Source organism: Luteimonas sp. MC1572 (assembly GCF_016615815.1).
In the GTDB taxonomy this organism is placed as follows: Bacteria; Pseudomonadota; Gammaproteobacteria; order Xanthomonadales; family Xanthomonadaceae; genus Luteimonas.
This window is the reverse complement of sequence record NZ_CP067112.1, coordinates 2,836,906-2,891,739: the sequence shown is the minus strand read 5'-3', so window position 1 is coordinate 2,891,739 and position 54,834 is coordinate 2,836,906. Positions and strand designations below refer to the sequence as shown.

The following is a 54,834-nucleotide window of genomic DNA, read 5'->3' as shown; positions in this document are numbered from 1 at the left end:
CGCGGTGCTTGATGTGGAGCTTGCCGCGCACGCGCGCGACAGTGCGCTGGGGCGCCGCATGCTGGCCGCCTGGCTGGCGCAGGGACAGGCTGCGGCGCTGTTCGCGCCGGATCCCGGGCGCCATCCGGACACGACCCGCACGCGCTGGCCGCGCCAGCGCCTGGCCGCGCTGGTCCGCGACATCGGTGTGCTGGCGCACGCGCCTGCGATCCGTGCGGAAACCGGTCGCGATCCGGTGCGGCGGCTGAAGGCGGCGCTCGGCAACGGCTACCTGCTCGCGCTGGACCGCACCGTGTGGGACGGACACATCGAAGGTGCGCAGCAGGCGGTGCTTGCAGTCGGCTTTGCGCGCGCCCTCGCCGAGTCCACCGCCGCGGACGATCCGCAACCGATGCATGCGCTGTTCGACGCCCAGGGCCGCGCCGAACTGGTCGCCTGGGCGCGGCGCCGCGATCCCGCGCTCGCCGACTGGTGCCTGCTGCTGCATCCTCCCGGCCCGGCGCCCACGGCGCACCTGCCTGAAAAACCGGTGCTGCGTGTCTACACGCACCACGACACACGTGCCGCCTGACCGCGGCCCACAGGATCCCGGATGAGCGCAGACGCTTCAGCCACAGCCACAGCCACGAACACGGCCCATGCCACGACCGCACACGCTGCGCCACGGGCGCGTGCCGGCGCCGGCGTGGGGGTGTTCGAACGCCGCCAGTTCGAGCGTTCGCTGGGTGCCAGCGTGGTGCCAGCCCAGGCCTGGGCGCGGCTGGAGGAACTCGACACCCTGCTGGCACGCGTGAACGCGCTCTACGACGAGGCTGGCGCCGAGATCGAGGCCGCCCGCGAACAGGGCCACGCCGCCGGCTACGCGGCAGGCGTGGCCGCGGCGGAATCACAGATGACCGAACAGCTCGCCGCGCTCAACGAGCGTCGCGCCCGCGTGCTGGGCGAGGCCTCGGGGCGCATTTCCGAGCTCGCCTGCGCGATCGTCGACCGTATCGCGCCGGGCTTCGATGCGCGCAGCGTGGTGCCACCGTTGGTGCTGCAGGCGGTGGAAGCCGCGCAAGCCGAGCAGTTCCTGCTGATCCGCGTGCATCCTTCGGTGCGCGAAGACGTCGCGGCCGGGCTGGGCGCGGTGCGCCAGGCGCACCCGGCGGTCGGCGTGATCGAACTCGTTGACGATCCAAGCCTCGAGCCGACCAGCTGCGTGGTGGTGTCCGAAGCCGGCGAGGTCCGCGCCGGCGTGGCGCAGCAGATCGAGGCGATCCGCGCCGCGCTCGCCGGCAGCGCCGCGCACACGGCGAGGTCGGCGCCATGAATTCCGCCAGGTCCGCAAAGTCGCTGGCTGGCCTGGCGGCAAACGGCGAACATGATCCCTTGCTGCATGCCCTGGCGCAGGTGCAGTCGATCGAACGCGTCGGCCGCGTCGCCGAGGCCTACGGCACGCTCATCCGCGCCACCGGGCTCAAGGCCGCGATCGGCGAGCTGTGCGAACTGCGCAATGCGCGCGGCGACGGCGATCCATCGTTTCGCCTCGCGGCCGAAGTCGTCGGCGTGTCCAAGTCGCACACGCTGCTCACCCCGCTCGGCGCGCTCGACGGCGTGTCCGCGACCACCGAGGTCTATGCCAGCGGCCGCCAGGCTTCGGTGCTGGTCGGCGACGGCCTGCTGGGCCGCATCCTCGACGCCCACGGCGAGGCCATCGATGATCTCGGCCCCACCGGTGCCAGCCACGAGGTGCCGATCTACGCCGCCTCGCCCAATCCGCTCGCGCGCAACCTGATCGAACGCCCGTTCTCCACCGGCGTGCGCGCCATCGACACCACGATGACCGCGGGCGAGGGCCAGCGCATCGGCATCTTCGCGGTCGCCGGCGGCGGCAAAAGTACGTTGCTCGGCATGCTGGCGCGCGGCGGCGATGCCGACGTCAACATCATCGTGCTGGTCGGCGAGCGCGGCCGCGAGGTCAACGAGTTCATCCACGACAACCTCGGCCCCGAAGGCCTGGCCAAGTCGGTGGTCGTGGTCGCCACCTCCGACCGGCCGGCGCTCGAGCGCAGCCGCGCCGCCTGGGTGGGCACCGCGATCGCCGAGCACTTCCGCGACCAGGGCAAGCGCGTGCTGCTGCTGGTCGATTCGGTCACCCGCTTCGCGCGCGCGCTGCGCGACGTTGGCCTGGCGGTCGGCGAGCCGCCGGCGCGGCGGGGCTTTCCGCCGTCGGTGTTCAGCGCGCTGCCGCGGCTGTTCGAGCGCGCCGGCAACAACCACATCGGCTCGATCACCGCGTTCTACACCGTGCTGGCGGAGGACGAGGACGGCGGCGACCCGATCGTCGAGGAAGTGCGCTCGATCCTCGACGGCCACATCGTGCTGTCGCGCAAGCTGGCCGCCGCCTACCACTACCCGGCGATCGACGTGCTCACCAGCCTCAGCCGCACCATGCCGCGCGTGGTCGACGGTGCGCACCAGCGCGCGGCCGGCCAGCTGCGCAAGCTGCTGGCGAAGTACCAGGACATCGAGCTGCTGATCCAGCTGGGCGAATACAAGCGCGGCACCGATCCCGATGCCGACGCCGCGATCGAGAAGATCGGCGCGATCCGCAAGCTGCTGCAGCAGTCGTCCACCGAGCTGGTGCCGTTCGCGCAGTCCGCGGACGCGTTGCGGAAGCTGTTCGCATGAAGCGTTATCCGCTGCAGACGCTGATCCGCCTGCGCGAACACCGCACCGAAGCCGCGCGCCAGCTGGTGCTGGAGCGACAGCGCGAGGCGCAGGCGTGTCGCGACGCCTGCCTGAGCGTGGAGGGCGAGATCATCGCGCTCGACTTCGAGCAGCGCCAGCAGCGCGGGCGGATGCTCGACGCGCCGCCGGCCGGGGTGCCGTGGCCCGCGGCACTCGCGCAGCGCGAGGCGCACATCGACCTGCTCGGCGAGCAGGCCGAAGCCGCGCGCCAGCGCCTGTTCAAGGCCCAGGACATCCTGCGCGCGGCCGAGGTCGCGCTGGCCGACGCGCGCACCGCGTTCTTCCGTGCCAAGGCGCGGGTGGACGCGCTGGAGAAGCGTCGCGATGTATGGCGCGGCGAACAATCCGCGTTCGAGTCGCGCCAGGAAGAGAGCGCCACCGAGGACCTGCTGCAGGCACGCCATCTGGCGGGCGCCTGAGGCGAACAGGAGAACGGCATGACGATTGAACGCAGCAGCTCGACCTCGGCTTCGGATGCCGCGCGCAGCCGCGAAGGCAGCGAGGCCACCCGCGACGTGCGCCCGCCGGCGCAGCCGGAGCACATCGAGCGTTTCCGCCACGCCCTCGACCAGGTGCGCGACAACGGCAAGGGCGGGCAGTCCGAAACGACCGCCACCGCGGAATCCGCCGAAGAAGGTGCACGCGTCGACGAAGGCCTGCGCATTGGCGGTCGCGAAGGCCACGGCCACGAGCAGCGCCAGGACACCGGCCGCGGCGACCAGGCCGACACCACCATCCTCGACCCCGCGTTGCTGTGGCAGGCGCAGAACGCGCTGCGCGGTGACGCGCCGCAGGCGATGCCGGCGCCGGTGGGCGCCAGCAACGCGGTGATGGACATGATCGAGCGCCACGTGCGCCAGCTCGCGATCGGCGACGGCACGCGCGACGCGGCGGGCGATGGCCAGGTCCTGCTGCGCATGTCCGACGCCACGCTGCCCGGCACCGACCTGCTGCTGACCCGCGTCAACGATGGCTGGGTGCTGCGCGCCGACGTGCGCTCGCGCGCCAGCTACGACGCGATCCGCGAGGCCGGCCCCGAGCTCGCGCGGCGCTTTGCCGAACGCAACCTCGGCACGCTGCACGTGGAGTCGCACTACCAGGGCTGATCCGTGTGGCCTGTCACGCGGCCGATGCCGCGTGCGGCCGGTCATAGGGTCCGACCTAGCTGGCATGCACGACCGCCGGCGCCTGTAATCACCGCATGCGCGGCAACGCGCCCCGGAAGACAGGAGCACCCGCATGGTCGGCCCGGTATCCGCGAACACCCAGAACGTCGTCGGCGATCGCAACAGCCCCGGCGGCTTCGACTACAACCGCATCAGCGGCGTCGAAGGCAACCGCCACGTCACGCCGGAGTTCATCGGCCAGGTCGAGGCGATGGCGCAGCGCCTTGGCACGCAGCCGGAATACCTGATGGCGGTGATGAGCTTCGAGACCGGGGGCAGCTTCAGCCCGGGCGTGCGCAACGGCGCGGGCAGCGGTGCCACCGGCCTGATCCAGTTCATGCCCAACACCGCGCGCGAACTGGGCACATCCACCGACGCGCTGGCGCGGATGAGCGCCACCGAGCAGCTGCAGTACGTGGAGCGCTACTTCAACAACCGCTCCGACCCCGGTGAGCTCAACACCCTCGAGGGGGTCTACACCACGGTGCTGTACGGCAGCCCGCGTCCGGATCCCGGCGCGACGCTCTTCAGCGACGGCACCGCGGCGTATCGCATGAACTCCCCGCTGGACACCAATCGCGACGGCCGCATCACCGCCGGCGAGGCGACCTCGTTCGTGCGCGCACGCATCGACGGCGACGCGCCTCCGCCGCGCGACACCGGCCCAGCCCCCGCACCCGGCGGCGAGGCGCCCGCACCGGCGCCTTCGCCGTCTGGTCCGGGCGGGAGTGTCACGGTGCGCAGCGGCGACACCCTGTCGGGGATCGCAACGCGCAACGGTGTATCGCTGGATGCCGTGATCGCCGCCAACCCGCAGATCCGCAACCCCGGACTGATCTATCCCGGCCAGACCGTGCACCTGCCGGGCGGCGGGGGAGGCGGCGGCGAGGTCACCGTGCGCAACGGCGACACGCTGACCGGCATCGCCGCGCGCAACGGCGTGTCGCTGGACGCGGTGCTCGCCGCCAATCCGCAGATCCGCGACCCCGACCTGATCCATCCCGGGCAGCTGGTGCGCATCCCCGGCGGCGGAGCGTCGGCCCCGGGCGGTGGCGCGGACGCCCCGACCCCGCAGGCGCCGCCTACCGGCAACGTGCCGACCTACGCGCCCTACACCGTGTACAGCACCGGAAACGCGCCGGCGATCGCGGTACAGGGTCCCGGCCAGATGCAGCCGCACCACGACTACCAGACCGCGCAGCGCGGCGGCCAGACGCTGGAAGTGCGCGACCTGGTGCTGCACCGCAACGGCCAGTCGCAGACGCAGCAGGCCATCCCGTCGCCGATCGCCGGCACCGTGGTGTCGGCCGGCCCGATGGGCAACGCCGGCAATGCCGTGGTGGTGCGCGGCGACGAGGGGCAGCTGGTCTACATCTTCCACATGTCGAGCGTCGACGTGCGCGCCGGGCAACAGGTCGCTTACGGGCAGGACCTCGGCAACCAGGGGGCCACCGGCAACTCGACCGGCCCGCACGTGCACATCGAAGCGTCCAGCGCGACGATCGACCGCTGGGTCAACGACCTCCTCGACGGGCGCTTCGACGGTCGTCGCCAGTAGCGGCGGGCGGCGCCGCGCAGCACCGCGACCACGTGCGATGCTGGTGACATGATCGGGTTGCGCACATGTCCGCCGCGCCGGCGTCTGCAGGCCGCCGCGCTTGTCGTGGCGTGCGCGATGGCGCTTTCGGCCGGCTGCGACCGCGCAGCGACTGACAGCCCGCCCCCCCCGGCAGCCCGCATCGCGCCGGCGAATCCCGCGAATGCGAACGTGCCGGCGCGCTTCGAGGCCACCGATACGCACGCCGGCGCCGTCCTTCCTGCAGACATCGTGCGGGCACTTTCGAGCGACGCGCGCGTCCTCGATTGCCAGGAGGGCACCTACCAGGGCGCGTCGAGGTTCGCGCCCGATTGGGTCATCGCGCGGCGCGTCGATCTCGATGACGACGGCCGCGATGACTGGGTGGTCCAGGGCCGCCATCGCTGTCTGGCGACCGACGGTGCCGCGGACTGGTGGCTTTACGCCGACGACGGCTCGCAGCGCCGGCTGCTGCTGGCCGCGGGCCGGGCACGCGTACTCGAACTGCAGGCGACGCGCGCCAACGGCTTCCGCGACGTGGTGCTCCACCGCGACGGCGGCGACGTGCGGGCCACCTACCAGGGCGGGGCGTATGTGTTTCCGGAGCAGCCCCGGACCGGGGCGAATGCCGGCGGCGGTCCGACGCTCGCGGCCGCGCGCTTTGCCGCGCCGACAGGAGGTGGCCCGATGGACGTGCAGACGGTGGCGGGGCGGCTCGAAATCGCGCCGGTCGAAGGCACAACGCCAGGCGATGCGCACGTGGTGCGGCTCGATGGCCGCGAACTGCTGCGCACAGGCGCCGGCGGGGCATTCGCCGACTTCCCGTTGCCACGCCTGCTCGCCCGCTTCGGCGCCCTGGCGCCATTCGACGAGGTGCTGGTGTTCCAGCAGCACATGTACGGCAACGCCTGCAGCGGTGGACCGCTGTGGATCCTGGGGCTGCGGCGGGGCGGCGCGCCTGTGCGCTCCACGGCGATCGACTACTGCGGCGGTGCCGACCCGGAGCTGGAAGCGCGCGGCGCGGCGCTGCTGGTCACGCTGCCCGGTGCACCTGCGAGCGGAGTGCATGCCGGCCAGGCGCCGCAGCGCTGGGAGTTCAGTGACGGCGAGCTGCGGCGGTTGCATACGCCCTGATCACGGCGTGCGGATGCCGCCGCACACGCGCGCCGCACGCGCTCAGGCCACCTCGATGCGTCGGCGCACGCCGCGCCAGTCCTCGCGCGCCAGGCGCAGCCGCAGTGCCCGTCGCCCGCGCTGCTCCACTTCGCCGGCCGGCATGAAACCCAGGCGCATCAGCAGCGGTGGCACCGAGCGGTTGGCGGGATCGCAGAGGCCGACGAGCGCCGGCAGGCCAAGCGTGGCGAACGCGTGTTCGCACAGCGCGGCGCCGCCTTCCAGCGCGTAGCCGCGTCCCCAGGCACGCGGCAGCAGCCGGGTGCCGATCTCGACTTCGCCCGGTGCGAGCTCCGCCATCAGCGAGAAGAAGCCAAGGAAGCCGCGTGCGTCGTCGGCACGCCAGATGCCGAGCCCCGGGCGCTCGCGGTAGATGCGGTTGGCGGTGTCGACCAGGGCGCAGGCGCTGGCGATGTCGTCCACCGGCGCATCGAGCAATGCGTGCGTGACCCGCGCGTCGCGGCCAAGGCGCTGCAGGTCGAACACGTCGCCATGGCGCAGCCCGCGCAGCGCCATCCGCCGCGTCTGCAGGAATGGCTCGCCCGGATGGTCGTTGGTCGACATGCACCGAGTATGCCCCGCGCCTGCGGGAGCGTGAGCGCTGCAAGGGCGCGCCCTAGGTGGGGTGCGCACTAGCTTGGCGCGCGCCGGGTGATGCGGAAATCTGCCAGCTGTCCGGAAGGGCGTTTGCCGGGCATTTCCCAACCTAGTGAGGACATGACATGGGCAGTCAAATCGGTTCCCTCGTCGGCGGTCTCGTCGGCACGTTCTTTGGTGGTCCCGCAGGCGCGGCCATCGGCCAGCAGCTCGGCTCCTGGCTCGGCGGCATGATCGGTGGCGAGAGTGGCGGCGGTGAAGGCGGTGGCCTCGACTTCGGCTCGATGTTCGGCAACGCCTATTCGGGCGGCTTCGACTTCGGCTTCGGCGCGGGCGGCGGCTGAGCGATGCAGGCCGACGGCGCACCCAGGACGCGCGAGGAACTCGTCGAACGTCTCGGCGATCTTCGCCAGCAGGGCATCGTCGATACCGCGGAGGAAGAGCGCCTCCTGCGGCACTACGACGAGATGCTGCGCGACGTGAACGAGGAAAAGGCGCGGCTCGAGCCGGAGTACAACCGGCGCGTCCGCGAGGACGGGCTCGACCCTGCCAACGCCTGGCTGCGCGAAGCGGCACAGGACCTGGGTCGCCGGCACGGTGAAGCCACGCGCGTGATCACCGACCAGTTGCGCGTCGTCACCGGATGAACATCACGCGGCGGGATGCGGTCACCCCTTAGGGTTCGCCCCAGATTGTCGCGTTGTGTGAACTGCCTACACTCGATCCGGACAACTGCAATAAGCGTCACCCACTCACTCCGAGACGACCCGATGGCCCAACGTCCGCCCCAGCGTCCGACCTTCCAGCAGCCAGCGGCGTTTGTCGCCGGCGTCGCGCTGGAATCGTCGCCCGCGCCGGCGGCCGCGCTGGACCCGGGGATGGAGGAGCTGCTGCGCCAGTTCGAAGAGGCGCTGCACGAGCTGGAAAACGATCCGTCGATGGATCTCGCCACCCGCACCATGCTGCGCGACCAGTTCACGCAGGCCATGCGTGACATGAAGCACGGCAGCGACACGGCGGTCGAGATTCCGGACCGGGCCATGTGGATGGATGCGCTCCAGGCGCTCCAGGCCAGCGGGGCGGTCGCCACCGACGAAGTCGACGAGCTCATCCGCCAGGTCAACCAGGCGTTGCAGCCGCTGCAGCGTCGCGACACGCGCCTCGCGCTCGAGTTCAGCCGCCGGCTGAGCACCGAGGGTGAAGAGAAGGCGCTGGCCTGGTTCCGCACCGAGACCGCAAAGAGCCGGGCCGAGGACGGTGAGTCCGCCCCCGCGTCCGCTCCGCCGCTCGCGACCGTGTCGCCCATCCTCCGCGGCGATGTCGTGAATTCGCGATCGCGGCGGCTCCGTGGTCCTCCGTAGGCGGAAGGCGTGACGGCCCCTCGGCCGGCTTGACCTTCCACCCGATCAATCCACGGAGAACACCATGAGCATCGAAGGCAATTTCAACTTTTCTTTCAACGCCACTGCCCAGAACGATCGCGCCTCGGAGGCACAGAGCGCCCGCGCCGGCGGCAGCAACGGTGGCGGATGGCTGCTCGCCATCGCCCTGACCATCGGCAAGATCGCGGACTCGATGGGCGAGCGCATGCTCACCCTGGCCGAGAAGATCGACACCCTGCAGGCCAAGCAGGCGGACGACCCGAAGGCCGTGGACGCGGAAAGCGGCGACGGCCTGACCGAGCTCAATGCCCAGCTGCAGGTGCTCGGCCAGCAGCTCGGCCAGATGCTGCAGATGCTCTCCACCATCGTGAAGACCATCGGTGAAGGCAACAAGGATCTCGCCCGCAAGCAGTAAGGCTTCGCAGGCTGAGCGCACGCCCCCGGCATTGCCGGGGGCGTTCGTCTTTTCGCGGAGAGTCGAATGGACATGTTGATGCGCACCGCATTCGCCCTGGCCCTGGCCTGCGTCGCCGGCTGCGGCAACTCGGCCGAACGGGAGCCGGTAAAGCTCCACGGTGCCTACACCGGTACCGTCAGCGCCCGGATCCATGCACCAGGCACCGCCCATGCGCCCGCGCCGGAATCCGGTAGCGCCAGCGCGGTATTCGTTCCCACTGCCAAGGGGGAACGGCTCGAGGTCAAGGCCAATATCCGCCGCCAGGGTGACTCGGGCTTTGTCGTGAACGGTCGCGCCAGGGGCGACGTGTGGCAAGGCCGCGGCGGGCCGCTCGACCTGACGGTCGATGGCGATGGCCGCATCAGCGGCGGCGGCATCGAAAAGGGGCACCGGATCAGCTTCGCCGGCCAGGTCGACGCCGGCCGCATGCATCTCACGGTCGAAACCCGCCAGATCGCGCCGCCGGGTGAGCGGATCGTGTTCGAGTACCGGCTCGCACAGGCTGCCGCCTCGCGGCCCGTCGCCAGCGAGCGCGCGGTCGCGGTTCCCGAGGGCCGGCGGGACGAAGGCAAGGGCGCGTGCAAGCGCCGTGTCTGGAAGACGCGCAACGTCGCCGCGCCCGGCGGCGGCATGGTGATGACCCAGGTCCCGCACTGCCTGGATTGAGCGCGGTCGCGGCGCACGGTGTGCACCACTCGGGGCCTGCTGGCCCGTTGACGACGCGGCCGGTCAGTCGCCGCGTGGCGTAGCGGGCGGTGCCTTGCCGCGGCCAGGCGCCAGACGGCGCGCAAACCACCACGCGCCTGAAGCCGCGAGCAGGCCGGCGATCGCGAACCCGCCCGCCCAGCCCCGCCCGGCTCCCGCGGAGACGACGGTGCCCGCCCCGGGCGGCATGAGTCCGATGACCGCGAAGGCGACGCAGCCGTAGGCGATGATCGCCAGCAGCCAGAACAGCCACTGCATCGCGGCTGCCTGGAGCTCACGTTCCATCGCACGCGCATCCTGGCCCGCGCCCGATGTCCGGCCTTGGGCACCCATCGCCGCCAGCAGCGTGGACAGGCTGCCTGGGAGCGCGGAGGCGCCTCGGCGCAGGCGGCGACGCAGCGGGCCTTCGCCGGTGTAGGTCCCGGTCATGGCGTCGCTGCGGATGGCTTGGCCGCGGTCGGCCACGGTCAGCCCCGCAGCGTTCCGGGCGTCGGCGGCCTGGTTCACCGGCAACGCCTGCGGCGTGGCGCTGGTGGCCATGGTCGCCCCCGCGGCGGTAGCGGCAAGGGCCGTCGGCGCTGCGGTGTTGGCGGCGGCGTTGGCAGGCAAGGCCGATGGCGCGAGGGCGGCGCGCTGCAGTACGGCCATGCGGTCCATGAACGCGGCATCGGATCGCGGTGCCGCTGCGGGCGCATCCGGACGTGCAGCGCCTGCCGCAACGACATCGCTCCGCACAGGCGTGTTCGGCTGTGCAAGCTCGCCACGCGTGGCGCCGCCGACCTGGCCGGGCTGCAGCACGGCTGCCGCGGCCTGTCCCGCAGGGGCCGTGGCGTGCATGCCAGCCGCGGCCTGGGATGGCATGGCGTGGGGGAGCGCGGCCGGCGCAGCAGGCGACGCCGTGGCGGGCATCGCGCGTGGCAGGACGGTGGTCACCAGGCCTTGCACACCGGACAGGGGGTTGGTCACCCCTTGCGTACCGCCGGGGCCCGCGTGGCTGGGGGGGCCGGGCGAAAGCTGGCCATGCCCCGGTCGGTCAACGCCATGGGGCGTCTGGCCCACCTGCGGCCGGTCGGCGCCCGGCGTCGGCAGCGCGGGCATGCCCGGCACCGTGGGCATCGAGGGCGCATTGGATGTGCCACCGAGTGAGGGCGGGCTTGCGCGGGGCACGCCCGCCGGCAGCTCAGGCCCCCTCGGGCCGCCGAAGCCGCGGCCGTTCGCGCCTTCATGCGCGTTGCTGTGCTGCGGCGGGCCGCCGCCATGGTGCGGTCCGCGCGGGCCCTGCGGTCCCCTGTTGAGGAGCGCCTGCGCGTTTGCGTGCACATTGTCGATGATGGACATCGCGCGCCTCCGGCGTAGGCCATGTCGCCGCCGCGGCGGGCGTGGACAGACCCCGAGGCTAGGCGCCGCGCGGAGCAGGCGCACCCCGGGGCAAACCCTAGGTCGTGTGCCATAAAAAACGGGAGACCCTGGGGTCTCCCGTAAAGCCGGCCGAAACCGGAGGACTGTGTTGTGGCCGCAGCAGGTTACCCGCTGCCACAACTTGATGCAATGCTTGAAATTAGGCCATGCAACTAATTGATTTCATTATCTGTCCGTGACCAGTGCCTCGTGCTTCGCTGCGCGGCGCACCGCGCGCGGCGCGCTCCAGGCGTTGTTGAACAGCGCCGGTTCCCAGGCACCGTAGGTGGGATTCGGCAGGACCCACCAGCGATCGCCGAACCAGGCGCGGTATTCGGCGTGCAGCGCGGCATGCGCCTGCGGCGTGTTGGCGGGTGCTTCGACGAAATCGCCGAGCTGGTCGCCGAACTGCATCAGCACGCGGTACCCGCGCCCGGCCAGCTGGCGACGGCAGGTCTTGCCGGAGCCCTTCTGTTCGCAGCCTTCGACCACGGTACCCAGCCCGAGGAACACGCTGTCGTCCTTCACCGGAAGTCCCACCGCGCGCAGGTTGGCAAGGGTCGCCGCGTGCAGGGCCTTGTCGCGGTTGGAGAGATAGATGATGGTCACGCCCTTCGCTTCGGCTGCCCGCGCGAACTCCAGCACGCCCGGGACCGGCCGCGCCTTCTCCTCGGCAACCCATTCGGCCCAGGTGGCGTCGTCGTATTCCAGGCCGTCCTGGACCAGGCGCGCCTGGTAGGGCGAGTTGTCGAGCACGGTCTCGTCGATGTCCATGACCACCGCGGGGGGCAGCCGGGCGATGGCGGTCGCGCTGTCACGCTCGCCGGGTACCAGGGCATCCCAGTCCTTGGCGGCCAGCGCGGCGTCCAGGCGCTCGGTCGCGGCGCGGTACACGGTTTCCGAGAGCGCCCGGTATTCCACGGAGCGCTGCACCCAGAGCACGGCGTTGAGGTTGTCATCGGCCGGCACCGCGGCCTGGTCGGCGACGGGCGTGCCGGCAACGGGCGTGCCGCCAGCCGGGGCAGGTGCCGTGGTGGCGCAGGCGCCCAGCGCCAGAGCGGCGGCGAGTAGGGTGAGCGTGGGCAGCGTGCGTCGCATGGCAGGACCTGCTTTCTGGACAGCCGCGGAGTCTAGCCGACGTCCGCAACTGCAGGATTGCGGCGCGCCCGGCAGTTCAGCCGTCGAGCATCGCCCGGATGGCGGCGAATCCCACCTCGGCGCGCTCCTTCTTGCGCGCCGCGTCGGCCACCGGGTCGGCGCCGTCGCGCTGCAGTTCGGCGGCCGGCAGTTCGTCGATGAAGCGGCTCGGCTTCAGCCGCAGGCGCTCGCCCCAGCGCTGCGCCTCGCGCGAGTGCGACAGCCACAGCTGCTCCTTGGCGCGGGTGATGCCCACGTACAGCAGGCGCCGCTCCTCGTCGATGCGCCCTTCCTCGATGCTGGCCTCGTGCGGCAGCGTGTAGTCGTCCACGCCGACGATGAACACGTAGCGGAACTCGAGGCCCTTGGCCGCGTGCAGGCTCATCAGCCGCACCTGGTTGCCGGGATCGCCCTTGTCGGCGTGGCTGAGCAGTGCCAGCGAGGCGGCCAGCTCGCCCGGGCCCGCGCCGCCGCGGGCACCATCGAACCAGTCGGCGAGTTCATCCAGGTTGCCGCGGCGGATGCGGAACATCTCGTCCGATTTGCACTCCGCGCGCAGCGCGGCCAGGAGCCCGGAACGCTCGTTGAGCGTGCGCACCAGTTCGGACGGCGTGAGCCGCGCGGCATCGCTGCGCAGCCCGCGGATCAGGTCGGCGAAGCCGGACAGCGCCGCACCGGCACGCGGGTGCAGCTGCTTCAGCAGGCCGATCGATTCGATCGCCCGCGACATCGGCTGGCCGGCGTGCTGCGCCAGGCCGGCCAGCTTGGCCAGTGAGGTCGCGCCCACGCCGCGGCCCGGGGACTGCACGGCGCGCAGGAACGCGGAGTCGTCGTCCGGGTTGGCCAGCAGCCGCAGCCAGGCCAGCGCGTCCTTCACTTCGCCACGGTCCAGGAACGCCGTGCCGCCGGAGAGGTGGTAGGGCACGCGCAGCATCTGCAGCGCTTTTTCCAGCAGCCGCGACTGGTGGTTGCCGCGGAACAGGATGCAGAACTCGCTCCATTCGGCGTTGCGCGCGGTGTTCAGGAACTGGATCTCGCCGGCCACGCGCTCGGCCTCGTGGCTGGCGTCGCGGCACTCCCAGATGCGGATCCGCTCGCCGTCGGCCTGCGCGCTCCACAGCGTCTTGGGATGTTCGTGCGGATTGTTGGCGATCAGCGCGTTGGCCGCGCGCAGCACGCGGTTCGAGCAGCGGTAGTTCTGCTCCAGCTTCACCACCCGCAGGGCCGGGTAGTCGACGCCGAGCTGCGAGAGGTTTTCGGGATTGGCGCCGCGCCAGGCGTAGATCGACTGGTCGTCGTCGCCCACGCAGGTGAAGTTGCCCTTGTCGCCGGCCAGCGCCTTCAGCAGCCGGTACTGGGCGTCGTTGGTGTCCTGGCACTCGTCGACCAGCAGGTAGCCGATGCGCTCGCGCCAGCCGAGCGCGCACTCCGGATCGTTCTCGAGCAGCTCCACCGGGCGGCGGATCAGGTCGTCGAAATCGACCGCGTTGAACGCCGCCAGCCGCGCCTGGTACAGCTCGTACACCATCGCCGCTTCGTGCTCGGGCGTGGACCGTGCGATGGCGCGCGCCTGTTCCGGCGTCAGGCAGGCGTTCTTGGCGCGCGACACCAGTCCCTGCATCGCCTGGATGGCGTCGGGCTTGGCGCCGGGCATCAGGTCCTTGAACTGCGCCAGCGAATCGTCGGAATCGAAGATCGAAAATCCGCGGCGCAGGCCCGCGCGTTCGTGCTCCACCTGCAGCATGCGCAGCCCCAGCGCATGGAAGGTGCAGATGGTGAGGCCTTCCGCCGCGTCGCCGCGGATGCGCTTGCCGACGCGCTCGCGCATCTCCTTCGCGGCCTTGTTGGTGAAGGTGATCGCGGCGATGCGCTTGGCCGGATAGCGGCCGGACCCGATCAGGTGCGCGATCTTCTCCACGATCACCCGCGTCTTGCCGCTGCCCGCGCCGGCGAGCACCAGCAGCGGGCCTTCGCAATGGGCGACGGCCGCGGATTGTTGGGGGTTGAGACCGTGCATGGCGGGTCCTGGGCGGCTGGCGAGTTTACCCCGCGAGTCCGGAGCCCCGGGGCCTGGCGCTAGAATTCCGCCATGGCCAAGCTCTATTTCTACTACTCGGCGATGAACGCCGGAAAGACCACGACCCTGCTGCAGTCCGCTCACAACTACCAGGAGCGCGGCATGCGCGTGGCGATCCTCGCGCCGCGCCTGGACGATCGCGCCGGCAGCGGCCGCGTGGCTTCGCGCATCGGCCTGAGCGCCGACGCCGTGGGTTTCGACCCCGGCACCGACCTCGAGGCCTGGGCGCGCGCGGACATCGCCGCCAGCGGCAAGCTCGATTGCCTGCTGGTCGACGAGGCGCAGTTCCTGAGCCGCAGCCAGGTCTGGCAGCTCTCGGAGATCGTCGACGGACTGCGCGTGCCGGTGCTCTGCTATGGCCTGCGCACCGATTTCCGCGGCGAGCTGTTCGAGGGCAGCCAGTACCTGCTGGCCTGGGCGGACGAGCTGCAGGAGATCAAGACCATCTGCCACACCGGCAGCAAGGCCACCATGACCGTGCGCGTCGACGAACAGGGCCACGCCGTGCAGGACGGACCGCAGGTCGAGATCGGCGGCAACGAGCGCTACGTGTCGGTGAGCCGCGCCGAATACAAGCGCATCGCGCGCGGCGAAGGCCGCATCGCGCCGCTGCAGCAGTCGCTGCCGCTGGGCTGACCGCGCGGCCTCAGGGCGCCGCGGCGTCGGCGACGCAGTGCTGGCGCCAGCGCTCGATCTCGCGCGCCACCACGCCGCCTTCGGGCTGCGCCATGGCCACGGTCCGGCCCAGCGCGACAAGCGCCGCCAGCGACTCCTCCCGACGCGGCCCCCCGCAGCGGAACGCTGCCGCCGCGGCGCGTGCCCGCCACGCGATCTTGCGCAGTTCGATGTCGGATTCGGGCAGGGCACCGAGATGGTCGAGCCGCGCCACGGCGCCGATCACGCCATGCCCGGCCTCGAAGGTGGCCAGTGCCAGCTCGGCGCGCCGGGACGCGGGGTGGGCGGCGCCGAAGGAGCTGCTGGTCAGCGCCACCGCGCGGCGCAGGGCGGCCAGCGCCTCGTCGTCGGATCCGCGTGCGGCCGCGACCTCGCCGATCATCCGCCAGGTGCTGCCGACCTGGCCGTGGCCTTCGCCGAACGCGTCCTTGCGCAGCGCCAGCACCTCCTGCAGCAGCGTTGCGGCCTCGTCGTCGCTGCCTGCCTCGTGCAGCACCTGCGCCTGGTTGAACAGGCCGCCAGCCAACAGGCTCTTGTCGCCCTGGCGGCGCCAGATGGCATTGGCGCGGCGCAGGTCGCGCAGCGCGGCAGCGAGGTCGCCGCGCTCCCAGGCCACCACCGCAAGGCTGTTGTAGTTGCGGGCGACGTCGCTGTGGTCGGCGCCCAGCCGCGCCAACAGCCAGGCCTGTGCATCGCGCAGGGCGGTGTCGGCCTCGCTGATGCGCCCTTCGTCGACCAGCAGCGCGGCGAGCTGGCGACGCACATCGATGGTCGCGCGGTGCTGGTCACCATGGACTTCGAGTGCCAGCGCCAGCGCCTCGCGGCAGTCGCGCTCGGCCGCGCCCACGTCGCCAAGCTCGCGCTGCAGCGCGCAGGTGCGGCGCAGGATCTCCACCGCCAGCGGATGCCGTCCGCCGACCCGCGCGCGCAGCATGGCCAGCGCCGCGCGCTGCTCGCGCAGCGCCAGCGCGCTCTGGCCCGCGGCGGCGCGCAACCCGGCCAGGTCGGACAGGTCTTCCACCACGCCCGCATCCTGTCCGTTGGCGTTGCGGCGGATGGCGAGCGAACGCTGGAACCCGGCGCGCGCCGCGTCCAGCTGCCCGGCATCGCGCTGGCAGCGGGCCAGCTGGGCGTGGAAGTCGGCGGCCTGCAGCGGCAAGCGCTCCTGTTCGCGCCGGCTCAGGGCGCGCCAGGGGTGCATGGCCTTGACGCATCCGGAGGCCTGTCCCAGCAGGCGGCGCGTCCGTCCCATGTCGGTGACCGCCTGCAGTCGCAGGCTGGCCGGCGGGCTGTCGAGGGCATCGATGATCGTCGCCTGGCGCTCCTGCAGCGCGAGCGCCTCGGCGTAGTCGCCCAGCCCCGAGCGCAGGCGCGCGATCACGCCGAGCAGCTCGGCGCGCGCCACCGGCTGCTGCGCAAGCTCCAGGTCGCCACGGCGGACGCCGTCCTCGAGCAGCCGGCGGATGTCCAGCGGCGCGCCATCCGGCGCGGCGCTGGCGTTCTCGAACAGTCCGACCATGAAGCTCTGCAGCGCCTGTGCGCGCGCGGCCTGCTGCACCGCCTGCTGCGCCTGCCAGCCGACGATGCCCAGAGACGCCACCAGCACAACGCCGATCGCGGCCACCGTGGCCAGCGTCCAGCGGTGCCGGCTGACGTACTTGCGGACCCGGTACGCCAGGCTGGCGGGGCGCGCGTGCACCGCCTGGCCGTCGAGGTGCCGGCGCAGGTCGAGCGTGAACGCCTCGACCGAGGGATACCGGTGCTCTGGCAGCTTGGCCAGCGCCTTGAGCACGATGTTGTCGAGGTCGCCGGCGATCTCGCGCGCCTGGCGGCGCAGCTGCGGCGGGGTGAGCGTGGCGTCGTCGGCACGGCGCTGCAGGGCCACCGAGGGCCGCGCCGGGTCCACCGCCAGGATCGCCTCCTCCCACTCGGCGTCGCTCTGGCGCTTCAGGCGGTACGGCTTGGCGCCGACCAGCAGCTCGTACAGCACCACGCCCAGCGAATACACGTCGGTCATGGTGGTGACCGGCTCGCCGCGGATCTGCTCGGGCGCGGCGTAGTGCAGGGTGAACGCGCGCAGGCCGGTGCGCGTGTTGTCGGGCGCGGCATCCGGCGTGTCGAGCAGCTTGGCGATGCCGAAATCGAGCAGCCGCACCTCGTCGAGCGGCGTGACCAGGATGTTCGACGGCTTCAGGTCGCGGTGCACGATCAGGTTGGCGTGCGCGTGGCTGACCGCTTCGCAGACCTGCAGGAACAGGTGGATGCGCTGGCGGATGGTGGGCGCGCGGGCACGGCACCAGTCGGTGATGGGTTCGCCGTCGACGTATTCCAGCGCCAGGTAGGGCTGCTGGTCGCTGCTGATGCCGGCATCCAGCAGGCGCGCGATGTGCGCGTGCTCCAGCCGCGCCAGGATCTGCCGCTCGCGGGTGAAGCGCAGGCGCAGGTTCGGATCGCCAAGCCCCGGCCGCAGCAGCTTCAGCGCCACGCGGCGCTGGTACAGGCCGTCGGCGCGGCCGGCCAGCCACACCTGGCCCATGCCGCCTTCGCCGATCATCCGCTCCAGCTGGTAGGGCCCGACCATGGCGCCGGTGCGTGCATGCGGCAGCTGCGAGACCACCGGTTCGGCGAGGAAATCCTCCTGGCCTTCCTCCAGCGCCAGCAGCTCCTCCAGTTCACCGGCGAGCTGCGGGTCGTCGTCGCGCAGCGATGCCAGGCTCTGCGCGCGCGCGCCGGGTTCGAGCTCGATCAGCGCATCGAGCAGCGGCGACAGGCGTTGCCAGCGGTCGGCATCCATCGCGCGGCCCCGGTGCCGGTCAATCCACCTTCAGCGACGCCAGCAGGTAGATCCTCGCCTTCTGCCAGTCGCGGCGGATGCTGCGCTCGGAGCGATCCAGCAGCTCCGCGATCTCCACTTCCGACAGCCCGGCGAAGTAGCGCAGTTCGACCACCTGGGCCAGGCGCTTGTCCACGGCGGCCAGGCGCGTCAACGCGTTGTCCAGGGCCAGCGTGTCCTCGTCGAGGCGCAACCCGCCTTCGACATCCTCCGGCAGGTCGGTGACGCGGTGCAGGTCGCCGCCGCGCTTCTGCGCCATGCGCTGGCGCGCGTAGTCCACCACCACGCTGCGCATGGCCGAGGCGGCATAGGCGAAGAAGTGGGCGCGGTCGTCGAACTGCGCCTCGCGGCGGCCGATCAGCTTGAGGTAGGCCTCATGGACCAGTGCCGTTGCGTCGAGCGTCTGCCCGTACTGGCCGGCGAGCTGGCGCCGCGCCATCGAGTGCAGCTCCTGGTAGAGGGTGGCGAGCACGCGATCCAGCGCGCTCCGGTCCCCGCCGCGGGCGGCATCCAGCCACAGGGTGATATCGGCGGTATCGGACATGGCGCTCCCCTCGGAGCGGCGATCATAGCGCCTCGGCTCAGCGCTGGCAGTGGCCGCACCAGACGGTCGCCCGCTGGCCCACCATGGCGTGCCGCAGCGCCCGGCCGCAGCGCAGGCAGGGCTCGCCACCGCGCCCGTAGGCCGACAGCTCCTGTTCGAAGTAGCCGGGGGCGCCGTCGGGCGCCAGGAAGTCGCGCAGCGTGGTGCCTCCGCGGGCGATGGCGCGCGCCAGCACCGCGCGGATCTCGGCGGCGATGGCGGCATAGCGCTCGCGCGACACGCGCCCCGCCGCGCGCATCGGCGACACGCCGGCGGCAAACAGCGCCTCGGCCACGTAGATGTTGCCCACGCCCACCACCACCTTCTGGTCCATCAGGAAGGCCTTGAGCGCCACCTTGCGGCCCCGGCTGCGTGCATGCAGGTAGTCGCCGTCGAATCCGTCGCCCAGCGGCTCCGGGCCCAGCCCGCGCAGCAGCGGATGCAGTTCGCCGGCCGGCTGCCAGAGCAGGCAGCCGAAGCGGCGCGGGTCGGTGAAGCGCAGCACGCGGTCAGGCTGGCCCGCATCGCGGGAGAGCGCGATGTCGACGTGGTCGTGCAGCCGCGGCGGCGTGTCCGCGGGCAGCACGCGCAGGCTGCCGGACATGCCGAGATGCAGCAGTGCGCTGCCCGCCTGCGTGTCGAGCAGCAGGTATTTCGCACGGCGGCGCACGGATTCGATGCGTTGCCCGGGGAGCTCGGCCGCAATCTCAGGCGGGATCGGCCAGCGCAGATCGGGCCGGCGAAGCGTGACGCCGCGCACGCGGCGACCTTCGAGGTGTGGCGCAAGTCCGCGGCGCGTGGTTTCAACTTCCGGAAGTTCAGGCATGTCGGCAGCGTGGGGGCGTGCAGGACCGCGCGCAAGTTGTTGACGGGAAACGTGAACACGCGTGCCCATACGCTGCCGCAGGGCTGGAAATCAACATCCCGGCCCCGCATGATGGCCCGTGTATACCCCCATGATGATCCACGCCATGCCTGCTTCCCTGCTCGACTTCCTTGCCGGCGGACTTGTCCAGTCCGGCTTCTGGGGCCTCGCCCTGTACATGCTCGTCTGCACGCAGCTGACGATCTTCGCGGTGACCCTGTTCCTGCATCGCAGCCAGACCCATCGCGGCGTGGACTTCCATCCCGTGGTCAACCACTTCTTCCGTTTCTGGACCTGGCTCACCACGTCCATGATCACCAAGGAGTGGGTGGCCATCCATCGCAAGCACCACGCCAAGTGCGAGACCGAGGAAGACCCGCACAGCCCGATGCACAAGGGCATCAAGGAGGTGTTCTGGAAGGGTGCCGAGCTCTACCGTGAGGCGCGTACGCATCGCGCCGACATGGAGCAGTACGGCCGCGGCACGCCTGATGACTGGCTCGAGCGCACGCTCTACACCCCGCACGCCACCATGGGCCCGGTGCTGCTGCTGGCCATCAATGCCACCCTGTTCGGCGCCGCCGGCGTCGCCATCTGGGCCATCCAGATGCTGTGGATCCCGTTCTGGGCGGCCGGCGTGGTCAACGGCCTCGGCCACTGGTGGGGCTATCGCAACTTCGAGACCACCGACACCGCCACCAACCTCTCGCCTTGGGGCGTGTGGATCGGCGGCGAGGAGCTGCACAACAACCACCACGCGTTCCCGAGCTCGGCCAAGTTCGCACTGCGCCGCTGGGAAGTGGATATCGGCTGGATCGCGATCAAGTCGCTGGAGAAGGTCGGCCTGGCCAAGGTGCTGCGCGTGGCACCGTCGCTCGACGTGCGCCCCAACATCAACGTGCCCGACACCGACACCCTGAAGGCCCTGCTCGCGCTGCGCTTCCAGGCCATGACCGACTACCAGCATCACGTGCTGGCCCCGGCGCTGCGCGAGGAGGCCCGCGCGGCCGGTGCGCGGCTGCGCGCGCTGCTGCCGCGCAAGCTGCGCAAGGGCCTGGTCGATGACGGCCGCTGGCTGGACAGCGATGCCCGCGAGCAGTTGCGCCATTGGGTGGCCGAGCGCCCGCGCATCAGCACCCTGGTCGAATACCGAGCGCGCCTCGCCGCCCTCCTCGAGCAGCGTGGCCACGACGCGGCGGAGTCGCTGGCCAGCCTGCAGTCCTGGTGCCGCGAAGCCGAAGCCAGCGGCGTCCGCGCGCTGCAGGAGTACTCGGCGCGCCTGAAGGGCTACGCGCTGCAGCCGACGCGCGCCTGAGCACGCCCCCGGCCATGGCCGATCGCGCTCGCGCAAGCAACAAGCCCGGCCGGCGACGGCCGGGTTTTTTCATGGCTCAGCTGCAGGTTGCTGCATCTTTGCAAAGCGGTGATCTCGAGGGCCCTGCGGTGGCCGTGAGGCCTTCGCGGCTCATGTCCCCCGGCATCCGCCTGGCGGCGGATGCCTCCTCCTTTACTTCCCCGCGAAGGCCTCACGGCCACTTCGGGGCTCTGTGCGGGCTGCCAGTAGCGACACCATGGGCGGGATTGCGGGCTGTGGCTTTGCTCCTGGAACCACCGCGTAGTGCGGCGGACCGGGTGCCAAGGCCGTTGAGGGGGAAGTCAAGGAGGAGGCGATGGCCGCAGGCCATTGCCGGGGGACATGAGCCCTCAAGGGCCTTGGTATCCGGCGCAGGTTGGGTGCTCTGCGCGCTTGCGGCACTGGCTGCGTGGGCGCCGCCGCCGGCGATGGCGCAGGTGACCGCCACCAACGAATACCTGGCGCGCATGGATACCGATGCCAACGGGCGCGTTTCGCTTGCCGAGTACCAGGCGTGGATGAGCTATGGCTTCGACGGCATGGACCGCGACGGCGACGGCGTGCTTTCGGCGGCCGAGCTGCCTGGCGGAAAGGGCAAGCCGGTGCTGCGCACCGAATACCTGGCGCGCATCGCGTCGACCTTCAACCGCCAGGACGTCGATCGCAACGGCAGCCTCGACGCGCGCGAGCTGGCGGCGCCCCCGCAGTAGGGCGGCACCGCGGAGGTCCCGCGTCCGCAACCGCACACCAGAAACGACAACGCCGGCACTGGGCCGGCGTTGTCGCGGAGCGTGATGCGCTTACTTGTGCTGGTCGGTGTAGGTGTCTTCCCGGGTGATGTCGAGCTTGTAGGTCTCACGCAGGAACAGCGAGCCGATCACGAACGTCATCAGCGCGATCACGATCGGGTACCAGAGCCCGTAGTAGATGTTGCCGGTCGCGGCCACCAGGGCGAAGGCGATGGTGGGCAGGAAGCCGCCGAACCAGCCGTTGCCGATGTGGTACGGCAGCGACATCGAGGTGTAGCGGATCTGGGTCGGGAACAGCTCGACCAGCCATGCCGCGATCGGACCGTAGACCATGGTCACGTAGATCACCAGGATGCTCAGCAGCAGCAGCACCATCGGCTTGTTGATCCGCGCCGGGTCCGCCGCACCGGGATAACCGGCTTCGGTCAGCGCACCGGTGAGCCCGGTGTTGAAGGTCGCGGTGCTGGCCTTGAACTCTTCGCCGGCAAGCCCGGTGCCCTCGAAGCCGTCGATCGGCGTATCACCGATCATCACGCGGGCGACGGTGCCCGGCGCGGCCTCCTGCACGCTGTACGGCACGCCCGCCTTGGCCAGGGCCGCGGTGGCGATGTCGCAGGAGCTGGTGAATTTCTTCTTGCCGACCGGGTCGAACTGGAAGTTGCAGGTGGCGGGATCGGCAATCACGACCGCGGGTGACTCCGAGCTGGCTTCCTCGACGGCCGGGTTCGCGTAGTGGGTGATGCCCTTGAAGATCGGGAAGTACGTCAGCGCCGCGATCAGGCAGCCCGCCATGATGATCGGCTTGCGGCCGATCTTGTCCGACAGCCAGCCGAAGAAGATGAAGAATGGCGTGCCGATGGCGAGCGCACCTGCGATCAGCAGCCAGGTCGTGGTGCTGTCGACCTTCAGCGACTGGGTGAGGAAGTACATCGCGTAGAACTGGCCGGCGTACCAGACCACCGCCTGGCCGGCGGTTGCGCCGAGCAGGGCGAGCAGCACGATCCTGCCGTTCTTGCTGAAGAAGCTCTCGGTGATCGGCGCCTTGGACGCCTTGCCGCTCTCCTTCATCTCCTTGAACAGCGGCGACTCGGACAGCTGCATGCGGATCCACACCGAGATGCCCAGCAGCACGATCGACAGCAGGAACGGCAGGCGCCAGGCCCAGTCGTTGAACGCTTCGACGCCGAAGTACTCGCGCACGCCCAGGATCACCATCAACGACAGGAACAGGCCGATCGTGGCGGTGGTCTGGATGAAGCTCGTGTACAGGCCGCGCTTGCCGTTCGGGGCGTGCTCGGCCACGTAGGTCGCCGCGCCACCGTACTCGCCGCCGAGCGCCAGGCCCTGCAGCATGCGCAGCGCGATCAGGATGATCGGTGCCGCGATGCCGATGCTGTCGTAGCTTGGCAGCAGGCCGACGAAGAACGTCGACAGGCCCATGATCACGATCGTCACCAGGAACGTGAACTTGCGCCCGATCATGTCGCCGACGCGGCCGAACACGATCGCGCCGAACGGGCGCACCGCGAAGCCGGCGGCGAACGCCAGCAGCGCGAAGATGAAGCCGGTGGTCTCGTTGACGCCGCTGAAGAACTGCGCGGCGATCACCACCGCGAGCGATCCGTACAGGTAGAAGTCGTACCACTCGAACACGGTGCCCAGGCTGGAGGCGAAGATGACCTTCTTGTGGCCTGCGGTCAGCGGCTTGCCGTCCGGCAAGGTGGTTGCGGTTGTCGTCGACATCGTGGTGTCCCTCAGAAGGTGTACTTGATGTGGGTGTGCAGGCGGGTCAGGTCACCCTCGCGGTCGTCCTCGAGGAAGCGCTGGCCGAAGATCAGCTCCGCACCGACGTCGAGCTTCGGGAACGGCGAATAGATCAGGTTGGCGTGGAACGAGTGCGCGGCTTCGGTGACACCGAAGCCGGTGATGGCCTTGTCGTTGTCGAACTCGGCGCGCGAGTACATGAGGTTGCTGCGCAGCTTGGGCGTGTACGCATGGCGCCAGGCCACGAACGCGCCGTAGCCGTCGAGTGCGTCGAGGTCGCCGCTGGCGTCGACCACCACGTCGCTGCCGAGGCCGAACGCCAGGTAGCGGCCGATGCCGGAGCCGGCGTTGACGGCGTAACGGATGTCGTCGCTGGGGCCCATGTTGAAGCGGCCGGACACGCTGACGGCCGCGCCGGTCGCGGTTTCATCCAGCCACTTGAACTGGCGCAGCAGGCCGGCAACGCTGAAATGGCCCCAGTCGCCCTTGGTGGTCCAGCGCGCGGTGAGGTCGGGGAGCACGTTGTCGCCGGTGTTGAAGCGCGCGCCGGCGTTGAGGTACGGCGTGACCGTGGTCTGCGGGTTCTCGATCGATACCGACCACGGTCCCTTGGTGTAGCGCAGCTGCGCCTGGCGCACGAAGATCGTGCCGTCGGTGGGGCCGACGAAGTCGACCGCCTCCGGCAGCGCGGCCACGTCCATGAAGTTGGACCAGGTCTGGCCGGCCAGCCACTCGTTCCAGCTCACATAGGCATGGCGCAGCGCCACGCCGTAGGTGTTGGTGGCGGTCTCGTTGCCGAGCAGGGCATTGCTGCCGCCGCCGAACATGTCGGCCTCGATGTAGGCCTTGACCTTCTGGCCGCCCTCGGTGACGTGGTCGGCGCTGAACCAGAAGCGCGAGAACTGCGCGTGCTGGTCGGTGTAGACGTCGCCGCCATCGGCACCCGGGCCGCCCACCGGGATCGCGGATGGCAGGTAGAACAGCCGTCCCGCGGAACCGTCTGCGATGCGGCCGTCGCTGGTGTCGGTGACCATGGTGTCGAACTTGATGTTGCCGCCGTACGAGAACGTGGTCCCCGGGTTGGCGGCGGTCATGATCGGCGTGCTCTGGATGCGCGGCTTGCCGTCGACCGGCGGCGTGCCCGCCTGGGCGCTGCGTACCTCGGTCACCTCGGCACGCGTCTCGGCCACCGTGGTCGCGGTCTGCTGCTGCTGCGACAGCAGCTGTTCGACCATGCGTTCGAGCTGGGCGACGCGCGCCTCGAGCTCCTGTTCCTTCGCGGTTTGCGCGAACGCCATTCCCGGCGCCAGCAGTGCGACCAGGACCGCTGTCGCGAGCACGCGCCGAGGCGCTTTCGCAACAGGCCCCGGCCTGTCCAACAAGGTCCCACGTGGGACAGGCATTGCGGTCATGTTCCCCTCCGGAATTGACGCAGCACGGATTTGCCGCCGAGTGGGCGGTCGCCCGCAGACTGCGCGACCCCTTGCGGGCCGCCTATTCGCCATTGGTCGAATACGGGGCGTGGCGCGACGAAGGTCTAAGGCCACGTGCGTTGCGATGCGGCACACTTGTGGTTCGACGTTCCACCGGTGAGCCGACATGACCGACCCGCAGACCGTGTATCCCGTGCCCGACGCCTTCGCTGCCGGTGCCAATGTCACCCGCGCCGACTACGCGCGCGACTACGCCGAGTCGATCCGCGACCCGGACGCGTTCTGGGCGCGCATCGCCACCCGCCTGGACTGGATGAAGGCGCCCACCGAGATCCGCGACGTCAGCTTCGACCGCGACGACCTGCACATCCGCTGGTTCGGCGACGGCGAACTCAACGCCAGCGTCAATTGCCTGGACCGGCACCTCGCTACCCGAGGCGACAAGACCGCATTGATCTTCGAGCCGGATTCGCCGGATGGCGACGTGCAGCGGGTGAGCTACCGCGAGCTGCATGCGCGCGTGTGCCGGCTGGCAAATGCGCTGCGCAACCTCGGCATCGCCAAGGGCGACCGAATCACCATCTACCTGCCGATGATCGTCGAGGCCGCGGTAGCCATGCTCGCCTGCGCGCGCATCGGCGCGGTGCACACGGTGGTGTTCGGCGGCTTCTCGCCGAACTCGATCGCCGACCGCATCGGCAACTGCGGCTCCAGGCTCGTGATCACCGCGGATGAAGGCCGCCGCGGCGGCAAGACCGTGCCGCTCAAGGCGAATGTCGATGCCGCGCTGAAGATGCCCGGCACCACCACCATTGAGACCGTGCTGGTGGTGCGACACACCGGCGGTGCGGTGGACATGCAGATGCCGCGCGACCGCTGGTACGACGCCGTGGTCGACAGCCAGCCCGACACCTGCGAGCCGGAGCGCATGAACGCGGAAGACCCGCTGTTCATCCTCTACACCTCCGGTTCCACCGGCAAGCCCAAGGGCGTGCTGCACACCACCGGCGGCTACCTGCTGTTCGCGGCCTACACCCACGAGTGCGTGTTCGACCTCAAGGAGAGCGACGTGTACTGGTGCACGGCCGACGTCGGCTGGGTCACCGGCCACAGCTACATCGTCTACGGCCCGCTCGCCAACGGCGCCACCTCGCTCATCTTCGAGGGCATCCCCAGCTACCCGGACGCCTCGCGCTTCTGGCAGGTCATCGACAAGCACAAGGTCACGATCTTCTACACCGCGCCGACCGCGATCCGCGCGCTGATGCGCGAGGGCGACGAACCCGTCAAGCGCACGTCGCGCGCATCGCTGCGCCTGCTGGGCAGCGTCGGCGAGCCGATCAATCCGGAGGCCTGGCGCTGGTACAACGACGTGGTCGGCGACGGCCGTTGCCCGATCGTCGACACCTGGTGGCAGACCGAGACCGGCGGGATCATGATCTCGCCGCTGCCCGGCGCCATCGACGCCAAGCCCGGTGCCGCCACGCAGCCGTTCTTCGGCGTGCGCCCGGCGCTGGTGGATCCCGCCGGCGAGATCATCGAAGGCGAAGGCGAGGGCAACCTGGTCATCCTGGATTCGTGGCCGGGCCAGATGCGCACCGTGTACGGCGACCACCAGCGCTTCATCGAGACCTACTTCAGCACCTATCCCGGCACCTACTTCACCGGTGACGGCTGCCGCCGCGACGCCGACGGCGACTACTGGATCACCGGTCGCGTCGACGACGTGATCAACGTCAGCGGCCACCGCATCGGCACCGCCGAGGTCGAAAGCGCGCTGGTGCTGCACCCCAAGGTCGCGGAGGCCGCGGTGGTCGGCTTCCCGCACGACATCAAGGGCCAGGGCATCTACGCCTACGTGACCCTGGTGGCGGGCGAGGTGGAGAGCGACGCGCTGCTGAAGGAGCTGGTGGCGCACGTGCGCCGCGAGATCGGGCCGATCGCCTCGCCCGACTTCCTGCAGTGGGCCACCGCGCTGCCCAAGACGCGCTCCGGCAAGATCATGCGCCGCATCCTGCGCAAGATCGCCGAAAACGCGCCCGACCAGCTTGGCGACACCAGCACGCTGGCGGACCCTTCGGTCGTCGACGCGCTGCTCGGCAACCGCCGCCAGCCATGACATCAACCCTGCCCACCGCCGCAATGACCGCAGCGCGCCCCGCCACGTGACCACCCTGCTCATTGCCGACGACCACCCGCTGTTCCGCGAGGCGCTGCGCGGCGTCGTGGCGCGCGTGCTGCCCGCGGCCACGCTGCGCGAGGCCGACAGCGTCGACGCGCTGTACGCGATGGTCGAGGCCGAGGCCGACGCCGACCTGCTGCTGCTCGACCTCAACATGCCCGGCGCGCACGGCTTCAGCGCGCTGGTGCATCTGCGCGCGCAGCACCCGGAGCTGCCGATCGTGGTGGTGTCGGCGCGCGAGGAACCAGGGGTGATGCGCCGCGCGCTGGACCATGGCGCGATGGGCTTCATCCCCAAGTCGGCCGATGCCGGCACGCTCGGGCAGGCCATCACCGCCGTGCTCGACGGCGACCGCTGGGCGCCCGCCGCGGCGCGCGCGGCGCCGGCCGCCGGCGCCGATGAACACGACGCCGCCCGCCGCGTCGCCGAGCTCACCCCGCAGCAGTTCCGCGTGCTGCAGATGCTCGGCGCGGGCCTGCTCAACAAGCAGATCGGCTACGAGCTCGGCGTGTCCGAAGCCACGATCAAGGCGCACATGACCGCGATCCTGCGCAAGCTCGGCGCCAGCAACCGCACCCAGGCGGTGCTGGTCGCCGGCAGGCTGGCGTTGGACCCGGGCAGCATCACCCCGCAGCCGGACGAAGCGGGCGACTGATCGCGTCGCGCAGGCGCCACGTGAGAGCGGCGGTCAAGCGTCGGCGCGTCGCTGCTGGCTGCGCTGTGCCGCCAGGAACGCACGCAGCGATGCCGGCTTGATCGGCTTGGTCAGCACCCGGTAGCCGCGTGCGCGCGCGGCGCGCTTCACCTGGTCGCTACCGTCGGCGGTGACCAGCGCGCCGGGCAGGTGCGGCGCGTGTTCGCGCAGCGCATCCAGCGTGTCCAGGCCGTCGAGCCGGTCGTGCAGGTGGTAGTCGACCAGCAGCACGTCCGGTTCGCCGGCCATCTGCGCCAGCGCCTGGTCCACGGTGCCCGCGCGCAGCACGTCGATCTTCCAGCGGCCCAGCAGCACCGCCATGCCGGCGAGGATGTCGGGGTCGTTGTCCACGCACAGCACGCGCAGGCCCGCCAGCGAGTCCGGCAGGCCGCCGCCCTGAAACGTTTCCGGCGTCGGCTCGGCGTGCGCGGCGCGCGGCACGCGGATCGAGAACATGCTGCCGCGGCCGCTCCGCGAGCGCACGTCGAGCTGGTGGTCGAGGACCGCCGAGATGCGCTGGCAGATCGACAACCCCAGCCCCAGGCCCTGCTCGTCCCAGCTGCCGGGGTGCTCGAGGCGGAAGAACTCCTCGAAGATCTGCCGCAGGTGGTAATCCGGGATGCCCGGCCCGGTGTCCCAGACCTGCAGTTCCACCTCGCCGCCACGCGGCCGCGCGGCGAGCACGATGCGGCCTTCGCGCGTGTAGCGCAGCGCGTTGGCCAGGAAGTTCTGCAGCACGCGGCGCAGCAGGCGGCGGTCGCTGCGCACCGGCAGGTGCCCGCCGTGCACGCGCAGGTCGATGCCGCGCGCGGCCGCCAGCGGCGCGTACTGCGCGACCAGCTGCTCCATCAGCTCGGTGGCGTCGAAATCGCCGAGCTGTGGCTGCAGCGCGCCGGCGTCCAGGCGCGAGACGTCGAGCAGGCCTTCCAGCAGTTCCTCGGCGGCGCGCAGCGAGGTGTCGACGCGTTCGGCGAGGTGGCGCTGCTCGGCCACGGTGTCGCTTTCGCGCAGCGCGGAGGCGAACAGGCGCGCGGCGTTGAGCGGCTGCAGCACGTCGTGGCTGACCGCGGCCAGGAACCGCGTGCGCGATGCCTGCGCGGCTTCGGCTTCGCGGGTACGTTCGGCGACGCGCTGCTCGAGCGTCTCGTTGACCTCGCGAAGGGCGCCTTCGACCCGCTTGTACTCGGTGACGTCGCTGTAGCTGGTCACGTAGCCGCCGCCGGGCAGCGGCTGGCCACGCATCTCCACCACCTGGCCCGAGGCGCGCACGCGTTCGAACACGTAGGGCGAGCCGGCGCGCATGTAGTCGACGCGCTTGGCGATCTCCGCTTCCACATCGGGGTTGCCACCGCCGAGCTCGCCGCGCAGCGCGTTGTAGCGGATCAGGTCGGCGACCGGGCGGCCGACGTAGAGCATGCCGTCCGGATAGCCGAACATTTCCAGGTAGCGCCGGTTCCACGACACCAGGCGCATGCCGCGGTCGACCACGCTGACGCCCTGGTCGAGGTTGTCGAGCGTGGCGGACAGGATCGCGCGGTCGAAGCGCAGGTCCTGGCCGGCCTCGTCGAGCACCGCGACCACCTCGGCCACGTCCATGCCCGAGCCCTTGAGCGCGCTGGTCAGCACCAGCCGCGCGGACGACGCACCGATCGCCGCCGCCAGCAGGCGTTCGGTGAACTGCACCCAGCTGCGGTCGGCGGCCGCCGCGGGCTGCAGCTCGCGCGCGCTGGCCAGCGCGTGGTCGTCGAACGCGCGGCGCGCGGTGGCCTCGCCGACGATGCGCCCGGCGAGCGTCAGCAGGTCGCCGACCAGCACGCCGCTGTGCGACACACCGCTGCCCAGCGGCTCGCGCGCGGTGGAGTAGGGGTCCAGGAACGGCGCGGTGCGCAGCCGCTCCTCGAAGCCGGGGCGCCAGCGCGCCGAGACCAGGAACAGCGTGCCGACGTTCACCAGCAGCGACCAGAACGTGCCGTGGGTCAGCGCGTCCCAGCCGGCGAGGCCGAACATCTGCCGCGGGCGCAGCCAGTCGAGGCCGAAGGGCCCGGCGACCAGCCACGTGCTGTCGAACCAGCCGGCGTCGGTCAGGGTCGGCAGCAGCAGGGTGTAGACCCACATGCCGAAGCCGAGCAGCAGCCCCGCCTCCACGCCCTGGCGGCTGGCGCCGCGCCAGTACAGGCCGCCGATCAGCGCCGGCGCGAACTGCGCCACCGCGGCGAACGACATCAGGCCGTAGGCGGCGAGCGTGGTGTCGCTGCCGCTGACGCGGTAATAGCCATAGGCCATCGCGGCAAAGCACACGATCGCCACGCGCCGGATCCACAGCACGGTGGACGCGACGTTGCCGTCGTGGCGCTGCGCCCAGCCGCGCGCCAGCAGCGGCGGCATCACCAGGTCGTTGCTGACCATGGTGGCCAGCGCCACCGAGGCCACGATCACCATGCCGGTCGCCGCCGAAAAGCCGCCGACATAGGCGAACAGCGCCAGCATGTCGTTGCCCTCGGCCAGCGGCAGCGCCAGCACGAAGGTGTCGGGCGCCACCGCGCCGTCGCTGCCGAACATCGCAACGCCGGCGCCGGCGATCGGCAGCACCGCCGCCGACACCAGGATCAGGTAGGTGCCGAACATCCAGCGCGCGCGGCGGATGTCGGCCACGTTCACGCATTCCACCACCGCCACGTGGAACTGCCGCGGCAGGCAGATGATCGCGGTGAACGCGAGCAGGGTCTGGCCGATGAATCCCACCGGCGGCGCGTTGTCGACCAGGGCGCGCGTCGCATCGGCCAGTGGCAGGTCGTTGGCGCCAAGCCAACGCACCGCGAACACGCCGACGAAGATCAGCGCCACCAGCTTGACCATCGACTCCAGCGCGATCGCCAGCATCATGCCCGGGCGGTGCTCGGTGGCGTCCACCTGGCGGGTGCCGTAGAGGATCGCGAACAGCGCCATCAGCACCGCCACGTAGATCGCCGGGTCGCCGATGCGGTCGAGCACGGTGTCGCGGCCGCCGCCCAGCACATGCAGGCTCAGCGTGACCGCCTTGTACTGCAGCGCGAGGTAGGGCACTGCGGCCAGCAGGGCGATCAACGTGACCAGCGCGGCCAGGCGCTGCGAGCGGCCATAGCGCGCGGCGATGAAGTCGGCGATCGACACCGTGCTCTGGGTCTGCGCGATCAGCGCCAGGCGCTCGAGGATGCGCCAGCCGAACAGCAGCATCAGCAGCGGACCGAGGTAGATCGCGAAGTAGCCGATGCCGCTGCGCGCGGCGGTGCCTACCGCGCCGTAGAAGGTCCATGACGAGCAGTACACCGCCAGCGACAGGCTGTAGACCATCGGCCGCAGCCAGTTGCTTCCGGGGCGCAGGTGCACCGGATGGCGGTCGCCCCACCACGCCACAGCGAACAGCAGCGCGGCATAGCCGAGCGACACCAGCAGCAGCATCCAGCCAGGCAGCATCCGCGTCCCCTCAACCCGATGCCGGAGTTTAGGCCCACAACCGGGCGCGCGTGGTGCCGGCTGCTGGCGGGCCTGCCACGAAAAAGCCCGCCTTGCGGCGGGCTTTTCCTGGATCCGGTCGGCGGGACCTTACTTGATCTTGCCTTCCTTGTAGATCACGTGCTTCCGGACGACGGGATCGTACTTCTTGATCTCCATCTTGTTCGGGGTGTTCTTCTTGTTCTTGTCCGTGGTGTAGAAATGCCCGGTGTTGGCCGAGGAAATCAGACGGATCTTGTCGCGCTTGCCTGCCATTGTCGTGTGCTCCTCAGACCTTTTCGCCGCGGGCGCGGAGATCGGACAGGACGACGTCAATGCCGTTCTTGTCGATGGTGCGCATGGCGGCAGCGGAAACGCGCAGCTTCACCCAACGGTTCTCACTGGCGACCCAGAAGCGGCGCTCGTGCAGGTTGGGAAGGAAACGACGACGGGTTTTGTTGTTGGCGTGCGAGACGTTGTTGCCGCTCTGCACGCGCTTGCCGGTCACCTGGCATACACGGGACATTACGCACCTCGATGGTGTTGGTTGCACCCCATGGCCTGGGGAACGGCGGCCCCGGCACACCCCTCAGGGCACGCCACGCGATACGGGTCTGTAGGCACTGCCAAGGGGCGCCGGAATCGCATTTCCGGGCCGCCAGGGCCCTCCGCGAGGAGGGCGGGCGCAGCGAGCCGGGCATTTTGCTGCAATGCGGGGGGTCATTGCAAGACTTGGTCCCGCCGGGCCTCGGGGCGCCCGTGGGGTGGGGGTCTATGCGCCCTGGCGGCGGGCGCGCTGGGGAGCGACGCAGGGTGCGATGTCCGAACGCAGGACTTCGGACCAGAGCACCATATCGAGGCCGGCGGGGTCGCCGATGCGTCCGGTGGCCACCATGCCCTCCACGCTGGATTCGAAACGCTGCAGCGCGCCGCAGGCCAGGACGTCGTTCGCCGCATTGCCGTCATCGAGCAACCGCCGCGCCTGCCTGAGGTGAAAGGCGGGCGCGTTCGCCTTCGATCGCAGGTTCTCGCGGTCGAGCGTCCGCTGCATGTCGCCGAGGCGCTCCACGGCGGATGGCGCGGCGACTTCGCGGACACGGCTGTGGCCGTAGTCACCCAGGAAGTACCGACCCGAGGCGGCAACGGCGAGGCCGATCGGTTGCCAGATCCAGGCGTCGATCGCGGGGCCGTCATCGCCGTCGCCGGGTACGCCTGAGTCTTCACCGGTCCCGGCAACGGTCGTGATCGTACCGCCAGGGCTGATCCGGCGAACTCGATGGTTGAACGAGTCGAGGACGTACAGGTTTCCGTACGCGTCGAAACCCATGGAGTCGGGGGAGGCCAGCGTTGCCAGCCGCGCCGGTCCACCGTCACCGGCGAAACCTTCGACGCCAGCCGTTCCGGCGATCCTGTCGATGATGCCGCCGGGAGAAATCCTCCGGATCGTGTTCCACCCGTTCAGGTAGATGCTTCCGTCGGGACGCGCTTCGACATCAAACGGTGCCAGTACGCCTGCCGCCAGGGCTGGCCCGCCATCGCCGCCTTCGCTCTCCTGCCCGGTCCCGGCGATCGTGGTGATGATGCCCGAGGCGGCCACCTTGCGGATGCGATGGTTGTCGGTATCGGCGATATAGACATTGCCCGCGGCATCCACCGCCACGCCGAACGGCCTGCCGAGTGTCGCACCCGTGGCCGGGCCGTTGTCGCCGCCGAAACCGAAGTTGCCGTTGCCGGCGAACGTGGTGATCGTGCCGTTGGCCGCGATCCTGCGAACGCGACTGTTGTTGCGGTCCGCGACGTAGATGTTGCCGGCGGCATCGATCGCGAGTTCCGTCGGGCGATTCAGGCTGGCCGAAGTCGCGGGGCCACCATCGCCGCTGAAGCCGGCCACGCCGTTACCCGCGATCGTGGTGATGATGCCCTGGCTGTCGATGCGACGGATGCGGTGGTTCCAGGTGTCGGCGATCACGACGCTTCCATCGCCGTCGAGCGCGACACCCTGCGGCCGATCGACTTGGGCCTGCACCGCCGGGCCGTCGTCGCCGCTGAATCCCTGCTCCCCGTTGCCTGCATGGTTGCCGATGTTCTGCGCGGCAACGCCGGAGGACGCCACGGAAACCACCAGTGCGAACCAGGCGGGCAGCAGACGGTTCATCGCGTTCTCCAGCTTGAGTGGCGCTCCCTGAAATCTGGGAAACGCCGAGACCCGGCCAGGACGGACAAAGTGACAGCCCGGAAATGAAGAAGCCCGCCATTGGCGGGCTCCGGTCGTGGCCAGCCCCCGCTTCAGGGCGTGCCGCGCAGGCGCTCCAGCACCCCGTCCAGCGTGTCCAGGTCGCTGTAGTGGATGACCAGGCGGCCCTTGTTGCCGCGGCCGTGGGCGATGCTCACGCGGGTGGCGAGCGATTCGGAGAGCTCGGTCTCCAGCGCGGCGATGTCGGCCTGCGGACGCGCCCTGCCGGTGGTGGCCTTCTTGCGGCTGCTCGCCGGCACGCGGCCGGCGGCGAACTGCTGGGCGCGGTGTTCCACCTCGCGCACAGACCAGCCGTGCTCGGCGGCATCCGAGGCCAGCTTGCTGGCCAGCTCCGGCGACAGCGTCAGCAGCGCGCGCGCGTGGCCCATCTCCAGGCGCTTGGCCTCGAGCAGGACACGGATGGCGGGCGGCAGTTCCAGCAGGCGCAGCAGGTTGGACACCGCCGCGCGCGAACGGCCGACGGCCTCGGCAGCCTGGGCGTGGGTGAGGTCGAATTCGTCGATCAGGCGCTGCAGCGCCTGCGCTTCCTCGAGCGGATTCAGGTCTTCGCGCTGGATGTTCTCGATCAGCGCCATCGCGACCACGGTGCGGTCGTCGACGTCGCGCACCACCACCGGCACTTCGGCCAGGCCTGCCTGGCGCGACGCGCGCCAGCGGCGCTCGCCGGCGATGATCTCGTAGGTGCGATCGGGCAGCGCGCGCACCACGATCGGCTGGATCACGCCCTGCGCCTTGATGGATTCCGCGAGCTCGGCCAGCTTGCCCGGGTCCATCTGTCGCCGCGGCTGGTACTTGCCGGGCGCGAGTGCGTCGACCGGCAGCGAGTGCAGGGTGTCGCCGGGACGCGCCTCGAGCACCGGCGCCTCGGCGGCCTTGGGTCCGAGCAGGGCTTCCAGCCCGCGTCCGAGCCCGCGCTTCTTGGCCACGCCCTTCGCCGGCGCGTTCTTTGCAGCGGTCATGCCGCCTTCTCCTTCTGTTCGCGTTCGCGCTGGCGACGCAGCACCTCCCCGGCGAGGCCGAGGTAAGCGATGGCGCCGCGCGAACCGCGGTCGTAGCCGACGATGCTCTGTCCGTGGCTGGGGGCCTCGGCCAGGCGCACGTTGCGCGGCACGATGGTGCGGAAGACCTGGTCGCCGAAATGGCTGACCAGTTCGGCCGAGACCGCGTTGGCGAGGTTGTTGCGCACGTCGAACATGGTGCGCAGCACGCCCTCGATCTGCAGTCCCGGGTTGAGCTTGCCCTTCAGCGCCTCGATGGTCGCCAGCAGCGATGTGAGGCCTTCGAGCGCGTAGTACTCGCACTGCATCGGCACCAGCACGCTGTCGGCGGCGGTGAGCGCGTTGAGCGTGAGCAGCGACAGCGCAGGCGGGCAGTCGATGATGATGTAGTCGTACCTGGGTCGCAGCGGGTCGAGTGCGCGCCTGAGGCGCTGCTCGCGGCCTTCCTCGTCCATCAGCCCGATCTCGGCGGCGGTGAGGTCGGTGTTGCCCGGCATCAGGTCGAAGCCTTCCGGCGTGGAGACGATGACGTCGACGGCGTGGGCCTCCTCGAGCAGCACGTCGCAGGTCGATCCCTGCAGCTCGCGCTTGTCGATGCCGCTGCCCATGGTGGCGTTGCCCTGGGCGTCGAGGTCGACCAGCAGCACGCGCTGTGGCGTGGCGGCGAGCGCGGCGGCAAGGTTCACCGCCGTCGTGGTCTTTCCGACGCCGCCTTTCTGGTTGGCGATGGCGATGATGCGGGCCATGGGCTCCGGCTGCCTCGATGCAGGGAATACGACGGGGATCCCCGGCCACACCCCGGCCGGGTCGGTGATTATGCCCCGCCGCGGGCCGCGCGTCGCACCACCACGAGGTGGCGTTCGGCGTCAAGACCGGGGACGGCGAGCGGATGCACGGCTTCGAGCCGCCATTCGCCGGGCAACGCGGCGATCTCGGCGTCGGGCCTCGCGCCCTTCATCGCCAGCAGGCGGCCTTCGGGCGCGAGCAGGTGCCCGCCGGCGGCGAGGATGTCGGGCAGGGTGGCCATGGCGCGCGCGGTGATCGCGTCGAACGCACCCGGCTGGTCGACGGCCTCGGCGCGGCATTCCGCCACGCGCGCGTTCGCCAGGCCGAGCGTGCGCACCGCCTCGCGCAGGAACCGCGCCTTCTTGCCGTTGGATTCCACCAGCGTGACCTGGAGCGCAGGCAGCGCGATCGCCAGCGGGATGCCGGGCAGGCCGGCGCCGGTGCCGAGGTCGGCGAGCGTGGCGACATCGCGCACGTGCGCATGCATCGACAGCGAATCGAGCAGGTGGAGTGTGACCATGTCGCCCGGGTCGCGGATGGCGGTCAGGTTGTAGGTGCGGTTCCAGCGCGCCAGCAGGTCGAGGTAGGCGGCCAGGGGCGCGGCCAGCGCCGGGGCGAGGTCTAGGGCGGCAAGTCCGGCTTCGAGCGTGGCGTAGTGACGGGGATCGGTCATGCCGCCATTGTAGGCGGCGCGGCCTCAGGGCCAGTGCGGGCGCCAGGCGACGGTGGCGAGGTAGTCGGGTGCGGGGCGGAACGCGTGCAGCGTCCAGTCGCCGGGCGCGCCGAGTGCCGGGTCGCAGTCCACCAGCGCCCAGTCTTCGCCCTCTGGCGCGAACACCAGCCGGTGCAGGCCGAACGACAGTCCCTGGCCGTGGGCCTTGAGCACCGCCTCCTTGGCGCACCACAGCCTGACGAATGCGGCTTCGCGGGCGTCATCCGGCAGCGCCGCAAGCGTGGCCGCCTCGCTGGCGGCGAAGAAGCGGTTGGCCAGCACCTGGGCCTTAGGCCGCGGACGCTCGAACTCGAGGTCGATCCCGATCCGCACGTCGGCGGCCAGCGCCATCAGCAGGCCGTCGCCGCTGTGGCTCCAGCTCGTGTCGAAACCGCCGTGATGGGCGCCCAGGAGCGGCCGGCCGTGCATCTCGCGGGTGATGTGCAGCGACGCCGGCGGGCCGCCGAGCTGAACGGCCAGCCATGTCCGCACCAGCGGTTCGGCGGGCTCGCCATGGCGGTATGGCTGCCAGGCGCAACGGACGGGACCGACCTGGAGCTGGCCGGGGGCGAGCGGCATCGGTGCGGTGATCCTTGGGGACTCGGGTTGGCCAGCGTAAAGTAACGCCGTGGTTGCATGGGCTTCGGCCGCGAACAGGGGGCGCTCGCGCGCCAAGGAGTATCCAGCAAACATGTCGGCTGTCATCGAGACCCATCCGCGGCAGCAGGCCGCTGTCGTCCAGTCTTCGCCGCTGGCGGCAGGCGCGCCCGCGCGCCCCGTGGCCTTTGGCGGCGGCCGCACCGTGGCGCTGGCTGATTTCGTGGCCCAGGCGACGGCGCTTGCAGCGCTGCTGCCTGACAGGCCCTACGCGGTGAACCTGTGCGAACACCGCTACGCGTTCCTGGTGGCGTTCGCCGCGGCCACGCTGCGCGGCCAGACCACGCTGCTGCCGCCGTCGCGCACGCGCGCGGCCATCGACGAGGTCCGCATCCACCACCCCGACAGCTACTGCCTGGGCGACAGCGATGCCACCGGCTACGAGACCATCGCGCCGCTGCCGCAGTACCTGCGCCTGCCCGACCCCCTGCCGCGCGGCGACCGCGACGGCACCATGCCGCTGGTGGCAGGCGATGCCGCGGTCGCGATCGGCTACACCTCCGGCAGCACCGGCGCACCCAAGGCCAACCACAAGACCTGGCGCAGCTTCGTGGCCAGCACGGCGCAGAACATCGCCGCGCTCGCCGACCTGCTGCCCGATGGCGCCACCGCGCACATCGTGGCCACGGTGCCGCCGCAGCACATGTACGGCATGGAGATGTCGGTGCTGCTCCCGCTGGTCGGCGGCGTGGCGGTGCACGATGCGCGGCCGTTCTTCCCGGTCGACATCGCCGCCGCGCTTGCCGACGCGCCGTTGCCGCCGCTGCTGGTCACCACGCCCGTGCACCTGCGCGCGCTGGTCGAATCGGGCATCACGCTGCCGCCGCTGGCCGGCATCGTCGCGTCCACGGCCGCGTTGCCGGTGGAGCTGGCGGTGGCCGCGGAAGCGCGCTTCGGCTGCGAGGTGCGCGAGATGTTCGGCTCCACCGAGACCTGCATCCTGGCGCGCCGGCGCACGGCTTGCGAGGAGGAATGGACGCTGCTGCCCGGCGTCGAACTGCATCCGCAGCCCGACGGCACCCTTGTGCATGCCGCCCACCTCGCGGCGCCCGTGGCGTTGGCCGACATCGTCGAGCTGCGCCCGGACGGACGCTTCCGCCTGTGCGGCCGGCAGTCCGACCTGCTGGAGATCGCCGGCAAGCGCGCCTCGCTCGGCGACCTCACCCGCCGCCTGCTGGCGATCCCGGGTGTCCGTGATGCCGCCCTGCTGCAGCTCGATCCCGACGCCTTCGGGGTGCGCCGGCTGGCCGCCGCCGTGGTGGCGCCGGAGCTTGACGAAACCGCCATCCAGGCCGCGCTGCGCCAGGCGATCGACCCGGTGTTCCTGCCGCGTCCGCTGCGCCTGGTGACGGCGCTCCCGCGCAACGAGACCGGAAAGCTGCCGCGAGAGGCGCTGCTCGCATTGCTCCAGCACGGCGGGCCCTGAGCCCGTCCAGGGCGCCTCGCCGCTACGCAGCCGTCACGCGGAGGCCGGGAGACTGCGCCGGCGCCGTCCCAGATACGGGTTCGGCCCCCGTGACCACCTGGAGAATCGAATGAATTTCATCATCTACCTGATCGTCGGTGGCATCGCCGGCTGGCTGGCCAGCATGATCATGCGCACCGACGGACAGCAGGGCCTCCTGCTCAACATCATCGTCGGCATCATCGGCGGCTTCCTCGGCGGCTGGTTGCTGCCGGCCATCGGCCTGGGCCTGGGTGGCGGCTGGGTCGGCTTCCTGATCACCGCATTGATCGGCGCGGTGATCCTGCTCGCCATCGTCAACCTGTTCCGGCGCGGCAGCGTGCGCTGACCTGATCAGGTCGGTGAGAGGAAGGGCCCGGCAATGCCGGGCCTTTTTTTTGCGTTCCTTTCGCGATCCGTTGGAGGAAGAAGCGCGGCGCTGATAGGGCGCCGGGTACCACCCGGTACGCCGCACTACGCGGTGGATTGAGGAGCAAAGCCACAGCCCGCGATCTCGCGCACGGTCGCGGTACCGGCAGCCGGCGCACAGCCCCGAAGTGGCCGGGAGGCCTTCGCGGGGAAGTCAAGGAGGAGGCATCCGCCGCCAGGCGGATCCGGGGGACATGAGCCGCGAAGGCCTCACGGACACCACAGGGGCGCTAGAGCTGCCCTTTCGTTCAGTGGTAGTGGCCTGCGCTCAGCCGCCCAGGCGCACCCACGCCGGGGCGTGGTCGCTCGGGCGCTCCCAGGCGCGTGGCTCGCGGTCGATGCCGCTTGCCACGGCCTCGGCGCGCAAAGCGTCGGACACCAGAGTGAGGTCGATGCGCAGGCCGAGGTCGCGACGGAACGCCGCCTGGCGGTAGTCCCACCAGCTGAACACGCCGGCCTCGTCGTTGTGCAGGCGGAACGCGTCGTGCAGGCCAAGATCCAGCAGGGCGCGCAGCGCATCGCGCTCGGCGGTGGAGGTGAGGATGTGCCCCTCGTTCCACACCGCCGGATCGTGCACGTCCCGAGCATCGGGAGCGATGTTGAAATCGCCCACCACCACCAGCCGCGGATGCAGTGCGCGCTCGGCCGCCAGCCAGTCGCGGACCGCTGCCAGCCAGCGCAGCTTGTAGGCGTACTTGTCGGTGCCGACGTCCTGGCCGTTGACCACGTACAGGTTGACGATGCGCACGTCGCCGACGGTGGCCGCGATCACCCGCTTCTGCTCGTCCTCGAATCCCGGGATGCCGACCTGCACGTCGGCGGGCGCCTGGCCGCGCGCGAGGATCGCCACGCCGTTGTAGGTCTTCTGCCCCGAGAACACGCTGCGGTAGCCGAGCGCGGCCAGCGCGTCGTCGGGGAAGCGCGCGTCGTCGAGCTTGGTCTCCTGGATGCCGACGACGTCCGGCGCTGCGTCCTTCAGCCATTGCTCGAGGTGCGGCAGGCGCACGTTGAGCGAGTTGACGTTCCAGCTGGCGATCTTCAATGCGGGGCTCCGGCGCGCGATGGCGGCGACTATAGCCGGGCTAGAATGCGCGCATGAACCTCCGACCCTACCGCGGCCAGTTTCCACGCCTCGGCGCGCGCGTCTACGTCGATCCCGCCGCCACCGTCATCGGTGACGTCGAACTCGGCGACGACTGCTCGCTGTGGCCAGGCACCGTGGTGCGCGGCGACGTCAACGTGGTGCGCATCGGTGCGCGCTGCAACCTGCAGGACGGCGCCATCGTGCACGTCAGCCATGCCGGCCCGCATTCGCGCATGGACGGCTACGCCACCGTGATCGGCGACGACGTCACCATCGGCCACGGCGCGATCATCCACGCCTGCCGCATCGGCAATGCGGCGCTGGTGGGCATGGGCGCGATCGTGATGGACGGCGCGGTGGTCGAGGACAACGGCTACGTCGGCGCCGGTGCGCTGCTGTCCCCGGGAAAGGTGGTGCGCAGCCGCGAGCTGTGGCTCGGCAACCCGGCGCGGCTGGTGCGCACGATCGACGATGCCGCCGTCGAAGGCCTGCTGTACAGCGCCGCGCACTACGTGCGCCTGAAGGACGAATACCTGGCGGCCGGCTGAGTGGGCGCGCGGCCGGCCCGGTCCGCGCCGGTCAGTCGGCGGTGATCAGGTGGTTGTGTTCGGCGCGCAGCTCGCCGTAGATGGCGTCGGTCTCGGGCTCCACGCCGTGCCAGCGCGCGAAGCCGAGCGCCGCCTGCTCCACCAGCATGCCCAGGCCGTCGACGACCGCGTGCGCGCCGCTGGCGCGTGCCCACGCCAGGAACGGGACCGCCGCCTCGCCGTAGTTGAGGTCCACCGCCGCCATCCGTCGCCCGACCAGCGAGCGCGGCAGCCCCATCAGCCCGGTGTTGCGCGCCGCCGATGTGGCGTTGACCACCAGCTCGAATTCGCCCAGCGATCCGATATCGGACAGGTGTCGCGGGTGCACGCGCCCGGGCTGGCCGAGGCCGTCGGCCAGCGCGTCGGCGTGCGCCGAGGTGCGGTTGACGATGAAGAGGTCGCCGATGCCGGCGTCCAGCAGCGCCGGCGCCACGCCGCGCGCCGCGCCGCCGGCGCCGATCAACAACGTACGCCGCGCGCGCAGGTCCAGCGCATGGCGGCCGGTGAGGTCGCGCACCAGGCCGGTGCCGTCGGTGTTGTCGCCGTGCCAGGTTTCGCCGTTGCGCACCAGCGTGTTGACCGCACCGGCGCGGCGCGCGCGCTCGGTGACGTCGGTGCACAGGTCCAGCGCCAGTTGCTTGAGCGGCAGGGTGACGTTGGCGCCGGCGCCGCCGCGTGCGGCAAACAAATGCAATGCGTGCGGGAACCCGCCCGTGTCCGCGTCAATCGCGACGTAGTCCACCGGGATCCCGGTCTCTCGCCCGAAGGCGGCATGGATGCGAGGAGAGAGCGAGTGCGCGACCGGATGCCCGAATACCGCGTAATGCTTCATGCCATGCCTCCCTGTTGCCTTGGCGTTGCCGGCCGCGGGTGCGTGGCCGGGCGTTTGCTCCGAGTCTACGCCGCCCGCAGTGCTGCCTGCAGCCGGTCCCGGTCGTTGCGCCGTCAGCCCTCGCGCAGCCAGCGCGCGGCGTCCAGCGCGAAATAGGTCAGCACGCCGTCGGCACCGGCGCGCTTGAAGCCGAGCAGGGATTCCAGCACGCAGGCGCGCTCGTCCAGCCAGCCATTCGCGGCGGCGGCCTTGAGCATCGCGTACTCGCCACTCACCTGGTACGCGAAGGTGGGCACGCCGAAGCTGTCCTTCACCCGTCGCACCACGTCGAGGTAGGGCATGCCCGGCTTGACCATGACCATGTCGGCGCCTTCGTCGAGGTCGGCGGCGACTTCGCGCAGCGCCTCGTCGCTGTTGCCCGGATCCATCTGGTAGGTGCGCTTATCGGCCTTGCCGAGTGCCGAGGCGCTGCCCACCGCGTCGCGGAACGGGCCGTAGAAGCTCGACGCGTACTTTGCCGCGTAGGCGAGGATGCGGGTGTGGACGTGGCCGTCCTCCTCCAGCGCGAAGCGGATCGCGCCGATGCGGCCGTCCATCATGTCGCTGGGTGCCACCACGTCGGCACCGGCGCGCGCGTGCGACAGCGCCTGGCGCACCAGCGCCTCCACGGTTGCGTCGTTGGTGACGTAGCCGCGGCCGTCGACCAGGCCGTCCTGGCCGTGGCTGGTGTAGGGGTCCAGGGCGACGTCGGTGATCACGCCCAGCTCCGGGAAGCGCGCCTTGAGCGCGCGCACCGCGCGCTGGCAGAGGCCCTCGTCGTCCCAGGCCGCGGCGGCGTCGAGCGACTTGGCTTCCGGCGCGGTAACCGGGAACAGCGCCAGCGCCGGCACGCCGAGTTCGCAGGCGGTGTCGGCTTCGCGCAACAGGTCGTCGATCGACATGCGTTCGATGCCCGGCATCGACGCGATCGCGGCACGGCCCGCGGGCTCGTGCACGAACACCGGATAGATCAGGTCGTCGGCGGTCAGGGTGTGCTCGCGCATCAGCCGGCGCGAGAACGCATCGCGGCGCATGCGCCGGAAACGGGTGTCGGGATAGGCCATGGCGGGATTCTACGCCGCGGCGGGGCGGCGCATCGCGGACATGAAAAAGGGCCGGCGCCCCGAAGGAGCGCCGGCCCTGAACTACCTCAATGCAAAACGCGTGTTACAGCGAGCACTTGCGCAGCGAGGCTTCCGCGCTCGCCGGGATGGCACCCACCGAGCGCAGCTTGGCGACGAACGGGGCAAGGCAGGCTGCGACGCCGGCCTTGGCCTTGACCGTGCTGCGGCACATGGCCTCGGCGGCCTGCAGGTTGGCACCACCGACCATGCCGACGACCTCGGCATCGAACACCGGCACGCCGGTGTCGCAACGCCCGCCGTGGGTCGTGGCGTTGCCGTCGTTCAGCGTCCAGCCCATGTCCGCGTACAGCGCCGGGGTCAGGTCAAGGCGCAGGTTGCCGTCCAGGTCCTGGTTGATCGACGGCTCCATCAGCGCGTTCGGCACGTGGCTGATGTCGAAGTGCGAGAACGTGGAACCCTGGGCCAGCACGGTCGGCGAGTAGAGGCGCGCGCGGCCGGCGATGTCGGAACCGGCGAACCGCCCGGGGACCTGTGCCAGCGTCACGTTGACGCCCGGGATGCCCGCCTTGATGGTGACGCCGTCGGCCTGCGAGACGCTGATGGTCGGCACCGTGGCATTGACCGTGGCGTCCTCGGCCATGGCGATCGTACCGGGGGCGTTGTTGGCCACGATGACCGCGATCGCGCCGGCATCCTGGGCAAACTTCGCCTTGATCTCGAACGCGCAGGTGCCGCGATCGACGATCGCCACCTTGCCTGCGTAGGCACCGGCGGGCGAGGCCACGCAGCCCTGCGAGGGCGCTGCGCTGCCGTCGTTGACCAGCACCACCGCCCCGTTGAAGTTCGCCGAGGTGGCTTCCGGACCGAAGGCCGCGGTGCCGAAGGCGAAGCTGCCGGTGGCGGTGCCGCTGGCGACCAGCATGGTCAGCGGCGCGAGCGCGTCCGGCACCTGCGCGGTGACTTCGGCGCCGGTCCAGGCAAGTGCATCGGACTTCGCGGCGGCAACGCGCTCGGCGTTGGTCATCGCATTCCACGCCTTGCTGGTGGCGTTGTCGTACACGAAGCTCGAATAGATGTCGGTGAAGCCGCTCTGCGGCGCGCCGGTGGCCAGGTTGTGGAAGCCCTGGAAGTTCAGGCCGTGGCCGATCTCGTGCATCACCACGTCAAGGAAGTTGATCTTCCCTGCCGGCGTGTTGCCGTCGAGGCCGTAGTACCAGCCGGAATTCTCCAGGCAGCCCGGGGTGCCGAGGTTGGAGTTGAAGTTGCTGTTGATCTCGTCTTCGGTCGGCGACAGGTTGTCGCCGGCGATGGCGTTGGCGAGCGCTTCGCCATACCAGGTGGCCGGCACCGCGCCGTCGAAGTCGCGCTGGATGAAGCGCGCGCCGGCGGAGCCGAGCACGCCGCTGGTGGCGTCGCAGGTGAGCGGGGTGAACTGGGCGCGCACGCGGATGTCCACGTCGCTTTCCAGCACCGCGCCCCACAGGTCGGCCGCGAACTGGTACACGATGCGGCGCTGTTCACCGACCGTCTTGCCCGGGTTGTTGCCGACCGGCGTCGCCGCGGCGGGGTCGTTGAGGCCGACGCCGGGAGCGTTCATGTTGACCGGAATGATGTTCGCGGCCTGGGCGGTGCCGATGGCGGCCACCGAGGCAACGGCCAGGGCGCACGCAAGCAGGGTCTTATTCATGGGCGGCGCCCTCCGTGGCGGGGGCGTGGTCGCCGTGGGTGATCACGATGCTGCCATCGGCCTGCTGGGTGGCGGTGACATTCGACATCATGTCGTCGGACACCTGCATGCTGACGCGGCCATCGGGATGGCGACGCATGGTGCGCTCGGCTTCGGCGCGGGTCTTCGGGCCCGGCTTGGCGATCGACATGGAGTTGTCGGTCCGCATGCGGCTCGCGGCCGCGCGCAGTGACGCCAGTTCGGACGCGGTCGGTGCGCGCAGGCGACCGGTGGCGGGATCGATGGCAACGGTGACGCCGGCAAGGCTGCCGGTGGCGTCGGAGTCGGCGACGGCCGGCTCGGACGCATGCGCGGCAAAACCGGCACTCAGGCCGGCCAGCAGCAACAGGGTGGTGCATTTCATCAGGGCGATCCTCGGAATGGAGGCACGCGGGATGCAGTGGTCGATGCCACCGTCTCCCCGGCGGTGCTCCTTGGTCAATGCAAAGAGTGGATGCTGCGGCGGGTCGTTGTCGTCTTGGCCCGCGCCGAGTCTGCATTTTTTTTGCCCCGATACTCAATCTTGCAGCGCAACAGAACGCCACGGTATTGTGATCGGCTGTCTGTTCAGGAGGTGACGGGGCTCTCTGGATTTCCGTGAACGCCGTCGATCTCGACCGCCAGCTCGCGCCGGCAGATCGCGGCGTGCAGCAGCATGCGCGGCACCGTGTCGCCGAAGCGGCGGTCCAGCGCCGCGGCCACCAGCGGCAGGTCGGCGCGGTCGCGCACGTACACTTTGAGCCGCGTGCCGGCACCGAAGCGCGGCGGCAGGGCGGGGCATCGCGCGCGCGCCATGTGCAGCAGCGCATCGAAGTTGGCGAAGGTCTCGTCGACCTGCGCCAGAAGTTCGCCCTCGTGCATCGAGGCATGCCCGACCACGGCGGCGGTGCCGGACAGCAGCAGCGGCATCGCGCTGCCGTCGGCCGCCAGCATCGCGCGCGCGAAGCTCGGCGGCTGCGGGCCGTACTGGCGCGGGTAGTGGTAGGCGCTGACCTGGCGCGGGTTCTCGACCGGCGTGCCGGGCGCGTGCGCGGCCAGCCAGTAGACCTGCACCACGCGTGCCCCGTCGCAGCGGCCGATGGCGGTCGCCGCCGGCAGCGTACGGGCATCGAAATCGCCGAGACCGGCGGCGCGGCCTATGCAGAACTCGCGGTAGCGCTCCGCGTCGCCCTGGCCCACGGTGATCGCGTCGAGGTAGTTCCAGATGCGCAGCAGGTGCGGCGTGCGGCTGCCGCGGGTGAATGCCACCAGCCGTGCATAGGCGTGGCGCGCCGCGGCTTCGATGCCGTCCGCGCCCTCTTCCACCTCGATGGCGCCGAACAGCAGCTGGCCGTCGCTGGACCAGCGGATGTCGCCGTCGCGGCCGCGCATCACCGGCGCGTTGGCGCGCCAGACTTCGTATGGCGCATCGCCATGGGGCTCCAGCGGCACGCGCAGGTAGCGCGGATCGGCGAGCGCCTGGGGGACGCGCGCGCCGAAGCCGAACACCGCCAGGGTGTCGTCGCCGAGCAGCGCCTGCGGCGCATCGGCGTGGACATAGTCGACGGCCAGGCGTGGCGCGGCTGGCAGGGAGGCGAGCACGCTGTTCATGGGTTGCCGTCCTGCAGCGTGTCGCCGCTGAACTGTTCAGCGACCTGGCGACGGCGGCGCAGCCAGCCGCGCAGCGCCTGCGGCGCGATCACCACGGCGTTCGCCGCGTACAGCAGGCGGAACAGCCGCAGCCGGCGCAGCACCGGCTTGTTGTCGAACACGTCGCCGGCCAGCATCGAGATCACCGCCTGCTCGAGCTGCCAGTCGTTGCGCGGAGCCGCGAACAGGCGCTGCATCACCGGCGTGGTGAAGCGGTGGATGAACCACGAGAAGTGCTTCAGCCCGCGGCGCAGGCGCCGGTCCATGGCGCGCTGCAGGGCGCGCTCGCGCGCCGGCGTGCGCAGGCTGCCGTCGACCACCGTGGCCGCATGCTCGGCGCTGTTCATCGCCAGGTACACGCCCGACGAGAACACCGGGTCGATGAAGGCGAACGCGTCGCCGGCCATCACCCAGCCGTCGCCCGACATCCGGCTGCACCCATAGGAGTAGTTGCCCGTGGCGTGCACCGGCGCCACGCGCTCGGCATCCTGCATGCGCGACCACACCGATGGCGCCAGCGCCAGAGTCTGCATCAGGAAGTCTTCGTTGTTGCCGCGGCGCTGCTTGAGGTATTCGGGATGGCATACGGCGCCGACGCTCATCACGTCGCCGCGCAGCGGGATCAGCCAGTACCAGCCGTGCGCGAAGCGGTCGATGGTGATGTTGCCGGCGTCTTCGCCCGGCCGGCGCTGCACGCCGCGGAAGTGGCTGAAGATCGCCGCCGACTGGTGGTGGCTGCTCTTCTGCTTGAGCTTGAGCTTGCGGCCGAAAAACGTGTCGCGGCCACTGGCATCGACCACGTAGCGCATGCGCACCCGCAGCGTGTTGCCGTCGGCGTCGCGTGCGCGCGCCACCGTGGGGCGTCCGCCTTCGAACTCCACCGCGTCGACCGAAACCTGTTCGCGGCCGTCCACGCCATTGGCGCGCGCGTGTTCGAACAGCAACTGGTCGAACTCCTCGCGCTTGATCTGGAACGCGTAGCCGTACTTCGGGTTGATGGCGCGGTCGAAGCGGAACACGTTGGTGGTGCCGGCCGCATCCTGCAGCGGGAAATCGGCGCCCTGCTTGTGCACGCCGATCGCGCGCACCTGCTCCAGCACGCCAAGGCGCTCGAGGATGGGCAGGTTCATGGGCAGCAGCGATTCGCCGATGTGGAAGCGCGGATGCAGCGCCTTCTCCAGCATCAGCACGCGCCAGCCGCGCCGGGCCAGCAGGGTCGCGGCGGTGGAACCGGCGGGGCCGCCGCCAATCACCAGCACGTCGGTTTCGATGTCTTGCGCGGAGGCGTCCGTGTCTTCGGTTGTGTTCGACATTTCGCGGCGCTGTGCGGCCATGCGATGATTCCGGGACGCAGATGATAGCGCGCCGCCAGCCGCAGGGCCGGCGGGCCACGGTCGCCACGACCCCAGCCGCAACCCGGAAACCGCAGATGTCCAACCAGACCCCCGCCGAACGCGAACTCGCCGAACTGCTGGTCGAAAGCCTGAACCTCGAGGACGTCGATCCGGCCGGCATCGACCCGGAGGCGCCGCTGTTCAACACCGGGCTGGGCCTGGATTCGATCGACGCGCTGGAGCTCGCGCTGGCGGTCGGCAAGCGCTACGGCTTCCAGCTGCGCTCGGACAACGAGGAAAACCTGCGCATCTTCGCGTCGCTGCGCGCGCTGTCGGCACACGTCGAGCAGCAGCGCACCTGAACGCGCCCGCCGCCGCCGGGACGACGTCCATGGTCCTCGGCCTGCAGGTGGCGATGGCGGTTGCCTACGCGTTGCTGGCGCATGCCGCCAGCGCCACCGGCGACGGCCGCTTCGCCTACGGCGCGCTGCTTTCGCTGGTGGTGATGATGCTGGCCGCCGGCATCGCCGCGCGCCGCACCTGGGCGTGGCTGCTGCTGCCGCTGTCGGTCGCCGCCTGCCACGCGCTCTACCTCGCCGGCCTGGCCGCGGTGCCGTTGCTGCTGGTGCCGGTGGCGTTCGTCGCGCTGATCGCGTGGCTGTTCGGGCGCAGCCTGCAGTCACCACATGGCGCGCTGATCACCCGCATCGTGGCGGCCCTGGACGGCAGCACGCCGGCCACGCTGGCGCCGGACCTGCTCGCCTACAGCCGCGGCCTGACCGCGGCCTGGGCCTGGGTGCTCGCCGGCATGGCGCTGGCCAACCTGGCGCTGGCGCTGGCGGCGGAGCCGGGCGGCCTGCTGGCGAGCCTCGGCATCCGGCCGCCGGTGGCGATCACCCTCGAACAATGGTCGTTGTTCGCAAACCTCCTGACCTACGGCGTCGTGGGCGGGTTCTTTGCCATCGAGTTCATGTACCGCAAGCGGCGTTTCCCTGGCCGCTATGTCAGTTTTCTCTCCTTTCTTCGCCAGATGGCGGCGCTGGGCCCGGCGTTCTGGCGCGACTTCCTGCGCTGAAGCGCGGAAGCGCCTGGCGGCATTGGTATGCTTCGCCGATGCAGATCCGCGTCGACACCATGGAAGAGGCCGAACCGGCCGCGCGACGATTGGCCTGGGGCGCCCACAACGCCCTCGGCTTCGTGTTCATGCTGTTCTGGACGGCGGGCTGGATCAGCCTGGCCTTGCTGGTGCTGGCACTGACGCGGCGCCGCGACCTCGCGCTGCGCATGGCCGCGCGCTGCTGGGCACCCACGCTGATCGCCGGCGCAGGCGCGCGATTCGAGGTGGAAGGCGCCGACGACATCGACTGGTCGCGCGCGCGCCTGCTGGTCTCCAACCACCAGTCGATCATCGACATCTGCGCGTTGTTCCGCGCGGTTCCGGTGCCGCTGCACTTCCTGCTCAAGCAGGAGATGGCGCGGGTGCCGTTCGTGGGCTGGTATGCGCGTGCCTGCGGGATGCTGTTCATCGAGCGCGACAACCCGCGCTCCGGACCGCTGCTGCGCCGCCAGGCCGCGGCGCTGCTGCGCGATGGCCACAGCCTGTGCCTGTTCCCGGAAGGCACGCGCAGCCGCAGCGGCGCGGTGGCGCCGTTCAAGGGCGGGGCGTTCCAGTCCGCGATCGATGCCGGCGTGGAGGTGCTGCCGGTGGCGATCGAGGGCGCCGGCGCGGTGCTGCCGCCCGACCGGATGTTCCGCGTCCGTCCCGGGGTGATCCGCGTGCGCATCGGCACGCCGTTGCCGACCCGTGATGCCGCCGACGCCGTCGCCGTCACCCGCCAGGCCCTGGCCGATGCGGCACACGCCTCCGTACAGGCGCTGCTGCGCCGCCCGTCCTGAGAGCACCCGGCCACACCATGCAGTTCGTCGTTGCGCCTACCCATCCCTGCCTGCCGGGGCATTTCCCCGGCAGCCCGCTGGTGCCCGGCGTGGTGATCCTCGATCACGTGCTGGCCGCCATCGAGCGCGGGCACGCGCCGACGGGTCCGCTGCGGCTGCCGCAGGTCAAGTTCCTGGCGCCCCTGTTGCCGGGCGTGGTGGCGACGGTGGTGCTCGATGGCGCCGCGCCGCGCTGGCGGTTCCGCGTGCAGGCCGGCGACGTGCTGGTCGCGACCGGCGACGTGGTGGCGGCATGACCCGGCACTGGAAGCAGCGCCGCGAGGGCGGCGGCTGGTTTGCGCTCTGGCTGCTGCGCGGCGTCAGCCGGCACGGCGGGCGCAGGCTGGCACGGCTGCTGCTGTTCCCGATCACGCTGTATTTCCTGCTGCGCCGGCACGAGGAGCGGCGGGATTCGCGCGCCTACCTCGCGCGCGCGCTCGGGCGCCCGGCGCGGCTGCGCGATGTCGCGCGCCACATCCACACCTTCGCCGCCACCATCCTCGACCGCGTGTTCCTGCTCGGCGGCGACGCCGCGCGCTTCGACATCGGCATCAGCGGGCTCAGGCCGCTGCACGAAGTACTCGACCGTGGCTGCGGACTGCTGCTGTTCGGCTCGCACCTCGGCAGCTTCGAGGTGCTGCGCGTGCTTGGCCGGCAGCGTCCGGACGTGCAGATCCGCGTGGTGCTGGACAAGGCGCACAGCCCTGCCGTCACCGCGCTGCTCGATGCGCTCAACCCGGAGATCGCGGCGTCGGTGATCGATGCCAGCCAGGGCGGGCCGGCGATCATGTTCGAAATCCAGCAGGCGGCCGCGGAGGGCGCGGTGATCGCGCTGCTGGTCGACCGCACCCAGCCCGGCGAGCCGTCGCTGCCGGCATCGTTCCTCGGCACCGAAGCCCAGTTCCCGTTGACCCCATGGCAGCTGGCCGCGGTACTGGGCGTGCCGGTGCAGCTCGCCTTCGGCCTGTACCGCGGCGGCTCCCGCTACGATCTGGTGTTCGAGCCCTTTTCCGATGGCCTGGTCATCCCGCGGCGCGAGCGCGCCACCGCGCTGCCGGCGCTCATCGAGCGTTATGCATCGCGCCTTGAGCATCATGTCCGCGATGCGCCATACAACTGGTTCAACTTCTACGACTTCTGGGGCGACCGTGAGCACGACCGAAGCCAGCAAGACTCCACGCCCGACGCCAGGCCCGATGTCAGGGTCCACGCCAGGCATGACCCCCGGCCCGGCGACGACGCCGTTCCGGGTGCGGCGGTGGATGATGCTGCTGACGGCGGCGCTCGCGTTGCTGCCGGCGCTGTCGTCCGCCGCGCAGCCGGCGGCGGTCGATAGCGGCTGGATCCTCGCGCGCCTGGCGCGGCCGGCGCCGATGCGCACGCCGTTCGTCGAGGTGCGCGGTTCGGCGATGCTGAAAGCCCCGTTGCGCATCGAAGGCGTCTACGCGCGTCCCGACGCCGACACGCTGGTGCGCGAGGTGCGCGCCCCGTACGCCGAAACCACGACCATCCGCGGTGGCCGGGCGACGATCGTGCGCGGCACCCGCGCGCCGCGCAGCTTCGCGCTGTCGCGCGCACCCGAACTTGCAGGGCTGCAGGCCAGTTTCGGCGCGCTGCTCGGCGGCGACACCGCGGCGCTGGGGCAGAGTTACCGCACCACGGCCAGCGGCAGCCGCGAGGACTGGACGCTGGTGCTGGTGCCGCGTGACGCCGCGCTGGCCGCAACCCTGCGCGACATCACCCTGCGCGGCCGCGGCGCCGAACTGCGCTGCATCGAGACCCGCCCGGTCGAAGGCGAGCTGCAGCGCACGCTGCTGGCGGGCGCCGCGCGCTCCGCGGCCGTGGATGCCGACGCCGCGGCGCTGGCCGTGCTGTGCCGCGAGCCCGGCGCCGGCGCGCAATGACGCCCGCACGCCGCACCGCGCTGGCCCTGCTGTGGCTGGCGGCGCTGGCGATCGCCGGTTGGGTGGTGGGCCAGCACCTCGCGCTCAGTGGCGACCTGCGCCGCTTCATGCCAGAGCCGCGCACGGCCGCGCAGAAGCTCCTGATCGACGAACTGGGCGACGGTCCCGGCACGCGCCTGTTGCTGATCTCGCTGTCGGGCGACGACCCCGAAGCGCTGGCCGCGCAGTCGCAGGCACTGGCGGCCACGCTTGCCGCCAATGACGACTTCGAGTTCGTCGCCAACGGCGGCGATGCCAACCTCGATGCCATCCCGGAATCGCTGCGCGCCTACCGCTACCTGCTGACACCCGGCTTCGATACGCAGCCGCTGGACGCCGGGTACCTCGCGGAGCAGCTCGACGAACGCCTGCAGGATCTCGGCTCGCCGGCCGCCGCGCTGATCGAGCCGCTGTTGCCGTCCGATCCCACGCTGGAATTGCTGAAGGTCGCCGAAGCGTGGCAGCCGGCCGCGGCGCCGTCGCGCCTGCACGGCGTGTGGTTCGACCGTGCCGGCCGCGAGGCGCTGCTGCTGGCGCAGACCCATGCCGGCGGTTTCGACCCGACCGGCCAGCAGCGCGCCTATGACGCGGTGTACGCCGCATTCGATGCCGCGCGCGGCGATGCGCCTTCGCAGCTGCGGATGACCGGCCCGGGCGCGTTCTCGGTCGAGATCGGCGGCCGCACCGCGCGCGAGGCGCAGTGGATCGGCGCGATCGACAGCATCTCGCTGATCCTGCTGCTGCTGGTCGCGTATCGCAGCTGGCGCATTCCGCTGCTCGGCGTGCTGCCGCTGGCCACCGCCGGGCTCGCCGGGCTGGGCGCCGTGGCGCTGATGTTCGAGGCCGTGCACGGCATTACCGTGGCCTTCGGCTTCACCCTGATCGGCGTGGTGCAGGACTATCCGATCCACTTCTTCAGCCACCAGCGCGCCGGCCTCACCCCGCAGCGCAACGTGCGCCAGCTGTGGCCCACCCTGGCCACCGGCGTCATCGCCACCTGCATCTCGTACCTGACCTTCCTGTTCTCGGGCGTCGACGGCCTGCGCCAGCTGGCGGTGTTCACCATCGCCGCGCTCGCGGCCGCGGCCCTGGCCACGCGCTACGGCCTGCCGCCGCTGGTCGACCCGTCGCCGCGCGACACCGCCGATTTCCCGCGCGTGCAGGCGCTGTGGCGCGGCATCAACCGCCTGCCGCGCCCGCGCTGGTCGCTGCTGGTGCTGGCCATCGCCTGCGTCGCGGTGCTGGCGACCGCGCGCACGCCGTTCTGGGAAAACGATCTCTCGCGCCTGACGCCGGTGCCGGACGACGCGATGGCCGTCGATACCCGCCTGCGCGACGAACTGGGCGCACCCGACGTGCGCTACGTGCTGGTGCTGCGCGGCGCCGATGGCGACGCCGCGCTGGCTGCGGCCGAGGCGATCCACGCGCGGCTGGACGCACTGGTGGCGACGGGTGCGATCGACGGCTACGACAGCGCGGCGCGTTACCTGCCGTCCGCGGCCACCCAGCGTGCACGCCAGGCCCGCCTTCCGGATCCGGGCACCTTGCAGGCGGCGCTCACCACCGCGCTGCAGGACTCGCCGTTCCGCGAGGACGCGTTCGCGCCGTTCCTGGCCGATGTCGAACACGCGCGCACCGCGCCGCCGCTGCGCGCCGCCGACCTGCGTGGCACGCCCTTGGCCGGCAGCGTGGAAGGCCTGCTGCTGGAGGGCGAGGCCGGTGCCACGGCGCTGGTGTCGCTGAGCGGCCTGTCGGATCCCGCCGCGGTGGCGCGCGTGGCGGCCGACGCCGGCGGCGAGCTGCTGGACATGAAACTGGCCTCGGAGTCGCTGGTCGCGGAATACCGCGGCCGCGTGCTGGCCGCGCTGGCGATCGCCGCGCTGCTGCTGGCGGCGACGGTGTGGATCGCGCTGCGCTCGCCGCGGCGCGTCGTGCGCGTGCTGCTGCCGATGGCGCTGACCACGCTGGTGGTGCTGGCGGTGCTGCGCGGGCTGGGCGTGGAACTCAACCTGTTCCACCTGGTGGCGCTGATCCTCGCCGCCGGCCTCGGGCTCGACTACGCGCTGTTCTTCGAACATGCCGGCGACGATCGCGCCGACCAGCTGCGCACCCTGCACGCGGTGGTGGTGTGCAGCCTGATGACCCTGCTGGTGTTCAGCCTGCTGGCGCTGTCGTCGATTCCGGTGCTGCGCGCCATCGGCAGCACGGTGGCGCTCGGCGTGCTGTCCAACTTCGTGCTCGCCCTGCTGGTGTCGCGCCACGCGCCTGCGGAGACCCACGCGTGATCGGCCGCGAGGAGATCCTCGCGCTCATCCCGCACCAGGGCGCCATGTGCCTGTGGGACGAGGTGCTGGGCTTCGATGCCAGCAGCATCCGCCTGCGCGCCGGCAACCACCGCGATCCCGCGCATCCGCTGCGCAGCGGCGGCCTGCTGCGCGCGGTGCACCTGTGCGAGTACGGCGCGCAGGCGATGGCGGTGCACGGCGGCCTGCGCGCGCGTGCGTCCGGTGGCGAGGCCGCGCGTGCCGGGATGCTGGTCGCACTGCGCGGGGTGGAGCTGCACTGCGCGCGCATCGATGACCTGGCCGGCGCGCTGGAGTGCGAGGCCGAGCTGCTCATGGAAGGCGAGGCCAGCCAGCAGTACGCGTTCCGCATCCACCATGCCGGCGCGCTGCTGGCAGAGGGCCGCGCGGCGGTGATGCTCGCCGACGCCGCGGCGATGCCGCGATAATCCGCGCATGAACACATCCATGCAGGCTCCACGACGCGCACTGGTCACCGGCGGCAGCGGCGACCTTGGCGGTGCGATCTGCCGGCAGCTGGCCGCGGCCGGCCTGCACGTGGTCGTCCACGGCAATGCCAACCTCGCGCGTGCGCAGGCGGTGGCCGATGCGATCCGCGAAGCCGGCGGCAGTGCCGATGCGGTCGCCTTCGACGTTGCCGACGGCGACGCCACGCGCGCGGCGATCGACGGCCTGCTCGCCGACGGCCCGGTGCAGGTACTGGTCAACAACGCCGGCATCCACGACGACGCGCCGATGGCGGGCATGTCCGACGCGCAGTGGAAGCGGGTCATCGACGTGTCGCTGCACGGCTTCTTCCACGTCACCCAGCCGCTGCTGCTGCCGATGGCGCGCACGCGCTGGGGGCGCATCGTCAGCGTGTCGAGCGTCGCCGCGGTGCTCGGCAACCGCGGCCAGGCCAACTACGCCGCGGCCAAGGCGGCGCTGCATGGCGCGTCGAAATCGCTGGCGCGCGAAATGGCTTCGCGCAACATCACCGTCAACGTGGTCGCGCCCGGCGTGATCGCGGGACGCATGGCCGAGGCCGCGTTCGCGCCCGAGGTGGTGAAGCAGATGGTGCCGGCGGGCCGCGCGGGAACGCCGGACGAAGTGGCGGCGATGATCGGCTTCCTGTGCTCGGATGCCGCCGGCTACGTCACCGGCCAGGTGATCGGGGTCAACGGCGGCATGGGCTGACCCCGACGCCGCCGCCGTCATGGCGCGGCCCGTCGCGGAGGGTTCATGATGGCCAGCGGAAGATTTCCGTCCATCGCCGAAGGTGCCGACATGACCGCCATCCACACGCTTCGTTTCGTCGCCGCCAGCGCAGTGCTGCTGCTGGCCGGCTGCGCGTCCTCGCACATCCTCACCGGCACGCCGCGGGCGCCGATCGACCCCGCCCAGGTCCGCGTGTACTACGGTGCGCCGTCCGTGCCGTACGAAGAGATCGCGCTACTGGAGACCAGCAGCGGTGCGCTCACCTACGGCGAGCAGAACAAGACCGATTCGGTGCTGCGCAAGCTGCGCGAGGAAGCCGCCTCGCTGGGCGCCAACGGCATCCTGTTCCAGGGCACCGCGGACAGCTACGGCGGCAGCGGCGTGAGCGTGGGTGCCGGCGGCGGGCGCTTCGGTGGCCGCAGCCACACCAGCGCCGGCGTCGGCGTGAGCATCAGCCCGCGGCAGAAGCACGCGCGCGGCGTGGCGATCTACGTATCCAACCCGCCGCCGCTGGCCGACCCGCCGGCCGCACCGCCCTCCAACTGAACCGCGGGCCGCGGTCCGCGCGCCAACAGGGCGAGCAGGGGACCGGTCATCACCGTGGTCAGGATCGCCATCGCGAACAGCATGGTGAACAGCACCGGTCCGATCAGCCCCGCGTCCAGGCCGACCTTGATCACCACCAGTTCCATCAGGCCGCGCGCGTTCATCAGTGAGCCCACTGCAAGGCTCGGCCGCCATGGATGGCCGGCAAGGCGCGCGCCCAGCGCACCGCCGGCCACCTTGCCGGCCACCGCCACGGCGACGATCGCCGCCAGCACGCCCACGCTGCCGCCGGTAAACGCGTCCGCGCTCA

General features: G+C 71.0%; 54 protein-coding genes and 1 pseudogene (2 of these 55 cut by a window edge). 30 read left to right on the top strand and 25 right to left on the bottom strand.

Features of this window, described 5'->3' with window-relative positions; all coding sequences use genetic code 11:
* The 7 genes from JGR64_RS13220 to JGR64_RS13190 form a co-directional block, all read left to right on the top strand.
* A protein-coding gene (locus tag JGR64_RS13220) for a hypothetical protein (RefSeq protein WP_199373998.1) crosses the window boundary here: on the top strand, nucleotides 1–571 show its 3' portion. Its footprint begins 56 nt before the window's first position; the window shows 571 of its 627 coding nt (coding positions 57–627); the start codon falls outside the window, past its left edge; the stop codon is at nucleotides 569–571.
* 120 nt (nucleotides 572–691) lie between these two features.
* On the top strand, nucleotides 692–1,312 hold the full coding sequence (locus JGR64_RS13215; RefSeq protein WP_199373997.1) for a FliH/SctL family protein: 621 nt from the start codon (nucleotides 692–694) through the stop codon (nucleotides 1,310–1,312).
* Nucleotides 1,309–2,673, top strand: coding sequence for a FliI/YscN family ATPase (locus JGR64_RS13210; protein ID WP_199373995.1), 1,365 nt, complete (start codon nucleotides 1,309–1,311; stop codon nucleotides 2,671–2,673). Before JGR64_RS13215 ends, JGR64_RS13210 begins: the two co-directional genes overlap by 4 nt.
* Nucleotides 2,670–3,152, top strand: a complete 483-nt coding sequence (locus tag JGR64_RS13205) for a hypothetical protein (protein ID WP_199373993.1) — start codon at nucleotides 2,670–2,672, stop codon at nucleotides 3,150–3,152. Before JGR64_RS13210 ends, JGR64_RS13205 begins: the two co-directional genes overlap by 4 nt.
* A gap of 18 nt (nucleotides 3,153–3,170) precedes the next feature.
* Nucleotides 3,171–3,839, top strand: a complete 669-nt coding sequence (locus JGR64_RS13200) for a hypothetical protein (RefSeq protein ID WP_199373991.1) — start codon at nucleotides 3,171–3,173, stop codon at nucleotides 3,837–3,839.
* 133 nt (nucleotides 3,840–3,972) lie between these two features.
* Nucleotides 3,973–5,457: a LysM peptidoglycan-binding domain-containing protein gene (locus tag JGR64_RS13195; RefSeq protein WP_199373990.1), complete on the top strand. Its 1,485-nt coding sequence runs from the start codon at nucleotides 3,973–3,975 to the stop codon at nucleotides 5,455–5,457.
* A gap of 210 nt (nucleotides 5,458–5,667) precedes the next feature.
* The gene (locus tag JGR64_RS13190) at nucleotides 5,668–6,609 is read left to right on the top strand and encodes a hypothetical protein (RefSeq protein WP_199373987.1); all 942 of its coding nucleotides are present in this window, start codon (nucleotides 5,668–5,670) and stop codon (nucleotides 6,607–6,609) included.
* A 42-nt stretch (nucleotides 6,610–6,651) separates the two neighbouring features.
* On the opposite strand, the gene JGR64_RS13185 is transcribed toward JGR64_RS13190, so the two are convergent.
* Entirely contained in the window at nucleotides 6,652–7,212 is a 561-nt protein-coding gene (locus JGR64_RS13185) for a GNAT family N-acetyltransferase (protein ID WP_199373985.1), read from the bottom strand.
* Between the two features lie 158 nt (nucleotides 7,213–7,370).
* Here JGR64_RS13185 and JGR64_RS13180 point away from each other — a divergent pair, with 158 nt between their 5' ends.
* From JGR64_RS13180 to JGR64_RS13160, 5 genes are all read left to right on the top strand, one after another.
* On the top strand, nucleotides 7,371–7,589 hold the full coding sequence (locus tag JGR64_RS13180) for a hypothetical protein (RefSeq protein WP_199373983.1): 219 nt from the start codon (nucleotides 7,371–7,373) through the stop codon (nucleotides 7,587–7,589).
* A 3-nt stretch (nucleotides 7,590–7,592) separates the two neighbouring features.
* On the top strand, nucleotides 7,593–7,892 hold the full coding sequence (locus JGR64_RS13175; protein WP_199373981.1) for a hypothetical protein: 300 nt from the start codon (nucleotides 7,593–7,595) through the stop codon (nucleotides 7,890–7,892).
* A gap of 123 nt (nucleotides 7,893–8,015) precedes the next feature.
* A complete protein-coding gene (locus JGR64_RS13170) occupies nucleotides 8,016–8,606 on the top strand; it encodes a hypothetical protein (RefSeq protein ID WP_199373979.1) in 591 nt (196 codons plus the stop codon).
* A gap of 64 nt (nucleotides 8,607–8,670) precedes the next feature.
* Nucleotides 8,671–9,042 carry a hypothetical protein gene (locus tag JGR64_RS13165; RefSeq protein WP_199373977.1) on the top strand — a complete coding sequence of 124 codons (372 nt, stop codon included), beginning with the start codon at nucleotides 8,671–8,673 and terminating at the stop codon, nucleotides 9,040–9,042.
* Between the two features lie 66 nt (nucleotides 9,043–9,108).
* Nucleotides 9,109–9,750 carry a hypothetical protein gene (locus JGR64_RS13160; RefSeq protein ID WP_199373976.1) on the top strand — a complete coding sequence of 214 codons (642 nt, stop codon included), beginning with the start codon at nucleotides 9,109–9,111 and terminating at the stop codon, nucleotides 9,748–9,750.
* Nucleotides 9,751–9,813: 63 nt separating this feature from the next.
* Here JGR64_RS13160 and JGR64_RS13155 read toward each other — a convergent pair whose 3' ends face one another.
* The 3 genes from JGR64_RS13155 to JGR64_RS13145 form a co-directional block, all read right to left on the bottom strand.
* Nucleotides 9,814–10,650, bottom strand: coding sequence for a hypothetical protein (locus JGR64_RS13155; RefSeq protein WP_234446962.1), 837 nt, complete (start codon nucleotides 10,648–10,650; stop codon nucleotides 9,814–9,816).
* 723 nt (nucleotides 10,651–11,373) lie between these two features.
* The gene (locus tag JGR64_RS13150; RefSeq protein WP_199373972.1) at nucleotides 11,374–12,285 is read right to left on the bottom strand and encodes a 5'-nucleotidase, lipoprotein e(P4) family; all 912 of its coding nucleotides are present in this window, start codon (nucleotides 12,283–12,285) and stop codon (nucleotides 11,374–11,376) included.
* A gap of 76 nt (nucleotides 12,286–12,361) precedes the next feature.
* A complete protein-coding gene (locus tag JGR64_RS13145; protein WP_199373970.1) occupies nucleotides 12,362–14,341 on the bottom strand; it encodes a UvrD-helicase domain-containing protein in 1,980 nt (659 codons plus the stop codon).
* A 72-nt stretch (nucleotides 14,342–14,413) separates the two neighbouring features.
* Here JGR64_RS13145 and JGR64_RS13140 point away from each other — a divergent pair, with 72 nt between their 5' ends.
* A complete protein-coding gene (locus JGR64_RS13140) occupies nucleotides 14,414–15,037 on the top strand; it encodes a thymidine kinase (protein ID WP_199373968.1) in 624 nt (207 codons plus the stop codon).
* 10 nt (nucleotides 15,038–15,047) lie between these two features.
* Here the strand turns inward: JGR64_RS13140 and JGR64_RS13135 are convergent, their stop codons facing one another.
* The 3 genes from JGR64_RS13135 to mutM are packed head-to-tail and all read right to left on the bottom strand — an operon-like array spanning nucleotide 15,048 to nucleotide 19,318.
* Entirely contained in the window at nucleotides 15,048–17,870 is a 2,823-nt protein-coding gene (locus tag JGR64_RS13135; RefSeq protein WP_199373966.1) for a serine/threonine-protein kinase, read from the bottom strand.
* Between the two features lie 19 nt (nucleotides 17,871–17,889).
* Nucleotides 17,890–18,453: an ECF-type sigma factor gene (locus JGR64_RS13130; RefSeq protein ID WP_199373964.1), complete on the bottom strand. Its 564-nt coding sequence runs from the start codon at nucleotides 18,451–18,453 to the stop codon at nucleotides 17,890–17,892.
* Between the two features lie 37 nt (nucleotides 18,454–18,490).
* Nucleotides 18,491–19,318, bottom strand: a complete 828-nt coding sequence (gene mutM, locus JGR64_RS13125) for a bifunctional DNA-formamidopyrimidine glycosylase/DNA-(apurinic or apyrimidinic site) lyase (protein ID WP_199373962.1) — start codon at nucleotides 19,316–19,318, stop codon at nucleotides 18,491–18,493.
* 145 nt (nucleotides 19,319–19,463) lie between these two features.
* Here mutM and JGR64_RS13120 point away from each other — a divergent pair, with 145 nt between their 5' ends.
* Together JGR64_RS13120 and JGR64_RS13115 are read left to right on the top strand one after the other, a co-directional pair.
* Nucleotides 19,464–20,672 carry a fatty acid desaturase gene (locus tag JGR64_RS13120; protein ID WP_199373960.1) on the top strand — a complete coding sequence of 403 codons (1,209 nt, stop codon included), beginning with the start codon at nucleotides 19,464–19,466 and terminating at the stop codon, nucleotides 20,670–20,672.
* A gap of 467 nt (nucleotides 20,673–21,139) precedes the next feature.
* Nucleotides 21,140–21,421: a hypothetical protein gene (locus JGR64_RS13115; protein WP_199373958.1), complete on the top strand. Its 282-nt coding sequence runs from the start codon at nucleotides 21,140–21,142 to the stop codon at nucleotides 21,419–21,421.
* A gap of 90 nt (nucleotides 21,422–21,511) precedes the next feature.
* On the opposite strand, the gene JGR64_RS13110 is transcribed toward JGR64_RS13115, so the two are convergent.
* Both JGR64_RS13110 and JGR64_RS13105 read right to left on the bottom strand, forming a co-directional pair.
* Nucleotides 21,512–23,203, bottom strand: a complete 1,692-nt coding sequence (locus JGR64_RS13110) for an MFS transporter (protein WP_199373957.1) — start codon at nucleotides 23,201–23,203, stop codon at nucleotides 21,512–21,514.
* A gap of 11 nt (nucleotides 23,204–23,214) precedes the next feature.
* Nucleotides 23,215–24,522 (bottom strand): DcaP family trimeric outer membrane transporter, encoded by a 1,308-nt coding sequence (locus JGR64_RS13105; RefSeq protein ID WP_233348210.1) that lies wholly within the window; start codon nucleotides 24,520–24,522, stop codon nucleotides 23,215–23,217.
* 301 nt (nucleotides 24,523–24,823) lie between these two features.
* On the opposite strand from JGR64_RS13105, the gene acs reads away from it, so the two are divergent.
* Both acs and JGR64_RS13095 read left to right on the top strand, forming a co-directional pair.
* Nucleotides 24,824–26,776 carry an acetate--CoA ligase gene (acs, locus tag JGR64_RS13100; RefSeq protein WP_199373956.1) on the top strand — a complete coding sequence of 651 codons (1,953 nt, stop codon included), beginning with the start codon at nucleotides 24,824–24,826 and terminating at the stop codon, nucleotides 26,774–26,776.
* A 46-nt stretch (nucleotides 26,777–26,822) separates the two neighbouring features.
* A complete protein-coding gene (locus JGR64_RS13095) occupies nucleotides 26,823–27,494 on the top strand; it encodes a response regulator transcription factor (RefSeq protein ID WP_199373955.1) in 672 nt (223 codons plus the stop codon).
* Nucleotides 27,495–27,527: 33 nt separating this feature from the next.
* On the opposite strand, the gene JGR64_RS13090 is transcribed toward JGR64_RS13095, so the two are convergent.
* The 8 genes from JGR64_RS13090 to JGR64_RS13055 form a co-directional block, all read right to left on the bottom strand.
* Nucleotides 27,528–30,986: a PAS domain-containing hybrid sensor histidine kinase/response regulator gene (locus JGR64_RS13090; RefSeq protein ID WP_199373954.1), complete on the bottom strand. Its 3,459-nt coding sequence runs from the start codon at nucleotides 30,984–30,986 to the stop codon at nucleotides 27,528–27,530.
* A gap of 129 nt (nucleotides 30,987–31,115) precedes the next feature.
* On the bottom strand, nucleotides 31,116–31,280 hold the full coding sequence (rpmG, locus tag JGR64_RS13085) for a 50S ribosomal protein L33 (protein WP_078757955.1): 165 nt from the start codon (nucleotides 31,278–31,280) through the stop codon (nucleotides 31,116–31,118).
* Nucleotides 31,281–31,293: 13 nt separating this feature from the next.
* Nucleotides 31,294–31,530: a 50S ribosomal protein L28 gene (gene rpmB / locus JGR64_RS13080; RefSeq protein WP_182824244.1), complete on the bottom strand. Its 237-nt coding sequence runs from the start codon at nucleotides 31,528–31,530 to the stop codon at nucleotides 31,294–31,296.
* Nucleotides 31,531–31,776: 246 nt separating this feature from the next.
* Nucleotides 31,777–33,159, bottom strand: coding sequence for an NHL repeat-containing protein (locus JGR64_RS13075; RefSeq protein ID WP_199373953.1), 1,383 nt, complete (start codon nucleotides 33,157–33,159; stop codon nucleotides 31,777–31,779).
* Between the two features lie 131 nt (nucleotides 33,160–33,290).
* Complete coding sequence (locus JGR64_RS13070) at nucleotides 33,291–34,217, bottom strand: ParB/RepB/Spo0J family partition protein (protein ID WP_199373952.1); 927 nt, start codon at nucleotides 34,215–34,217, stop codon at nucleotides 33,291–33,293.
* Nucleotides 34,214–35,002, bottom strand: coding sequence for a ParA family protein (locus tag JGR64_RS13065; protein WP_199373950.1), 789 nt, complete (start codon nucleotides 35,000–35,002; stop codon nucleotides 34,214–34,216). Before JGR64_RS13065 ends, JGR64_RS13070 begins: the two co-directional genes overlap by 4 nt.
* 68 nt (nucleotides 35,003–35,070) lie before the next feature.
* Nucleotides 35,071–35,715, bottom strand: coding sequence for a 16S rRNA (guanine(527)-N(7))-methyltransferase RsmG (gene rsmG, locus JGR64_RS13060; RefSeq protein WP_199373948.1), 645 nt, complete (start codon nucleotides 35,713–35,715; stop codon nucleotides 35,071–35,073).
* 24 nt (nucleotides 35,716–35,739) lie between these two features.
* Nucleotides 35,740–36,333 (bottom strand): 4'-phosphopantetheinyl transferase superfamily protein, encoded by a 594-nt coding sequence (locus JGR64_RS13055; RefSeq protein ID WP_199373946.1) that lies wholly within the window; start codon nucleotides 36,331–36,333, stop codon nucleotides 35,740–35,742.
* A 112-nt stretch (nucleotides 36,334–36,445) separates the two neighbouring features.
* Here JGR64_RS13055 and JGR64_RS13050 point away from each other — a divergent pair, with 112 nt between their 5' ends.
* Together JGR64_RS13050 and JGR64_RS13045 are read left to right on the top strand one after the other, a co-directional pair.
* On the top strand, nucleotides 36,446–37,837 hold the full coding sequence (locus JGR64_RS13050; RefSeq protein ID WP_199373944.1) for an AMP-binding protein: 1,392 nt from the start codon (nucleotides 36,446–36,448) through the stop codon (nucleotides 37,835–37,837).
* Between the two features lie 109 nt (nucleotides 37,838–37,946).
* Complete coding sequence (locus JGR64_RS13045; RefSeq protein ID WP_199373942.1) at nucleotides 37,947–38,204, top strand: GlsB/YeaQ/YmgE family stress response membrane protein; 258 nt, start codon at nucleotides 37,947–37,949, stop codon at nucleotides 38,202–38,204.
* 348 nt (nucleotides 38,205–38,552) lie between these two features.
* Here the strand turns inward: JGR64_RS13045 and xth are convergent, their stop codons facing one another.
* Nucleotides 38,553–39,326 (bottom strand): exodeoxyribonuclease III, encoded by a 774-nt coding sequence (gene xth, locus JGR64_RS13040; RefSeq protein WP_199373940.1) that lies wholly within the window; start codon nucleotides 39,324–39,326, stop codon nucleotides 38,553–38,555.
* Nucleotides 39,327–39,379: 53 nt separating this feature from the next.
* Here xth and JGR64_RS13035 point away from each other — a divergent pair, with 53 nt between their 5' ends.
* The gene (locus JGR64_RS13035) at nucleotides 39,380–39,916 is read left to right on the top strand and encodes a gamma carbonic anhydrase family protein (protein ID WP_199373938.1); all 537 of its coding nucleotides are present in this window, start codon (nucleotides 39,380–39,382) and stop codon (nucleotides 39,914–39,916) included.
* A gap of 31 nt (nucleotides 39,917–39,947) precedes the next feature.
* On the opposite strand, the gene aroE is transcribed toward JGR64_RS13035, so the two are convergent.
* The 6 genes from aroE to JGR64_RS13005 form a co-directional block, all read right to left on the bottom strand.
* Nucleotides 39,948–40,787, bottom strand: a complete 840-nt coding sequence (gene aroE, locus JGR64_RS13030) for a shikimate dehydrogenase (protein WP_199373936.1) — start codon at nucleotides 40,785–40,787, stop codon at nucleotides 39,948–39,950.
* Nucleotides 40,788–40,900: 113 nt separating this feature from the next.
* Entirely contained in the window at nucleotides 40,901–41,890 is a 990-nt protein-coding gene (hemB, locus tag JGR64_RS13025; RefSeq protein ID WP_199373934.1) for a porphobilinogen synthase, read from the bottom strand.
* A gap of 103 nt (nucleotides 41,891–41,993) precedes the next feature.
* Nucleotides 41,994–43,598: a PA domain-containing protein gene (locus JGR64_RS13020; protein ID WP_233348209.1), complete on the bottom strand. Its 1,605-nt coding sequence runs from the start codon at nucleotides 43,596–43,598 to the stop codon at nucleotides 41,994–41,996.
* Entirely contained in the window at nucleotides 43,591–44,001 is a 411-nt protein-coding gene (locus JGR64_RS13015; RefSeq protein WP_199373932.1) for a hypothetical protein, read from the bottom strand. The genes JGR64_RS13020 and JGR64_RS13015 overlap by 8 nt, the downstream gene beginning before the upstream one ends.
* A gap of 203 nt (nucleotides 44,002–44,204) precedes the next feature.
* Nucleotides 44,205–45,227: a pteridine-dependent deoxygenase gene (locus JGR64_RS13010; protein ID WP_199373929.1), complete on the bottom strand. Its 1,023-nt coding sequence runs from the start codon at nucleotides 45,225–45,227 to the stop codon at nucleotides 44,205–44,207.
* Nucleotides 45,224–46,579 (bottom strand): NAD(P)/FAD-dependent oxidoreductase, encoded by a 1,356-nt coding sequence (locus JGR64_RS13005; protein ID WP_199374371.1) that lies wholly within the window; start codon nucleotides 46,577–46,579, stop codon nucleotides 45,224–45,226. Before JGR64_RS13005 ends, JGR64_RS13010 begins: the two co-directional genes overlap by 4 nt.
* Before the next feature lie 116 nt (nucleotides 46,580–46,695).
* Between JGR64_RS13005 and JGR64_RS13000 the strand changes: the two genes are divergently transcribed.
* The 10 genes and pseudogenes from JGR64_RS13000 (at nucleotide 46,696) to JGR64_RS12955 (ending at nucleotide 54,524) form a co-directional block, all read left to right on the top strand.
* Nucleotides 46,696–46,962 (top strand): phosphopantetheine-binding protein, encoded by a 267-nt coding sequence (locus JGR64_RS13000; RefSeq protein WP_199373927.1) that lies wholly within the window; start codon nucleotides 46,696–46,698, stop codon nucleotides 46,960–46,962.
* Nucleotides 46,963–46,991: 29 nt separating this feature from the next.
* Nucleotides 46,992–47,675, top strand: coding sequence for a ketosynthase (locus JGR64_RS12995; RefSeq protein WP_199373925.1), 684 nt, complete (start codon nucleotides 46,992–46,994; stop codon nucleotides 47,673–47,675).
* Nucleotides 47,676–47,803: 128 nt separating this feature from the next.
* Nucleotides 47,804–48,496 (top strand): lysophospholipid acyltransferase family protein, encoded by a 693-nt coding sequence (locus JGR64_RS12990; RefSeq protein WP_233348266.1) that lies wholly within the window; start codon nucleotides 47,804–47,806, stop codon nucleotides 48,494–48,496.
* A 17-nt stretch (nucleotides 48,497–48,513) separates the two neighbouring features.
* Nucleotides 48,514–48,792 (top strand): hypothetical protein, encoded by a 279-nt coding sequence (locus tag JGR64_RS12985; RefSeq protein ID WP_199373923.1) that lies wholly within the window; start codon nucleotides 48,514–48,516, stop codon nucleotides 48,790–48,792.
* Nucleotides 48,789–49,676, top strand: a pseudogene (locus JGR64_RS12980) (acyltransferase); the annotation flags it as partial. The gene JGR64_RS12985 and the pseudogene JGR64_RS12980, both read left to right, overlap by 4 nt.
* A 121-nt stretch (nucleotides 49,677–49,797) precedes the next feature.
* Nucleotides 49,798–50,439, top strand: coding sequence for a LolA-related protein (locus JGR64_RS12975; protein WP_199373919.1), 642 nt, complete (start codon nucleotides 49,798–49,800; stop codon nucleotides 50,437–50,439).
* On the top strand, nucleotides 50,436–52,763 hold the full coding sequence (locus JGR64_RS12970; RefSeq protein WP_199373917.1) for an MMPL family transporter: 2,328 nt from the start codon (nucleotides 50,436–50,438) through the stop codon (nucleotides 52,761–52,763). The genes JGR64_RS12975 and JGR64_RS12970 overlap by 4 nt, the downstream gene beginning before the upstream one ends.
* A complete protein-coding gene (locus JGR64_RS12965) occupies nucleotides 52,760–53,209 on the top strand; it encodes a phosphotransferase (protein ID WP_199373915.1) in 450 nt (149 codons plus the stop codon). The genes JGR64_RS12970 and JGR64_RS12965 overlap by 4 nt, the downstream gene beginning before the upstream one ends.
* Before the next feature lie 7 nt (nucleotides 53,210–53,216).
* Entirely contained in the window at nucleotides 53,217–53,957 is a 741-nt protein-coding gene (gene fabG, locus JGR64_RS12960; protein WP_199373913.1) for a 3-oxoacyl-ACP reductase FabG, read from the top strand.
* Between the two features lie 90 nt (nucleotides 53,958–54,047).
* The gene (locus tag JGR64_RS12955) at nucleotides 54,048–54,524 is read left to right on the top strand and encodes a hypothetical protein (RefSeq protein ID WP_199373912.1); all 477 of its coding nucleotides are present in this window, start codon (nucleotides 54,048–54,050) and stop codon (nucleotides 54,522–54,524) included.
* Here JGR64_RS12955 and JGR64_RS12950 read toward each other — a convergent pair.
* A protein-coding gene (locus tag JGR64_RS12950) for a cation:proton antiporter (protein WP_234446961.1) crosses the window boundary here: on the bottom strand, nucleotides 54,467–54,834 show its 3' portion. It continues 913 nt past the right edge of the window; 368 of the gene's 1,281 nt are visible here — the last part of the coding sequence; its start codon lies off the right edge, out of view; it ends in the stop codon at nucleotides 54,467–54,469. The genes JGR64_RS12955 and JGR64_RS12950 overlap by 58 nt on opposite strands.

Coding starts and splice junctions, on each gene's coding strand:
- JGR64_RS12970 (WP_199373917.1), top strand. CDS start 50,436: ATGACGCCCGCACGCCGCACCGCGCTGGCCCTGCTGTGGCTGGCGGCG.
- rpmB (WP_182824244.1), bottom strand. CDS start 31,530: ATGTCCCGTGTATGCCAGGTGACCGGCAAGCGCGTGCAGAGCGGCAAC.
- JGR64_RS13170 (WP_199373979.1), top strand. CDS start 8,016: ATGGCCCAACGTCCGCCCCAGCGTCCGACCTTCCAGCAGCCAGCGGCG.
- JGR64_RS13120 (WP_199373960.1), top strand. CDS start 19,464: ATGCCTGCTTCCCTGCTCGACTTCCTTGCCGGCGGACTTGTCCAGTCC.
- JGR64_RS13110 (WP_199373957.1), bottom strand. CDS start 23,203: ATGTCGACGACAACCGCAACCACCTTGCCGGACGGCAAGCCGCTGACC.
- mutM (WP_199373962.1), bottom strand. CDS start 19,318: ATGCCTGAACTTCCGGAAGTTGAAACCACGCGCCGCGGACTTGCGCCA.
- JGR64_RS13005 (WP_199374371.1), bottom strand. CDS start 46,579: ATGTCGAACACAACCGAAGACACGGACGCCTCCGCGCAAGACATCGAA.
- JGR64_RS13130 (WP_199373964.1), bottom strand. CDS start 18,453: ATGTCCGATACCGCCGATATCACCCTGTGGCTGGATGCCGCCCGCGGC.
- acs (WP_199373956.1), top strand. CDS start 24,824: ATGACCGACCCGCAGACCGTGTATCCCGTGCCCGACGCCTTCGCTGCC.
- JGR64_RS13055 (WP_199373946.1), bottom strand. CDS start 36,333: ATGCCGCTCGCCCCCGGCCAGCTCCAGGTCGGTCCCGTCCGTTGCGCC.
- JGR64_RS13155 (WP_234446962.1), bottom strand. CDS start 10,650: ATGCCATCCCAGGCCGCGGCTGGCATGCACGCCACGGCCCCTGCGGGA.
- fabG (WP_199373913.1), top strand. CDS start 53,217: ATGAACACATCCATGCAGGCTCCACGACGCGCACTGGTCACCGGCGGC.
- JGR64_RS13185 (WP_199373985.1), bottom strand. CDS start 7,212: ATGTCGACCAACGACCATCCGGGCGAGCCATTCCTGCAGACGCGGCGG.
- JGR64_RS13200 (WP_199373991.1), top strand. CDS start 3,171: ATGACGATTGAACGCAGCAGCTCGACCTCGGCTTCGGATGCCGCGCGC.
- JGR64_RS13075 (WP_199373953.1), bottom strand. CDS start 33,159: ATGAACCGTCTGCTGCCCGCCTGGTTCGCACTGGTGGTTTCCGTGGCG.
- hemB (WP_199373934.1), bottom strand. CDS start 41,890: ATGGCCTATCCCGACACCCGTTTCCGGCGCATGCGCCGCGATGCGTTC.
- JGR64_RS13070 (WP_199373952.1), bottom strand. CDS start 34,217: ATGACCGCTGCAAAGAACGCGCCGGCGAAGGGCGTGGCCAAGAAGCGC.
- JGR64_RS13165 (WP_199373977.1), top strand. CDS start 8,671: ATGAGCATCGAAGGCAATTTCAACTTTTCTTTCAACGCCACTGCCCAG.
- JGR64_RS13115 (WP_199373958.1), top strand. CDS start 21,140: ATGGCGCAGGTGACCGCCACCAACGAATACCTGGCGCGCATGGATACC.
- JGR64_RS13000 (WP_199373927.1), top strand. CDS start 46,696: ATGTCCAACCAGACCCCCGCCGAACGCGAACTCGCCGAACTGCTGGTC.
- JGR64_RS13160 (WP_199373976.1), top strand. CDS start 9,109: ATGGACATGTTGATGCGCACCGCATTCGCCCTGGCCCTGGCCTGCGTC.
- JGR64_RS13105 (WP_233348210.1), bottom strand. CDS start 24,522: ATGGCGTTCGCGCAAACCGCGAAGGAACAGGAGCTCGAGGCGCGCGTC.
- JGR64_RS13195 (WP_199373990.1), top strand. CDS start 3,973: ATGGTCGGCCCGGTATCCGCGAACACCCAGAACGTCGTCGGCGATCGC.
- JGR64_RS12975 (WP_199373919.1), top strand. CDS start 49,798: ATGATGCTGCTGACGGCGGCGCTCGCGTTGCTGCCGGCGCTGTCGTCC.
- JGR64_RS13065 (WP_199373950.1), bottom strand. CDS start 35,002: ATGGCCCGCATCATCGCCATCGCCAACCAGAAAGGCGGCGTCGGAAAG.
- JGR64_RS13045 (WP_199373942.1), top strand. CDS start 37,947: ATGAATTTCATCATCTACCTGATCGTCGGTGGCATCGCCGGCTGGCTG.
- rsmG (WP_199373948.1), bottom strand. CDS start 35,715: ATGACCGATCCCCGTCACTACGCCACGCTCGAAGCCGGACTTGCCGCC.
- JGR64_RS13205 (WP_199373993.1), top strand. CDS start 2,670: ATGAAGCGTTATCCGCTGCAGACGCTGATCCGCCTGCGCGAACACCGC.
- JGR64_RS13210 (WP_199373995.1), top strand. CDS start 1,309: ATGAATTCCGCCAGGTCCGCAAAGTCGCTGGCTGGCCTGGCGGCAAAC.
- JGR64_RS13175 (WP_199373981.1), top strand. CDS start 7,593: ATGCAGGCCGACGGCGCACCCAGGACGCGCGAGGAACTCGTCGAACGT.
- JGR64_RS13135 (WP_199373966.1), bottom strand. CDS start 17,870: ATGGATGCCGACCGCTGGCAACGCCTGTCGCCGCTGCTCGATGCGCTG.
- JGR64_RS13090 (WP_199373954.1), bottom strand. CDS start 30,986: ATGCTGCCTGGCTGGATGCTGCTGCTGGTGTCGCTCGGCTATGCCGCG.
- JGR64_RS12995 (WP_199373925.1), top strand. CDS start 46,992: ATGGTCCTCGGCCTGCAGGTGGCGATGGCGGTTGCCTACGCGTTGCTG.
- aroE (WP_199373936.1), bottom strand. CDS start 40,787: ATGAAGCATTACGCGGTATTCGGGCATCCGGTCGCGCACTCGCTCTCT.
- JGR64_RS12990 (WP_233348266.1), top strand. CDS start 47,804: ATGCTGTTCTGGACGGCGGGCTGGATCAGCCTGGCCTTGCTGGTGCTG.
- JGR64_RS13020 (WP_233348209.1), bottom strand. CDS start 43,598: ATGAATAAGACCCTGCTTGCGTGCGCCCTGGCCGTTGCCTCGGTGGCC.
- JGR64_RS13140 (WP_199373968.1), top strand. CDS start 14,414: ATGGCCAAGCTCTATTTCTACTACTCGGCGATGAACGCCGGAAAGACC.
- JGR64_RS13150 (WP_199373972.1), bottom strand. CDS start 12,285: ATGCGACGCACGCTGCCCACGCTCACCCTACTCGCCGCCGCTCTGGCG.
- JGR64_RS13180 (WP_199373983.1), top strand. CDS start 7,371: ATGGGCAGTCAAATCGGTTCCCTCGTCGGCGGTCTCGTCGGCACGTTC.
- JGR64_RS13050 (WP_199373944.1), top strand. CDS start 36,446: ATGTCGGCTGTCATCGAGACCCATCCGCGGCAGCAGGCCGCTGTCGTC.
- JGR64_RS12985 (WP_199373923.1), top strand. CDS start 48,514: ATGCAGTTCGTCGTTGCGCCTACCCATCCCTGCCTGCCGGGGCATTTC.
- JGR64_RS13010 (WP_199373929.1), bottom strand. CDS start 45,227: ATGAACAGCGTGCTCGCCTCCCTGCCAGCCGCGCCACGCCTGGCCGTC.
- JGR64_RS13145 (WP_199373970.1), bottom strand. CDS start 14,341: ATGCACGGTCTCAACCCCCAACAATCCGCGGCCGTCGCCCATTGCGAA.
- JGR64_RS12955 (WP_199373912.1), top strand. CDS start 54,048: ATGACCGCCATCCACACGCTTCGTTTCGTCGCCGCCAGCGCAGTGCTG.
- JGR64_RS13015 (WP_199373932.1), bottom strand. CDS start 44,001: ATGAAATGCACCACCCTGTTGCTGCTGGCCGGCCTGAGTGCCGGTTTT.
- JGR64_RS13035 (WP_199373938.1), top strand. CDS start 39,380: ATGAACCTCCGACCCTACCGCGGCCAGTTTCCACGCCTCGGCGCGCGC.
- rpmG (WP_078757955.1), bottom strand. CDS start 31,280: ATGGCAGGCAAGCGCGACAAGATCCGTCTGATTTCCTCGGCCAACACC.